The sequence below is a fragment of the Bacteroides reticulotermitis JCM 10512 genome, from assembly GCF_000517545.1.
In the GTDB taxonomy this organism is placed as follows: domain Bacteria; phylum Bacteroidota; class Bacteroidia; order Bacteroidales; family Bacteroidaceae; genus Bacteroides; species Bacteroides reticulotermitis.
The window spans coordinates 112,167-169,837 of sequence record NZ_BAIV01000008.1; the positions used below are offsets into that span (position 1 = coordinate 112,167).

Consider the following 57,671-nt stretch of genomic DNA (forward strand, 5'->3'; position numbering starts at 1 on the left):
GCATCCAATTGCGCCATACCCGAAACGCCATGCTTACCGGTTTCCAGCGTTAAAGCGATTAATTCGTCCAGTGTGATATCTTCACGAGTCAGCTCAGCCAAGGCATGTTGCATGAACGCAAAGATTTCAGGTGATTCATAACCTAGGTTATGAGCGTGCTCTACATAAGCTGCCATACCTTTCAAACCGTAATGAACCAGTTCTTTCAATGAACGGATATCTTCGTTCGGAGTGCGGAGTACACCGACAGTCAGTGATTTTTCTTCGAATTCTTCTTCACTGCCATCCCAAGTACATTCGTCAGGAGCGTTGGTTAGTTCCACTTTGCGACTCAATTCTTTCTTTAGTTTCAAGCCATTCTTTATTTTTTCAGTTATATCCGCCTGGTCAAAGTTTGCATTGGTTATGGTTGCAAACAGAGCATCGTAGATATATTTGTCAGCCTCTTGAGAGGGTTCTCCCTGCTTGCGCAGATGTTCATTATACACAGCAATACCGCGTACCACAAAAAGTAGTAGGTCTTGCAAGTTAGCTACTTCGGCAGTTTTGCCGCACACACCTTTTAGAGTACATCCGGTACCCATTGCGGTTTCTTGACATTGATAACAGAACATATTCATAATTATTACGTATTGATTGGTTCTTTAATAAACACAAAAGTAGGGCAAAGGTTAGGGGTAGTTCTGTAACCAATGTTACAATGGGTCTTTTTTTTAGCTAAAGACGTGTTTTTTTGAGATTATTCGTCGTTGAATAGTATTTTCGAATGATTTTCAGTCAACCGATGATGTGTATTTGCTTGATAAGTTGATGACTGAGGACGTTAGACTCTTGGCAGCGAAGTGGATATTCAATGTAACGAGGGGGTACGCAAAAGTTGCTCTAAGTCTGATAAATAAAGTGTTCAGGCGGAATCAGCCAGGTGTAACGTGACGACAAAGCGTCTATTCTTTGAAAAGTGGGGAAGGGGAAGGAGTATGTGCCGTACTATCAAGTAGGTTCGGAAAAGCAAAGCCGCTTCCCCGAACCGGAGGCCTATTTATTGAATCAGGCGTATCAGGTCTTCTTTACGAAGGATTGTGATCTCCTTCCGGTTAGCAATCAGAATGCCGTCTTCCTGCATGCGAGCCAGTTCGCGGGCAAACGAAGGACGCGAAACCCCGAAGTAATCACTCAACTCTTGTTGCGAGCGATCAAGGGTGATCTTGGTCTGTTGCTGCTGCTTGTGCAAGCGTAATAGATAAGAAGCGATCTTCTGACGAATGGTTTTGAAAGACATGAAGAACAGCTTATCGGATAAGGTACGGGCATAGTTGGCCGATAGATTCATGTAATTCTCCAGAAACCGCTCATTCTTACGAAAGAGAGCAAGCACACTGCTTTTGGGTATTTCGATAACCTCTGTCGACTCATTAGCCGTTACCTCAACCGGATAACGATTTTCTTCACCGAATAAGAATAGCGGAGCAATCGCTCTGGGAGCCGAAATATCTTCCACTTTGATCAGTCGCCCGGAATAATCAATCATTTCTCCCCGTACACTTCCACGGGTCAGGATGATCAGGCGATTGCACACATCCCCCTGTCTTGCCAGAATTTCTCCTTTCTTATAGGAATGAGTCAGGAAGTTCACTTCTTGCAAACTGGCTGCCAAGGTTTCCGGGCTAATACCCCGGAATAATGGATTGTTGATGAGTGTAGGTATCATAATTGTAGTATTGATTGGTTATAGCCATTGGAATTTTAGTCCGAAAGATAAACTCAGGTAATCTTTGGGGCGAAGATAACTATTAGTCGCCGCGCTGACCAGATAGAGGTCACAGGTACTTAGCTCATAGAAGAAGGTAACCGACTTCGCCAAGAACCGTTTATTTGAATTTATATCATAGGTCAAACGCTGTCCGAGATAGACATGAATACGTATTTTGCTGGAGAAACCGTAGTACCCCCGTGGGTATCTTTCCGGTTCCTTAACCCAAAACTGGTCGCCGAATACCGTATTCAGATACAAGCCACATGCCAGCGGTTCGGTTGAGAAGTTCTTTCCCAAATCGATACTCCAAGGCATATAGTTCTGTTTAAGCGTCATGGTAATCTTCGTTTTCTTGGAAGAATACTTCGGAATAAAGCCAAACAACAGATCCGTCTCCCATTGGTTATGTTTACCGTAATCCCAACCTGTACCAAACGAAAGCAATCCCATATTGCCGGCGAACTGTATCTTAGAATGGGTTGGGATAATACTCTGCCAACTTTTCCGGAAGCGGTGCACCCGGCGGTCATACGATGTGGGGGTTGCCGGAAGTTCCGAAACGATTGGGGAATCTACCTCATTGCCCGACGCGCAACCAAGCGTGACGAGATCAGTCGGGATATTTTGGATTAACGTGTCTGCTTGTATGCTTGCCGAAGTTGTGAGTGGCAAATGCAGGAGTAGGGTTAATGCTCCTACTTGTAGGAGATATTTAGAATTCAACCACTTCATAACTATGTCCTTCTGGGGTTATGTTAAACACTATGTAACTGCGGTTCTTCATACAATCACTTGTGATGTAATGAACTCCGTCTTCGAAAAGCTCCTTATCGCTGAAGCTGTGATTATGTGCCGCCGTGCAGAACTGCAAATTCGGAAACTGCGTAATGTAATGTTGAAACACTTTGGCCACATTGTTATTGAATACATCGGCAAAGGGGTGCGCATGCATGCTGACAACCGTCTTCTCGTATTCGTCCTTCCGATCCTCGAATTCCTTTTCGATAAAATCGAAGTTGGGGATTGGCTCTGAATAGTTATACTCCAGTGCATTGGTATTCAGGCAGACAAATTTCACGTTACCGGCGATAAAAGAGAAGTTGGTCGGTCCGAAGACAGCCTTAAACGTTTCCTCTCCCGTACCTAAACAATCGTGGTTACCGATCAGTGCCACATAAGGCACTTTAAGCTGATTCATGATATCGCGTTGCCACATAAACTCCTTAGTCAGACCGAAATCACTCAAGTCTCCACCATGGATGACAAAGTCTATATCCGTCCGCTTATTAATCACTTTCACAAAATCTTCCGTTTCGTCATACCAACGTTGCGAGTCGCCCATGGTTACAAAGCGAAGCGATGTTTTACCTTTACAATTGGCCTCTATCTGTTCGATATTGTGTGCATTAACGTCTCTTTCTCCGCTTACCCGCACATCATAAGGATGATAATCTATCATGTCGCATCCGGTAAGGAGCAGGCAGAATAGCGCTGTATATAAGTTCCCTTTCAGCATAATTATAGAATATTTAAAAGTCTTGAAAACCGGATGCAAATATATAGTTTTGTCTCGAAATCCCACAAATAAATTGAGTAAATAGGAATTATAGAACAGAAAACAGGACGATTCGTCCTATTCCAATGAGGAAACAGAACGAATGTCATATATAGCCATATTAGCTCCTAATTCGCGAGGGATTGTTTACCTATCTTCTTTATATATATAAGTAGACTGCCAACGGCGGTGATGAAAGCCAGTGCGTCAGAAACCGGCATGCTGCCCCATATACCATTCACTCCCCACCAATGCGGAAAAAGCAGCAGGCAAGGGAGTAAGTAGAGTAATTGACGTGTAAGTGAAAGGAATATACTAACTTTAGCTTTCCCGATACTCTGAAAGAAGTTACCGATAACGATTTGCGCCCCAACGAAGGGGAACATCAGCACACATATGCGAATACCCGAAGCAGCGATATCGATTAGTTCGCCGCTATCGGTGAATATGGCGGAAACAGCATGCGGGAACAATTCGCAAATCAAAAAACCGCTGCTGGTGATAATCACTCCCCAAATAATGCCCAAACGTAACGTCTGTTTGACGCGATCTATATTCTGTGCTCCGAAGTTATACCCTACAATTGGCTGCATACCCATCGTCAGTCCCAGAACAATCATTATATAAAGAGTCAGAAGGCGGTTGATGATACCATAAGCACCGATAGCCATATCTCCTCCATGACTTTGCAGACTGTTGTTGATCACAATCACAATCGCACAAGCACTCGCGTTCATTAAGAAAGGAGACATACCGATGGAGAAGATACTGCTGATGATGCGTTTCTTCATTTTCCACACTTTCTTCTCAAAATGCACCGTACTTTCTTGATTCATAAAATGGTTGAGTACCCATATCATACCGATTGTCTGCGAGATAACCGTTGCCAGAGCCGCTCCGCGCATACCCCAGCCCAAGTGAAAAATGAAGATCGGAGCCAGTATGATATTGGCTACAACCGTCACCATCGAAGTAAGCATTGCTTTTCTGGGGTAACCGGTTGCCCGCATCACATTATTCAGTCCGATCATCGTGTAGGAGATCGGAGTACCCAGTATGATGATTTGCATGAAGCTGCGTGCGTACGGAAGCGTATCGGCACTGGCACCGAAGAACGTCAGGATAGGGTCGAGAAATATAAACGCAACAATTCCAAAGAGCACCGAGTTGGTCAGGCAAAGCATAAAAGTATGTGAAAGAATCTCGGTCGCTCCCTGCTGATCCCTTTGTCCCAGGCGGATGGAAGCGATGGTAGACCCTCCCGCAGAAACAAGTGTCGAGAAGGCGATCACCAGATTCATCAGCGGAAAACTGACGGCCAATCCGGCAATAGCCATAGGCCCTACGCCGTGACCGATAAAGATGCTATCGATGATGTTGTAGATCGAAGTAAGTGTCATTCCGATAATAGCCGGAATAGAGTATTGCAATAGTAGTTTACCAATCTTTTCGGTGCCTAATATATGGGAGGTGTTCTTTTCCATTACATTTTTTTAAGTGGGGCAAAGTTATAAATAATTTGCCTTATCCGATGTTTATTCGGAACTTTGCTGCAATTATACTAGTAAGTTTTATATAAAGAGATTGTATGGATATGACGAAGAATATTGCCGTGCTATTTGATTTTGATGGTGTAGTTATGGATACGGAGACGCAGTACACCGTTTTCTGGGATGAACAAGGCCGTAAGTACTTAAACGAAGCCGACTTCGGACGCCGTATTAAAGGGCAGACACTGGCCCAGATTTACGAAAACCACTTTGCCGATAAAGCCAAAGAACAAGAACAAATCACAGCCGACCTCAATCGTTTTGAGAAAGAAATGGCCTACGAATACATCCCCGGTGTTGAATCTTTTATGAGCGATCTACGGAAGAATGGGGTGAAAATCGCGATAGTAACCAGTTCCAATGAAGAGAAGATGGCCAATGTCTATCGGGCACATCCGGAATTTAAGGGAAATGTAGATAGAATCCTTACCGGGGAGATGTTCGCGCGTTCAAAGCCCGCGCCGGACTGTTTCTTGCTGGGCATGGAAATATTCGGCACAACTCCCGAACACACCTATGTATTCGAAGATTCTTTTCACGGTTTGCAGGCAGGTATGGACTCCGGAGCTACTGTGATCGGACTGGCTACCACCAACACGCGTGAAGCCATTAGCGGGAAAGCCCATTATATTATGGACGACTTCACCGACTTCACCTACGCCAAACTCATAGCCATACACCGGTAAGATGAAATATTAGCTTTTCTTTGTCTGATCTGAATTAAATGTTATAACTTTGCGCCGGTTTTTAAAAGCAGCTTCCACAGGGAGTTCTTGCAGAAAATTAATTTTAATTTTAAAATAGAAAAGACATGGCTGGTTATATATCAGATGACACAAGAAAAGTTACAACCCATCGCCTGATTGAAATGAAGCAAAGAGGCGAAAAAATATCAATGCTCACTTCGTACGACTACACCATGCACAAATCGTAGACGGTGCCGGGATGGACGTCATCTTGGTGGGAGATTCGGCTTCTAATGTGATGGCGGGTAATGTAACCACTTTACCGATCACGCTCGACCAAATGATCTATCACGCCAAGTCTGTGGTACGTGGTGTAAAACGCGCCATGGTAGTCGTTGATATGCCGTTTGGCTCTTATCAGGGCAACGAGCTGGAAGGTTTGGCATCTGCCATCCGCATCATGAAAGAGAGTCATGCCGACGCGTTAAAGCTCGAAGGTGGCGAAGAAATAATAGGTACCGTCAAACGCATCCTGAGCGCCGGAATCCCCATCATGGGACATTTGGGTTTGATGCCTCAATCGATCAATAAATACGGTACATATACCGTGCGTGCTAAGGACGATGCCGAAGCTGAGAAACTGATTCGGGATGCCCGGCTCTTGGAAGAAGCAGGTTGTTTCGCCATTGTGCTGGAGAAAATTCCCGCGAGCCTTTCCGCCCGTGTAGCTTCCGAACTGACAATTCCCATTATTGGTATTGGTGCAGGTGGCGATGTCGATGGACAGGTATTGGTTATTCAGGATATGCTGGGAATGAACAATGGATTCCGTCCCCGTTTTTTGCGTCGTTATGCCGATCTGCATACGATTATGACCGAGGCTATCAGTCATTACGTGTCTGACGTAAAGACCTGCGACTTCCCGAACGAGAAAGAGCAATATTAAAAGTTTATATGGCACCAACATTGTGGACGAATCATTTTATGAGGATCTGTTTAGCTAATCTGTTGATGTTTATTTCCTTGTATGTGATGTTCCCCGTTCTTCCGTTAGAGATGGCGGGACGTCTGGGAGTACCTGTGACACAGACCGGAATTATGTTCCTGTTTTTCACATTAGGAATGTTTCTTATCGGTCCTTTCCATGCGTATCTGATCGATGCGTATAAGCGTAAATTTGTGTGCATATTCTCTTTGGCCGCAATGATGGCGGCTACCGTCGGGTATGCCTTTGTCAGCAGCCTGACCGAGTTGTTGCTATTGAGCACTGCACAGGGCGTTGCCTTCGGACTGGCTACCACAGCAGGTATTACATTGGCTATTGACGTTACCGGTTCCACATTGCGTAGTGCCGGCAACGTAAGCCTTTCGTGGATCACCCGTTTTGGGATGATTGCAGGTGTGGCCTTGGGAATCTGGTTTTATCAAACGTATGGTTTCCGCGACTCGCTCTATCTTTCCATTACGGTGGGCAGTATAGGAATACTTTCTGCTTGGGGCGTATATGTTCCTTTCCGGGCTCCGATCGTGACCAAGCTTTATTCATTAGACCGTTTTTTATTGCCGCGAGCCTGGTTGCCCTCGCTCAACCTCATCTTAATCGCATTTATTCCGGGATTGCTTATCGCATCGGTACATCCGTACCTGAATTCGTGCATATTGGGTGGAATAGGCAGGCCCTTGCCCTTCTTTTTGGGTATCGGAGTAGGCTTTCTCTCTTCTCTTTTATTGTTCCGTATGCTGCGCTTGAAAGATAAAACCTTGCGAACGGTTATTATGGGTATTAGCTTGCTGGTTATCGGCATGGTCATGTTAATACCGTGTATTCCCATGCTGGTTCCTGCCGTCATTCTCGGTTTGGGCTTGGGATTGGCTATTCCCGAATTTCTGCTCATCTTTGTGAAGCTATCCGAGCACTGCCAACGTGGAACAGCCAATACGACCCATCTGCTGTGTTGTGAAATTGGTTTCTCACTCGGTATGGCCACTTCTTGTGTGGTAGATATGGATCAGTTGGTTCTCATCGGACAACTTGCCTCCGGAGCCTCGTTACTATTCTTTCTACTGCTTACCTATCCCTATTTCCTGAAAATGAAGATCAGGTAGATCGGCCAAAGTACGTAAACCCAAAGGCTGTAAAGCGGGTTGAAACGAAAGCGTACTCAATGATAATCAAGGATGTATAAATAGCAATCAGCTAAAGTTATACCGATTGTTTGCCCCGGGCAAATTTGAATTAGCCCGGGGCAAACAGTTCAAGAGCCCAGGGCATTACCTCCCAAAGCCCCGGGTAAAGTAAGAGAAGAAAGCCGTGAGGAACGCTTGAACTCTTCCGATTCACAACTTACCACTCGGAAAGCGAAGGGAGAAGTCGAGCGTTGTTAAGAGTCATTCGTTCCTAAAATGCTTGCTAACTTTGAGTTGCATATACACTTCTCAATCGGGATGAAAACCCGTTGGACTTCCAAAAAATATCTATTCGGTATCTCTTGCAAAGTTCGAAGACGTTGGGTGAGGAGCCTCCAAGTCCGGTTCATGATGCGAGCGTATGGAGTTATTTGGTACTCCTTATTAATAATAGTAGCCTGTATAACTGGAGTAACGTCAACCATTGACTCCGTATATACAGGCTACCTTGTTTCTTTATCGTAAGTTGTGAATCGCCCTTCTAAGAAGCTGCTTGAGCATCACCTCTCCGGTTGGCTAAAGTCAGTTTCTGCTTACTTGCTTAACTCCCTTTATGGTACGCAGTTTCTTAATCAGAGCTTCCAACGTCCGGTATCACTCAGCATGACTGTTAGCGTACCTGCGAATAAACCGTCGTTCGATTCGATACCGATGGAGCGGAGCGTGATCCCATTCTCTTTGGAGATGATCGAAGTGATATTAGTCACAATCCCAATATCATCATGTCCTACCACACGCAGCGTAATCGGATATTGCGTTCCTTGCGATTTACCTGCCAGCGGGCTTTCACGATCCGGTAACCGAAACGTTCGTGCATCTGACCGGCATTCGGGCAGTCGATGCGGTGAATCTTGATTCCTCCGGCAACCGTGACAAAACCAAAGACGTCGTCCCCATAAATCGGGTTACAACATTTAGCCAACTTAAAATCAAGTCCTTTTAGGTTCTGGTCAATCACAAGCACATCCTCTTTCGAGGTTGTTTCCTCTTGTATGGCTTGCAGGTTGTAGCCTTCCGCACTTCGGTAGGTTATCTCGTCATGCGGATCGTTATCACGTTTTTGTTGTTCAACATACTTGTCCAACAGTCCGTTAACGTCCAATCCGCCATCGGCAATGCTCTGGTAGAACTCCGTCACATTCTTAAATCCCAAACGTTTGATAAGACGCATCATGGTTGCTTCATCATATTCCAGCTTGCGATTCTTGAATTTCCGTTCCAGTGTTTCCTTGGCAAAATCGTGCTGACGTGCTGCCATTTCTTTCAATGCCTGCCTGATTTTGGTGCGTGCTTTGGAAGTTGTGACAATATTCAACCAGTCCTGTTTGGGTGTCTGCGTGTTGGAGATTGTAATCTCTACCTGATCTCCACTATTAAGTTTCTGCTTGATCTGTGCATTCTTACCGTTTACTTTGGCGCCGATACATTTACATCCCAGCTTACTGTGGATATGAAAGGCGAAGTCGAGTACAGTGGCCCCTTTGGCTAGTTTAAATAAGTCGCCTTTGGGTGTGAACACAAATACCTCGTCTTCGTAAAGGTCCATTTTGAACTGATCCATCACTTTCATGGAGTCACTTTCGGCGTTTTCCAAAGCCTCGCGTACGGAAGTCAGCCACTCATCCAGGCCTGTTTCCCCTTTAACACCTTTGTATCTCCAGTGGGCTGCCAGACCGCGTTCGGCTATTTCATCCATACGTCGTGTGCGGATTTGTACTTCCACCCATCGGCCTTCCGGGCCCATTACTGTGATGTGAAGAGACTCGTAACCATTGCTTTTCGGAATTGAAAGCCAGTCGCGAAGACGTTTCGGGTTGGGCTGATACATATCTGTAATGATGGAATATACTTGCCAGCACTCTTGTTTCTCCTTCGCCGGATCAGGGTCCGAATCGAGGATGATACGAATGGCAAACAAGTCGTAAATTCCTTCGAAAGAAGTCTTCTGCTTCTGCATTTTTTGCCAGATGGAGTGAATCGACTTGGTACGTCCCTTGATGTCGAACTGCAAACCGGCTTCCTTCACCATCTTATTGATTGGGTCGATAAAGGACGCGATGTACTTATCGCGAGACGCTTTGGTCTGGTTCAGCTTCTCCTTTATTAAATAGTAAGTATCTCGTTGTGTGTACTTCAACGATAAGTCCTCCAATTCGGATTTCAGTTTATACAACCCCAGCTTGTGCGCCAATGGAGCGTACAAGTAGGCTGCTTCGTAGGCTACTTTCAAACGGTCGTCGTCATTGTCGGTATCTTTAATCTGACGCATGATGTTCACACGATCGGCAATCATGATCAAGATCACCCGCATATCTTCGGCAAAGGAGAGGAGCAGGTTGCGGAAGTTCTCGGACTCGATGGCCGGACTCTTGGCATAGAGTTCATTGGTCTTGACCAGCCCTTTGATGATGCTGGCTACGTCGTCACCGAACTCCGACTGCACACTGTCAATCTTGAGAATTCCTCCTTTGACGATTTCATGCAGCATGATTCCGATGAGACACGAACCTTTCATCCCGATCTCTTCGGATACGATGACCGCGGTTTGTAAATCTCTGATCACCGGATTCATTCCGAAATTATTTCGTTGGAGCTTGTTACATTCAGCTGCTTTGATAAGATGCTTCTTCAGTTTCTGGCAATCTTTCAAGAATATGCTGTCTCCTGCGGATTGTATTAGTCGTCTGTAGAGTGAAAAAAGAACTTTCTTTTCCCCCTTAGTAAAAAAGTCATTCATTGCTAATCCTATTAATTCGATGTAAAAGTAGTTTTTTTATTGATTATTCGGTAAGAAGTAAATAACATTTTGTATTTTTGGGCATCAATTAATAAAAAGTAGGTATTATGATAACAACACAGGACAAAGATTTGCTTGCTAAAAAAGGCATCTCTGAAGCGCAGATAGCCGAACAGATGGCTTGTTTTCAAAAAGGTTTTCCTTTTTTAAAGCTTGACGCTGCTGCTTCATTAGAAAAAGGTATATTGGCTCCTACCGAGGAGCAACGGAACGAGTATCTGGAGAATTGGGATGCTTACCGAAATACGGATCGGACAATCGTTAAGTTTGTACCCGCTTCCGGAGCAGCGAGTCGTATGTTCAAAGATCTATTTGAGTTTTTATCAGCCGATTACGAGAAACCCACCACGCAGTTTGAGGAGGCTTTCTTCGATGGAATCGGCAATTTTGCTTTCTATGACGACTTGAACACCGCCTGTCTGCGTACAGCAGGCAACGATATTCCGGCTTTACTCGAAGAAGGAAATTATAAAGCAGTTGTTGCCGCTCTGCTCGAAACAGCCGGCCTAAATTATGGAGCACTTCCCAAAGGACTTCTGAAGTTTCACAAATACCCCGAAGGGCACGTACACCGCTTGAAGAGCATTTGGTGGAAGGTATGATGTATGCTACCGGAAAGAGTGGCAAAGTAAATGTGCATTTTACCGTATCCTCCGAACATCGGGAACTGTTTAAAGTACTCGTAGAAGAGAAGGCCGGTGAATTTGGCACACGCTACGGAGTGGATTACTACATCACCTTCTCCGAGCAGAAACCGAATACCGATACAATAGCCGCCGATATGGATAACGAGCCTTTCCGCGACAATGACAAACTCTTGTTCCGTCCCGGTGGCCATGGAGCCCTTATTGAGAACCTGAACGACTTGGATGCGGATATTATCTTTATTAAGAATATCGACAACGTAGTGCCCGACAGGTTGAAAGCAGATACCGTTACTTACAAAAAACTGATTGCCGGCGTACTGGTTTCGCTTCAGAAGCAAGCATTTGAATACATGGAACTTCTGGATGAAGGTACATATACACATGAACAGGTGCTGGAGATTCTCCAATTTGTACAGAAGAAATTGTATTGCAAGAATCCGGAGGTCAAAAACCTCGAAGACGCCGAACTAATCATCTATCTGAGAAAGAAACTGAATCGCCCGATGCGCGTTTGCGGTATGGTGAAGAATGTGGGCGAACCGGGTGGGGGGCCATTCCTGGCGTACAACAACGATGGAACGATTTCGTTGCAAATACTTGAAAGCTCGCAAATCGACATGGACGATCCCACCAAGAAAGATATGTTTGAGAACGGAACACACTTTAATCCCGTTGATCTGGTCTGTGCCGTGCGCGATTATAAAGGCCATAAGTTTGATTTAGATAAGTATGTGGATAAGGCAACCGGATTTATCTCCTACAAATCGAAGAACGGTAAAGAGCTCAAAGCGCTCGAACTTCCCGGACTTTGGAATGGAGCTATGAGTGACTGGAACACCGTATTTGTGGAAGTTCCTTTGACTACATTCAATCCGGTGAAGACTGTGAATGATTTGTTGCGTGAACAGCATCAATAAATAGATAGGACTTAGAACACATTCGAGATATAGAAAGAAACGACCGCTTGACCGGGTAAGATCGAGCGGTTGTTTGTATAGCATTGGCCACTTGTCCTCATCGCATCATCATTAGCAAACGGCCGAACAAAATACTTGTTTTATGAATCAGATTGAGAAGATTATAGACTTGCCCAATTGGAATCGAAGGGAACATTTCGAGCATTTTAGCGCTTTTGATGATCCGTTCTTTGGAGTAACAGTCAACGTAGAATGTACGCGTTCTTATCAGGAAGCGAAAAGCAAAGACGTTTCTTTTTTTCTGTTGGTTTTACACCGAATTATTACAGCAGCAGCTGAAGTTGAGGAGTTTCGTTATCGCATTGAAGGCGACCAGGTTGTGTGTTACGACAGCCTCTTTCCCGAGGCGACTGTTGCCCGCCCTGATCATACTTTCTCATTTGCTTCTTTTGACTACGATCCCGATGAAATGGGTTTTATTCGGAAGGCAAAGGCCGAAATGGAACGTTTACAGCAAACTACCGGACTGAATAAAGAAGGAACTTTTCATCCCAATGCCATTCATTATTCGGCCGTTCCCTGGCTGACTTTTACCGACATGAAACACCCTACCAATATGCGATCGGGCGACAGTGTACCCAAAATATCAACCGGAAAGTTCTTTAAAGACGGAGAACGGCTCATGTTGCCCATTTCGGTTACCTGCCATCATGGACTGATGGATGGTTATCACGTTTCGAAATTTATAGAGAAACTCAAGCTGTAATCGTGTAGTTCTACTAACTAAATGAAATACAAAATGCCGGGATACAGACACATAACTCTTTGCTTTATCTGGTTTTTCTTACCACTAGCATCTCTCAAGGCACAAACATCCGCAGCAGATTCAACCCGAAGCTTTATTCATCGCATTCAGGTAGAAGGTCGTCCGGCATATGTCATCCCAACCAATCCTTTTCTGAAAGGAGATAACGAGCGTTGGAAGTCCATTGAAACCTCCTTTTCCGGACATTTGAAGTACTCTTTCCAATTCCGTCCCAATACCTGTGCGGACCGGATTTACGGGGGAGCTTATCAAGGGTTTGGAGTATCCTTGAATACTTTCGGCGATCGTAAGCAGTTGGGAGACCCGATGGCATTTTATCTTTTTCAGGGCGCTCGGATTGCACGCTTCACTCCTCGGTTGTCATTGAACTATGAGTGGAACTTCGGTATATCAGCCGGTTGGCAACCCTATGATAATAATTATAACTCCTATAATGGGGCAGTCGGTTCCCGGATGAATGCGTATATCAATGCCGGTATTTATCTGAATTGGACGCTCAGCCGGCACATAGACTTGGTATTGGGAGGTGATTTTACGCACTTTTCGAATGGAAATACGAAGTTTCCCAATGCAGGAATCAATATGACCGGAGCGAAGATCGGGCTAACATATAACTTTAATAGGGAAGATATTGATTTGACTCGTTCTTTCTCGCAGCCCGCCATCCCCCGGTTTCCGCGGCATATCAGCTATGATTTAGTCTTATTCGGCTCATGGCGTAGGAAAGGGGTGTTCTTGGGAGAAAAACAGATTGCATCTCCGGGGACTTATCCGGTAGCCGGGTTTAACTTTGCTCCGATGTATAATGTCGGCTATAAATTTCGAGTTGGAGCTTCTTTAGACGGTGTGTTCGATGGCAGTGCCAATGTATATACGGAAGATTACATCTCTGAATACGGAGGCGGTGGGTCCGGACAATATCAATTTTACAAACCTGGGATTCAACATCAATTGGCCTTGGGGCTTTCAGGACGTGCGGAATATGTCATGCCGTATTTTACGATCAGTATGGGCATGGGGACGAATGTTATCGGGCGAGGGGATATGAGAGGATTCTATCAGATATTGGCATTGAAGATAGGAGTAACCAAGAGTTCTTTTCTGCACATAGGCTACAATCTACAGAACTTTAAGACTCCCAATTACCTGATGCTTGGTTTAGGCTTCCGTTTCCATAATAAGTACCCAAAAGTGCGCCATTATTGATGGGCGACTATCACTCTTGGCAAAAAGACAAACGGAATGAATCCATGTCAGCCGTGGTATAAACTCATCTAAAGTAAATTATTTTTCAAGTAGAAAGCTCTGGTTATTAACCTTGATTATAGCAGTGTTTTTTGTCGAAACAGTTGCTGTCACACAAGAGGCAATAAAAGAATTACATCATTTGATTACGAATAGAATAGTTTGTTAAAAAGGCGACAAAAGAGGGTCGTTTACTGATAGCATTGTCAACGTTGCCTTTATGTCTGCTTCAAATAAAATTCCGACTGAACAACTTGAGTGTCTGTAAGTAAATAATAAAGATACCAGATCTTCTATATACACTGTTATTGACGAGGTTTACACCCACTTGCCTGACTTTCTCAAAGAAGTCATAACGTCGGCACGCAACAGCCTTGCGGGAGATATCTTCCTAGTTTTGGGCGCGCTAATCAATCTGAATGCCTGTGTGTCCAACGTTTGCATCTACTTCGACCGACTCTCAGCCTATCTGTCTCTGCTTGTTATATTTCTTCGGTTGCCGGAAAAAGGTTTCTTGCCTTACGGTATACTATCTGAAACAGTAAATAGGATCACCTGCAAAAGTATGGGCATTATACATAAAGCTTCATTAATCCATAGTAGCAGTAAGAGGATATTCATTACTTCCCTTAACTGAATTCAGCATAAAACCTAGAGTGATAGAATGTAAAACGACATCAAGTCATAATCACTTTTTGCCGTAAGTTGCTGATTGCTAATTTGATACAATGCGGGTTCTTTTCTGAGACTGATTTACTCAATACATAATGCCGATTTCCAAAGACCGTGTACTTGGCTGAAATACCTTGGCAGCTAGTAGTAAATAGCTAGTGAAAGGCATTTTTTGCTCATCATATTTCCTGTTCCACATATTGTGGAACAGCTGACTCACATAATGTGGAACACGTGTCGCACATATTGTGGAACAGCCGTCGCACATAATATGAAACAGGGAATAGTAAGGAACTAAATATAAAAAACGACTGCTTAAATCTACGAATAGTTGCGTACGATACGGTTCTAAAAAGGTTGGGTTGGTGAATTGAAAACCCTTTTTGGGGAGAAAATGAGCAACAGCTATCGCACATCGGAATAAAGTGATCTAAAAAAAGAAGACGCAAAATAAGTAGCTGATATACTGAATGATACAGAAAAAAGTGATTTAGTCATAAGAGTGTTGTATCATTGTGCAAAGTGCTTCTGTCAAGCCCCGAAGAAAGAAATAATCTATTTATAGGTTAGTGCTCCTTTCATTTTATATCCGATTAATTGAACTAGCAGCGCAAGTCAGCCCTTATCAATTGTATCTCAATTCAAAATCAGTAAGTTAAAACCTTTTGAAAGGTCAATGAGTAGAAGGTTTGGCTACAATTGTTCCTATCAGAAATAACGCTGTACCTTAATATTCGTTAAAGTATTAATCCGTAGCATATACAAAGTTCGATGAAATATGCTATTTTTGCACACTTAACATAAAATTCTGAAGATAATGAAGAGAATTCTGTTACTCGGTTCCGGAGAATTAGGAAAAGAGTTCGCTATTTCTGCTAAACGTAAAGGACAACACGTTGTTGCTTGTGATTGCTACTCCTGTGCGCCTGCTATGCAAGTTGCCGACGAATTTGATGTAATCGATATGCTCGATGGAAAACAATTGGAAACCATCGTAAGAAGGAATGATCCGGATATCATTGTCCCCGAGATCGAGGCTATCCGCACGGAGTGCCTATACGATTTTGAGAAGCAAGGCATTCAAGTGTCCCCAGTGCCCGCGCTGTTAACTTCACGATGAATCGAAAAGCAATCCGCGACCTTGCAGCCAAAGAATTGGGTTTGAAAACAGCGAAATACTTCTATGCCAAAACTTTGGAAGAGTTGAAAGTAGCAGCAGCTCAAATAGGCTTTCCCTGTGTAGTGAAACCATTGATGTCTTCTTCCGGCAAAGGGCAATCACTTGTGAAAACGGCCGATGAACTGGAACATGCCTGGGAATATGGATGCAGTGGCAGTCGAGGAGATATACGTGAACTTATCATCGAAGAGTTTATAAAGTTCGACAGCGAAATAACCTTGCTGACAGTTACTCAGAAGAATGGTCCCACTTTATTTTGTCCTCCAATCGGCCATGTTCAAAAAGGAGGCGATTACCGTGAAAGCTTTCAACCGGCACCAATTGATCCGATGCATTTAAAAGAAGCGGAAGAGATGGCGGAAAAGGTTACCCGGGCGTTAACCGGTGCGGGACTTTGGGGAGTCGAGTTTTTCTTAAGCCATGAAAATGGTGTTTATTTCTCCGAACTATCTCCGCGTCCGCATGATACCGGTATGGTCACTTTGGCCGGTACGCAGAACTTAAACGAATTTGAACTGCATCTCAGAGCTGTGCTCGGACTGCCTATACCAAATATTAAACTGGAGCGGATGGGAGCCAGTGCTGTTATTCTTTCACCCATTTCGAGTGATGAGTCTCCGCAATATCGCGGGTTGGAACAAGTGACTCAGGAAGAAGATACTTATTTGCGAATATTCGGCAAACCGTACACACGTATCAACCGTCGCATGGGGGTGGTGCTTTGCTATGCACCTTTGGGAGAAAACCTAGACGCACTGCGGGATAAGGCCAAACGGATTGCAGCAAAGGTAGAAGTCTTTTAGGAAGGAAACGCCTTATTTCTCCAGCGTTTGCAACACCGCTGAATTCTGAATGCGTGGAATTGGAATCGTTTGTAGTATTTATAGGGCTAATAAGTGTTATTGAACAAAAAAATATAAGAAAAAGGGAACGATGATGCTAATTTGTTTCTACATTTGCAGTGTTACATCTTTACTATAATTTACGACATAAACGGAAATCTGAACAAAGTATAGAGGTTTGCCGTTAAATGTATTCGGTGTAGTAATGATAAAACACGAAGTTTTCTTCTCATATTATCAGTCAATAGAAAAGAAAAAAACAATATAAAAAAGATTGCTTATGTCACAAATTATCGGACATATCTCTCAGGTTATCGGCCCTGTGGTTGATGTGTACTTCGAAAGTGCGGATGCTGAATTAGTATTACCAAGCATCCACGATGCACTGGAGATTAAACGCCCAAACGGCAAAATACTTATTGTAGAAGTGCAGCAGCACATTGGTGAAAATACTGTACGTACTGTAGCCATGGATAGTACTGATGGACTTCAACGGGGTATGAAAGTGCGTCCTACCGGGTATCCTATCACAATGCCGATTGGCGAACAAATTAAGGGACGTTTATTGAATGTTGTTGGCGATTCGATCGACGGAATGAAAGACCTTGATCGTGATGGCGCATATCCCATTCACCGTGAGCCACCTAAGTTCGACGAACTGACCACTGTACAGGAAGTCCTTTTTACCGGAATCAAAGTTATCGACCTGCTTGAGCCTTATGCCAAGGGAGGTAAAATCGGATTGTTCGGTGGAGCCGGTGTAGGCAAGACCGTACTGATTCAGGAACTTATCAATAATATTGCGAAAAAGCATAATGGATTTTCCGTATTTGCCGGAGTAGGAGAGCGTACTCGTGAAGGTAATGACCTTTTGCGCGAAATGATTGAGTCCGGTGTTATCCGCTACGGAGAAGCTTTCAAAGAAAGTATGGAAAAAGGCGATTGGGACCTATCGAAAGTCGACTACGATGAACTTGAGAAGTCACAAGTTTCCTTGATCTTCGGACAGATGAATGAGCCTCCCGGAGCACGTGCTTCCGTTGCTCTTTCCGGGCTGACAGTAGCCGAATCTTTCCGTGACGCGGGAAGCGAAGGAGAAAAACGCGACATCTTGTTCTTTATCGACAATATATTCCGTTTCACTCAGGCAGGTTCGGAAGTTTCCGCTCTTTTGGGACGTATGCCTTCAGCCGTAGGTTACCAACCGACGTTGGCTACCGAAATGGGTGTTATGCAGGAACGTATCACATCTACCCGCAAAGGATCAATTACATCTGTACAAGCTGTATACGTACCTGCGGATGACTTGACCGACCCTGCACCAGCAACAACCTTTAGTCACTTGGACGCAACCACTGTGCTCGATCGTAAAATTACCGAGCTAGGTATTTATCCCGCTGTAGACCCATTGGCTTCTACTTCGCGTATTCTCGACCCGCACATTGTGGGCCAGGAGCATTACGACATCGCACAGCGTGTGAAACAGATTCTGCAACGTAACAAAGAACTGCAAGATATTATATCTATTCTGGGAATGGAAGAACTTTCCGAAGAAGATAAAACAGTTGTAAACCGTGCACGTCGTGTACAACGTTCCTGTCGCAGCCATTTGCCGTAGCCGAACAGTTTACCGGTGTACCGGGGGTAATTGTTGCTATCGAAGATACAATCAAAGGATTTAAAATGATCCTTGACGGTGAAGTAGACTACCTGCCCGAACAAGCTTTCTTGAACGTTGGTACGATTGAAGATGCGATAGAGAAGGGCAAGAAGCTGTTGGAACAGACAAAATAGTAAAACGAGTATTGTAGAATAGAATAAAGAGATTAAGTGATGAAAGAACTACATTTGAGTATTGTGTCGCCCGAAAAAAGTATATTTGATGGAGATGTGAAAATAGTCACATTGCCGGGAACTATCGGTTCGTTTTCTATACTTCCGGGGCATGCACCCATTGTCTCGTCGCTGGTAGCGGGGACTTTGAGTTACATTACAATGGATGATGGAGAACATTCGCTGGATATTCAGGGCGGTTTTATAGAACTGAGCGATGGGATAGCTTCCGTCTGTATCTCCTGAAAGCACATCACTAAGATTGAAAGAAACGAAACCTTATTATAGAAAGACACAGTGACATGATGAATATAACTAAAACCAAACGGAACTTTATCGGCTTACTTACCTTGTTTTCATTACTTTGTGGAGGAGTCGGAGCAGTCGTTTTACATAAGGCCCTACCTGGGCATTATTTCAGCGGTTACCCGTTTATACCGGTATTCTTTTACCTTTTCGGTTTGTTTGGTATTTATATGTTCGATGCTTGCCGCCGACATGCCCCGCAGAAAATGCTGCTGATGTATATGGCCATGAAAGTATTGAAGATGATATTCTCACTGTTCCTGTTGATGATCTATTGTTGGGTTGTTCGTGAAGAGGCAAGAGCCTTCTTGCTAACGTTCATCGCGTTCTATCTGCTGTATTTGATATACGAAACTTGGTTCTTTTTCTCGTTTGAGATGAACCGGAAACGGAAAAGTAAAAATGAAAATAGAAATGAAACAATTGCGTAACCTAGTAACTCCGTTACTTTTGACCTGCCTGATGGTGATTGGGCTTCCGGCTTCTGCACAAGAACAGGTGCAAGAGCAAGTGCAAGTGACAGATACGGTAGCCAAAGCGCATCAGGAAAAAGAGACGGTTAATGTGAAAGAAATTGTATTCGGACACATTGGCGACTCATACGAATGGCATATCACAACGTGGGGTGAAACGCATCTTACCATACCATTGCCTATCATCGTTTATAGTAGCACTACCGGTTGGCATACATTTCTCTCTTCTCGTTTGGCAGAGAATGGAGGCACTTATGAAGGGCTTTCTATCGCACCGGACGGAAGTAAATATGAAGGCAAATTGGTAGAATACAACGCAGCAGGTGAGCAAGTTCGCCCTTGGGATATATCCATAACGAAAGTAACCTTCGCCCTGATCTTTAATAGCATGTTGCTGTTGGTGATTGTGCTGGGTGTGTCACGTTGGTATCGCAAGCACTCACATGATTCAGTAACACCGGGTGGTTTTATCGGTTTCATGGAAATGTTTATCATGATGGTGAACGATGATATCATAAAGAGCTGTGCAGGACCGAACTATCGTAAGTTTGCTCCCTATTTGTTGACAGCGTTTTTCTTTATATTCATCAACAACCTGATGGGATTGATTCCATTCTTCCCCGGAGGAGCCAATGTTACGGGTAATATAGCCATTACGATGGTACTTGCCATCTGTACGTTTCTGGCAGTTAACATTTTCGGAACCAAGCATTATTGGAAAGATGTATTCTGGCCGGATGTACCTTGGTGGTTGAAAGTTCCGATCCCGATGATGCCGGTAATTGAACTCTTTGGTGTCTTTACAAAACCATTTGCTTTGATGATTCGTCTTTTTGCCAATATGTTGGCAGGGCATATGGCTATGTTGGTACTGACTTGTTTGATCTTTATCTCTGCAAGTATGGGACCGGCACTGAATGGAACGCTCTCGGTAGCTTCTGTGGTATTCAATATCTTTATGAATGCGCTTGAACTGCTTATAGCCTTTATTCAAGCCTACGTATTCACCATGCTTTCAGCCGTATTTATCGGTTTGGCGCAGGAGGGTGTGAAGGTTGAAACCGAAGAGAAAAAATAAGAGCGATTGTTAGTAAACGCAACGCGTAAATAAATAAACAAGAAAATATAAACCATTTTAAAAACTGAAAATTATGATCTTATCAGTATTGTTACAAGCCACTGCAGCAGCAGTAGGAGTTAGTAAATTAGGTGCAGCTATTGGTGCAGGACTTGCAGTAATCGGAGCTGGTTTAGGTATTGGTAGAATTGGTGGTTCGGCTATGGAAGCTATTGCTCGTCAGCCGGAAGCATCAGGAGATATTCGTATGAATATGATTATTGCAGCAGCCTTGATTGAAGGTGTAGCTTTGCTTGCTGTAGTAGTTTGTTTACTCGTATTCTTCTTATAAAAAAGAATAGTTATGGGATTACTATTACCTGAAAGTGGTCTCCTTTTCTGGATGGTTCTCACATTCGGGGTTGTGTTTATAGTATTGGCAAAATACGGTTTCCCCATCATCGTTAAGATGGTGGAAGACCGTAAAGCCTATATTAACCAGTCCTTGGAAGTAGCCAAAGAAGCCAACGTCCAACTTTCCCGATTGAAGGAAGAAGGAGAGGCTCTTGTGATTGCTGCCAACAAGGAACAAGGACGAATCCTGAAAGAGGCCATGCAAGAACGTGATAAAATTGTTCAAGAGGCCCGTAAGAAAGCCGAAATATCTGCTCAGAAAGAGCTTGATGCGGTAAAACAACAAATTCAGATTGAGAAGGAAGAAGCGATCCGCGACATTCGCCGCCAAGTAGCTCTTCTATCGGTTGACATTGCTGAAAAGGTACTTCGCAGTAACCTCAGCAATAAAGATGCTCAAATGGGCATGATCGATCGAATGCTGGATGAAGTATTAACAAAGAATAGGAACTAAGGAAAATGGAAGTCGGAATACTCTCAATGCGGTATGCAAAAGCACTGATGGGATACGCGCAGGAAAAAGGCGTGGAAGATAAGCTCTATCAAGAGCTTGTCACATTGTCCGATAGCTTTCGTACCCAGCCTCGCTTGCGTGAAGCACTTGATAACCCTATACTCCCGGTGAAGGAAAAGCATCAGCTGCTTTGTACCGCCGCCAGTGGCAATAAAGCCCCTAGTGACACCTTTACCCGGTTTATAAATCTAGTGTTGGAGCATCGTCGGGAAGGATACCTACAGTTTATGGCGCTTATGTATCTGGATTTGTACCGGAACCTGAAGCACATTGGTGTAGGAAAGCTCACGACAGCAGTCCCGGTGGACGAAGCTACCGGAGAGCGTATCCGTACTACTGCCGCACGTATCCTGCATGCCGAAATCGAATTGAATACGGTGGTGGACCCATCCATAGAAGGTGGTTTCATTTTCGATATCAATGATTATAGGTTGGATGCCAGTATTGCTACGCAATTGAAGCGAGTAAAACAACAATTTATTGATAAGAATAGGAGAATTGTATAATGTCTGAGAATATAAAAGTTAGCGAAGTATCGGATATATTGCGCAAGCAACTTGAAGGAATCGATGCCAACGTACAGCTCGACGAAATTGGTACGGTGTTGCAAGTTAGCGACGGTGTAGTGCGTATCTACGGACTGCGGAATGCCGAGGCCAATGAATTGCTGGAATTTGATAATGGTATCAAGGCCATCGTAATGAACCTTGAAGAGGATAATGTAGGTGCTGTGCTGTTAGGTCCGACCGATAAAATTAAAGAAGGCTTTACAGTAAAAAGAACCAAACTCATTGCTTCAATCCGTGTAGGTGAAGGAATGTTGGGACGTGTGATTGATCCGCTGGGAGAACCCCTAGACGGAAGAGGACTGATTGGAGGCGAACAATATGAAATGCCTTTGGAGCGTAAAGCACCCGGGGTAATCTACCGTCAGCCTGTGAATCAACCTTTGCAGACAGGACTCAAGGCAGTAGATGCCATGATCCCCATTGGTCGTGGACAGCGTGAGTTGATCATTGGTGACCGTCAGACCGGAAAGACTGCGATTGCGATTGATACGATTATCAATCAGCGTAGTAACTTCCTGGCAGGAGAACCCGTTTACTGTATTTATGTAGCCATTGGCCAGAAAGGATCTACAGTAGCTTCAATCGTAAACACACTTCGTGAGAACGGAGCCATGGATTATACGATTGTAGTAGCTGCAACAGCAGGTGATCCGGCTGCCTTGCAATATTATGCCCCGTTTGCCGGTGCTGCCATCGGTGAGTTCTTCCGCGATACCGGCCGTCACGCCCTCGTAGTTTATGATGACCTTTCCAAGCAGGCAGTAGCCTACCGTGAGGTATCCTTGATTCTACGTCGTCCGTCAGGCCGTGAAGCTTATCCGGGTGATATTTTCTACTTGCACTCCCGTCTGTTGGAACGTGCAGCTAAGATAATCAACCAGGAAGAAGTGGCTCGTGAGATGAACGATTTACCGGAAAGCTTGAAAGGTATCGTAAAAGGAGGAGGTTCTTTGACCGCTCTGCCTATCATCGAGACACAAGCCGGAGACGTTTCAGCGTATATCCCAACCAACGTAATTTCAATTACCGACGGACAGATATTCCTCGAAACCGACCTCTTCAACCAAGGAGTTCGTCCCGCAATCAATGTGGGTATATCAGTTTCGCGTGTGGGTGGTAACGCACAAGTGAAAGCTATGAAGAAAGTTGCCGGAACCCTGAAGATTGACCAAGCCCAATTCCGTGAATTGGAAGCATTCTCTAAGTTTAGCAGTGACATGGATGCTGTAACTGCCTTGACAATTGACAAGGGACGTAAGAACTCTCTCTTATTAGTACAAGGACAATACCAGCCAATGTCTGTAGAGCACCAAATTGCGACTCTATATTGCGGTACTCACGGTTTGCTGCGCGATGTTCCATTAGAGATGGTAGCAGACTTTGAGCGTAACTTCCTTGATGCGTTGCAACGGAATCACCAAGAAGATGTGTTGGATGTATTGAAGACCGGTGTGATCAACGATGATGTAGCTAAGATTATCGAAGAGACGGCCAGCATGATCTCAAAGCAATACGTATAATAATTTTGGATGATGGGCATTTGGGGCTTTCAAGCGTTAATCGTTCATCATTCATAACTTAAAATCAATTGTCATGGCTTCACTGAAAGAAGTAAAAACCAGAATAAATTCGGTAAAAAGTACCCGAAAAATCACTTCAGCAATGAAGATGGTGGCTTCTGCCAAATTACATAAGGCACAAGGAGCCATCGAAAACATGCTACCCTATCAGAAGAAGTTGAACAAGATACTTTCTAACTTCTTAAGTGCTGATCTATCGGTAGAATCTCCTTTTGTGAAAGAACGAGAAGTTAAGCGCGTAGCATTGTGGCTTTTTCTTCGAATACATCACTTTGTGGTGCTTACAATGCCAATGTCATAAAGAAGACCGTTCAGACTATCAATGAATACAGTTCGTTGGGTAAAGAGAACGTCTTAGTGTTCCCGATTGGTAAGAAAGTAGAAGAAGCTGTCAAACGTGCCGGATTTCAAGCACATGCAACTTACCAAAGCCTGGCTGACAAACCGACTTACCAGGAAGCATTTGCCTTGGCTCGTCGCTTGATGGATATGTATATATCCGAAGAGATAGACCGCGTAGAACTTATTTTCCATCACTTCAGGTCAATGGGCGTACAGACCTTGATTCATGAAACATATCTACCAATTGACCTCACAGCTACTGTTGATGAGATTGATCAGAAAGAGGTAGAACATGCGATCGTGAATGACTACATCATAGAGCCTAATGCCGAACAACTCATTGCCGATTTGATACCGACTGTGCTGAGCCAAAAGCTTTTCACGGCGGCAATCGACTCAAATGCTTCTGAACACGCTGCCCGAACCTTGGCTATGCAAGTAGCTACGGATAATGCGGATGAACTGATCGAAGATTTGACGAAGCAATATAATAAGTCACGCCAGCAAGCTATTACCAACGAATTACTGGATATTGTCGGTGGTTCGATGAAGTAAACTGATAGACGTAGATAACAACTACTCACTCTCCGGGTTGATACGCATTAACGTACGAATCCGGGGAGTTTGCTTTTCAGCTGTCAGACGACAGCACTAGGCCGTAAACAACTCACGCAAATTCTTTCGGATTTATACCTTCGGACGATTCAATTCACCGATTATTTGTTTGATACCCGCTTCCATCGAACGCGGAGAGTACCCCAACAGGCTTTGAGCCTTTTCAATGCTCATTCCGCTAAAGCGAGGGCGAGGGGTTGCCTCATTCATCTCGTCTGTTGTGACCGACTGAATCAGCGATTGATCAGCTCCCATCGATTGGGCAACCAGCAAAGCAACCTCCGCAATCGACAGACAGTCGTTGCCACAGATATGGAAGATTCCGTTTGCATTGCTTTCCACTAACAGCGATACCCCTTGAGATACATCTTCCACATGCGTGGGTGTACGCCACTGATCAGCCACTACCCGGATTTCTTTCCCTTCCTGCAGACGCTTTATTACCAGCTCCACAATGTTACCATGTTGTCCCGGTAAGGTCTTCCCATACACAATGGCCACCCGGACAATCGCATAATTGCTACAGATACCGGCTACCTTTTCTTCACCTTTCCATTTGGTAGATCCATAATAGTTAACCGGGGCAGGCGTGTGTGCTTCGGTATAGAGTTGCATAGCTTCCCCATCGAAAACGAAGTCAGTAGAAAGATGTATGAAACGACTGCCGTATGCTTCGCAGAGATGAGCCAACTGTTCTACGGCCGTAACATTCATTTGATAAGCTTCTTCCCGGTGCAGTTCGCAGTAGTCGGGTACGGATAAGGCGGAGTTATTGATAACGACATCCGGACGAATCGCTTCGAACAGCTGCCGGGTAGTTGCGAAGTCCCGTATATCCGTCTCAATGAAACGGTAATTGGCTGCATTCGCTGGCTGCACATCCGCATGTAGCGAACTTCCGGTTACTTTATATTTTGATTGCTGGGATAGATCATTCAGTATCTGCCGTCCGGTAAATCCATTGACACCGATTATCAAGATGTCTTTCATAAGGCTCTATTTTTAAACAAAGATAGTCAATTGAGTGGAGGGTTGAAACGTATGGGCAAAAAAAAAGGAGCAACGCCTTGCTCCAACCTTTGTTAACCTTAAATCTAATACTATGAAAAACACAGTACAAAGATACGGGCTTTTGCGACATTTGCAAACTATCCAAAGGGAAAAGTGTGTTTTATAACATAGATTAAGATTTGGAGTATCCAATTCTATCTATATTAAGGCTTCTTGCTCACTTAATTGATGTCGTATGCCGCGTTTGGGTTTCCTTTATTGGGCAAAAGCAACCGAGAACTACCTTTATGAAGCAAGTAAAAAGCTTTTTTGCAGCGGTTTGCGATAAACTCAAGCAAACTATTCTTATATTTGTTTTTTAGAAGAAACAAATTACATGAACGAGTATGAAAGCATTATTCATTGGAGGAACAGGTACTATTAGTACAGACGTCGTTGCGTTGGCCTTGGCAAGAGGGTGGGAGATAACTTTGCTAAACCGGGGAACGAAGAAGATGCCAGCAGGAGTGCGTAGCATCATTGCCGATATTCAGGATGAAAAAGCTGTTGCCGATGCGATAGCAGCCGATCATTTTGATGTTGTAGCCCAGTTCATCGGGTATACGGCCGCAGATGTAGAGAGAGACATCCGTCTGTTTCGTCAGAAGACCAAGCAATACATTTATATAAGTAGCGCCTCTGCTTACCAGAAGCCTTCGGCAGATCATCGAATCACAGAGAGCACCCCTTTGACAAATCCCTATTGGCAATACTCCCGGCACAAGATCGCGCTGAAGAGGTGCTTATGGAGGCTTATCGCATGGAAGGGTTCCCAGTTACCATCGTACGCCCGAGCCATACTTACAACGGGACGAAAGCACTCGTGAACCTGCATGGAAACAATGGAAACTGGCAGGTGCTTCAGCGTATACTGGATGGAAAGCCGGTAATCATTCCCGGTGACGGCTCCTCGCTGTGGACATTGACGCATTCCAAAGATTTTGCCAAGGGATACGTCGGGCTGATGGCCAATCCGCATGCAATTGGGCATGCTTTTCATATTACCAGTGATGAGAGTATGACGTGGAATCAGATTTACGAAGTCATCGCCGATGCATTGGGCAAACCTTTAAACGCTTTGTATGTTGCCTCTCAGTTCTTGGCCAGACATCAGGGGAAATATGATTTCATGGGCGAACTACTCGGTGATAAAGCGGTTACCGCAGTCTTCGATAATTCAAAGATTAAGCGGTTGGTGCCGGATTTTGTATGCCATGTCTCCATGGCCGACGGATTGAGACAGTCGGTGGAGTATATGTTGACCCACTCGGTAACGCAAACTCCGGACCTCGAGTTTGACGCGTGGTGCGATCGTATCGTCCGTTCCCAATTGGCGGCAGACCGTGCGATGAATCAGTAGGGGGCATGCCGCCCTTGCTGCACTTCAAAGCGAATACCAAAAGCACCGTTAGACGATTTCAGTTCAAAGGCTCCCCGGAAGTTGTTCCTTTCCCACGGCATAGCACTGCGGTTAGGCACTCTCCAACCCTTCTCGTCATAATCGCCGTAGGTATTAATTCGCATACCGTTCTTCAGTTTGAAGCTACCCATCTGCATAAACTGAGCCGATGAGTCAAATCCCCAGCTATACCCCGGACTGTAGAACCCGGAAGTAGAAAAGGCGTTTGAGAACCCCTGCGTATATATAGCATCGGTATTGAAGCGAAAGATCTGATTGTAATCTTTCGTCGCATTCGGCATATCCAATTTCAATTCGGGCAATTGGGGAGGCTTTACATTCATCAATCCCATGTCCAACAAGAAGCCGCCAATCTCTTTGATATTGACGTCGGGAGTCTGGCGAATGTTATCGGAAGGAATTTCAGACTGTGCATTCGCAAAGGTACTGGCAAGTACCAGCAAAAGGTATAGAAACAGTTTCTTCATCTTTGCAAAGGTTTGTTGCGTACAAATATAGAAATAAAAATGAGATAACCGGCTATAAACCACTCGATGTTCGAATGTAATTATAGAGAAAGACACTGTATGTCTCTAACGAATTAATACCCTTTCCGTAAGAATCACTTTTATATACGTATCCCTTCTCAATCACCTCTTTGCATGAAGATCACCAAACTCAGCGAATAAAGTGATAAATAGCCTATTTTAGCGCTTTTTTGAGATCGAATCCTTTTTAGTACGAAGCAATTTGCTAATTTTGTGGTTTGAAAACAAAACCCTACTAATTCTTTTTCTTTATGAAGTCAGACATCGAAATAGCACGCAGTGTAGAACTGAAAAAAATCAAAGAAGTAGCCCAGAGTATCGGGATGCCGTACGAGGAAATCGAGAACTATGGTCGGTATATCGCAAAAGTCCCCGAAGACCTGCTTGATGAAGAGAAGCTGAAAAAGAGTAAGCTTATATTAGTTACTGCTATTACAGCCACTAAAGCCGGAATCGGCAAAACGACCGTTTCCATCGGTTTGGCGTTGGGACTTAATAAAATCGGTAAAAAGGCCATTGTCGCTCTTCGTGAGCCTTCGCTTGGTCCCTGTTTCGGGATGAAAGGAGGAGCGGCCGGAGGCGGATATGCCCAAGTACTCCCCATGGAGAAAATCAACTTGCACTTTACCGGAGACTTCCATGCCATAACTTCCGCGCATAACATGATTGCCGCGCTGTTGGACAACTACCTGTATCAGAATCAGTCGAAAGGCTTTGGTTTGAAAGAAATATTATGGCGTCGGGTGATCGACGTAAACGACCGTTCATTGCGTAGCATTGTGGTCGGATTAGGTCCCAAGAGCAATGGAATCACGCAAGAATCCGGTTTCGACATCACGCCTGCATCGGAAATAATGGCAATCCTTTGTCTGTCTAAAGATAATGTAGACCTACGTCGACGCATCGAGAATATCCTTTTAGGCTTCACCTACGACGATAAGCCATTCACGGTGAAAGACCTCGGTGTGGCAGGAGCAATCACCGTGCTGTTGAAAGACGCCATCCATCCCAACCTTGTTCAGACTACCGAAAATACGCCGGCCTTTGTTCACGGAGGCCCGTTTGCCAATATTGCCCATGGATGTAATTCGATTCTGGCTACCAAGATGGCCATGACCTATGGAGATTATGTGGTAACGGAAGCCGGATTCGGTGCCGACCTCGGAGCGGAGAAATTCTATAACATCAAGTGTCGTAAGAGCGGCCTGCAACCTTGCCTGACTGTAATTGTTGCTACCGCACAAGGCTTGAAGATGCACGGAGGAGTTAGTCTCGACCGGATTGCCGAACCCAACATGGAGGGGTTGAGTGAAGGGCTTCGTAACCTCGATAAGCACATCCGCAACCTCCGTTCGTTCGGGCAGACCGTAATTGTTGCGTTCAACCGTTTCGCGACCGATACCGACGAAGAGATGGAGCTGCTACGCGAACACTGTGCGGAGTTAGGTGTAGGCTTTACCATCAACAGCGCCTTTGCCGAAGGAGGCGAAGGAGCCGTAGACATGGCTCGCCTGGTGGTAGATACCATCGAGAAGCAGCCGTCTAAACCTTTGCACTTCACTTATAAAGAAGAAGACAGCGTACAACAAAAGATCGAGAAAGTAGCTTCTCAGATTTATGGAGCCAGTGTGATTACGTATAGCAGTATAGCTCGTAACCGCATTAAACTCATCGAGAAGATGGGTATTACCCATTATCCGATTTGCATTGCCAAGACGCAGTATTCCTTCTCTGCCGATCCGAAGATTTACGGTGCGGTGGATAATTTTGAGTTCCACATCAAAGACATTGTGATCAATAACGGTGCTGAGATGATTGTTGCCATTGCCGGTGAGATACTCCGTATGCCGGGACTACCGAAAGATCCTCAAGCGTTGCATATCGATATTGTAGACGGAGAAATTGAAGGACTGAGTTAAAGAACATATCTTACAAGAATATAAGGTCTCTTTGAGATCTTTTTGATAGAAGGCTCTCTTATTTGTAAATTTTCCATTGCTGGAGGATGATTCAAATAAGGGAGCCTTTTATGTGTAATAACACGATATCATCTAGTCTATCATCAAACTCGCATACCTACTTATAGGTATTTTGCTGTTGAATAGTTGAAATGTAAACAATAAATTTCTGTAATTAAATAATGCTTGCTATTTTTGGCTAAATTTAATACTGATGAACATGGAAAAAAGGATCCAGAAACTTATGATTTGTTTGTTTAGCATCTGTTTATTTAGTGCATGTGATGAGGAAAATGAAGCATTTAAGGATTGTTTAATTGAAAACAGTGAGATAGAAGATACCTCAACAACGAGGTCTGTTAATAATGTAATCCGAGCTATTAAAGGAAATACAGAACCATTTGTTGGTACAAGGCAGACGTATAAAGTCGAATTAGATAGAGCTTTATCTATAAATACCAGAGTTCGTATAGTGCCTAGTAGCGATGCTATTTTGGTAGCTTATGGAAGTACATACTTGAGAGAACATACTATTACTATGCCAGTAAATACTAGTGACTTTCTTTTTGAAGTACTCATAAGAAAGCCAGCTGATTATGTGGATATATCAGTAGCTTCAGAATATGGTGGCGAGTTCTTTGTTGGCAGGAGTGATCGGATTACATGTAAAACTCCAGAAATCAAGATTGATGCCCCTACTTCAGTGTTACCAAACACGCAATTCGAGATATCGACCGATCATATTGTAGTTCCCAATTTGACTAAGGGATACGAATGGAGTCATACATCTTTCAGGAAAGCCGATGAATATTTATCAGGCTCTAAAATAAAGGTCATATTACAATCTCCAACTAAGACAGGAGATTACAGCCTGGGTGTTAAAACCTATGGCAAATATAATCATAATGGGAATGTATTCTCCATTGGAGAGGTCAATATTCCCATTAAAGTACTTGGCCTTCCGTATAATATAGAGTTTTTCAAGCCGCGAATACCTTTTCCTTTGCAAAAAACGGAAGTGATAGAAATTCAAGTAGATGAGAAAGGAAAGCAATATTATGATCGATATGAATGGAAAATTCCAGGAGGATGTGTAGCTACATTTACTGATTTATCAAAACGTTCAAAGGCAAGAGTGAAAATATCTCAAACTGGAAGTTATCGATTAGAAGCAAGAGGAGTTATCATTATTGGCGGTAAGACCTATTATTCAAATTGGAAAGCTATTGATTTTGATGTGCATCTTCCACCTTGTACGATAGAGTATAAAGTTTCTAAAGTTAAATACCTAAAGTTTGATGAAGAGGTAAATGTGGAGTCTGGAGTTCTAGGAGGTGAATTTCCTGGTTATTTTACGCCTACTGATGTGCCTCATAAACAGTTTTTGATAGGCACAGATCCTCAAAACCACAATATCCACTACTATTATTTGATTAGTGGATTAGAATCAGACCTTATTGTTTCAGACCCAACAGGAGCCTGTTCATTGATTAATTACTATCCAGGGGCAGGTATACCTGTAGAAACTATAAGTGTTCATTATGAATGATAGATTGGCATTACGTATATGAGAATGATTGCATAGGCGGCTAAAGCTTAGAAGCGACCAATCTATTTGTAAATATCTGCATATAGTTACCTCGTGAAGAGAGATGGATGCCCATCTTTGCGGGTGAATACCAACATATACCTATTCTTTGGTATACTTGGTAGATATATACCTATTTTGAGGTATTGACGGCTAGTGGCCAATATACGTAACTTTGCCCCGGTAAAATTAATTAGATGAAAAGCAAGGTTGCGTATATTTTTTTTGGTTTTTATTGAGTAGTTCTCTTCCGGTTGTCGCTCAGCAAATAGTTTCTTTAAGTGGTCAAGTAAGAGATGAACAAACGAAAGAGGCTCTAGCCTTTGCTACCATACAACTTATTGATAATGACAAAGTAAAGTATGCCGCCATTACCGATGTTAACGGAAAGTATCATTTTTCCGAAATCATTCCCGGAGAATATCGGATTGTAATTTCCTATCTAGGATACGATAAAACGGATCAAAAGCTCTCCATCACTCAAAAACTTACCCGGCCTTTCTTTCTTAAATCCTCTTCCACCTCTCTCAATGAGGTTGTAGTCACAGCTTCCGAATCCAAAGGCATCACGAGTGCTTCGAAGATAGACCGGACAGCCATGCAACATTTGCAGCCCACCAGTTTTACAGACCTATTGGAACTACTCCCCGGAGGAAAGACAACCGACCCGAATATGGGGAAGTCGAATCTCATCCGGATACGCGAAGCCGGTAGCACAAGCGAAGCCATAGCCTCGTTAGGCGTTGGTTTTGTGGTAGACGGGATGCCGATTAATACCGATGCCAACCTGCAATACATACCTGGAACCACCAAAGGAGACGGCAAAGAATCCGTTTCCAAGGGAGTAGATATGCGCGCCATTTCCACCGATAACATCGAAAGCGTGGAAATCGTCCGCGGTATTCCGTCTGTGTCCTATGGGAATCTGACCGGTGGGTTGGTGGTTATCAAACGCAAGAATACAGAGACTCCATTTTCCGCACGTTTCAAAGCCGATCAGGTTAGCAAACTTATCTCAATCGGAAAAGGTATCAAACTCACTCATAGCGGCAACGACATTCTGAATGCCGATTTGAACTACCTTGATTCCAAAGTAGATCCGCGCGACAGCCGTGAGAACTACAAACGACTCACAGCGTCATTACGTTGGAATGCTGTTCGCCAAATGCAACAGGGAGGTATGGAGTGGAATGCCAGCGTAGACTATACAGGCTCTTTTGATAATGTGAAACGCGATAAAGATATCACCATCAAAGAAGACAAGTATAAGTCTTCATACGATCAGTACCGTTTGAATGGTGGATGGCAGTGGAAACCCGATCAATCCTTTATAAAAGCGGTGCGTGCAGAAGCCTCCTTATCGCAATCATTCGATCGCATCGAAGAGGTCAAGTCCGTTGCCATAGATCGCCCGATGGGCATTCCCAATAGTTTGGAAGAAGGAGAGAGAGATGGGCTTTACCTACCCTATAGCTACATCGCCAATATGGTTGTAGATGGCAAACCGCTTTACGCCCGCGTGAAGCTGTCCGGTGATTTTGGTTTCAAGTGGGGGCAGAGCACTCACGCCATAAAGGCCGGTGTTGAATGGAACTATGATAAGAATCTAGGAGACGGACGTGTTTACGATCTTACCCGTCCACTGAATCCGGCAACCACAAGCCGCCCCCGGAAATATAGTGATATTCCGGCCGGAGAGAGACTCTCTTTCTATCTAGAAGAGGGAATCAAACTGCCTGTTGGTGCGCATCGTTTCCAATTAGTAGCCGGAGTTATCGGAACAAGCATGCTAAATCTGTCCGAGCAGTTCAGCATGAAAGGCAAGGTATATATCGATCCCCGTTTTAATTTTCAATGGCAATTACCCGCTTTAGGGGCTAATGAAGACTGGGATATGGAGATTTCCGCTGGGATAGGTTGGCTGTCGAAAATGCCTACACTGGCGCAGATGTACCCCGATATGAAGTATATCGACATTGTACAGCTGAACTATTACCATACCGATCCCGATCTTCGTCGCATCAACGTGATGACCTATAAATGGGACAATACGAACTTTGCACTCGAACCCGCACGTAACCGGAAATGGGAAGTACGTTGGTCGCTATCTCATAAAGGTAACAACTTCTCGGTGACCTACTTTGAAGAAAAGATGAATAATGCTTTTCGGGATATGTCCTACTACCGCACCTTGAATTATAAGAAGTACGAAGCAGACATGAGCTATACACCCGACACTTTGATCAATACCTATACAAAGGTTGGCAACGGAACCCGTGTCCGTAAGCAAGGAGTCGAGTTTCAATTCTCTTCCAAACGTATTGATCTCCTGAAAACCAAAATAACCGTGAACGGAGCTTGGTTCCGTACGATATATAGTACGCGTGATCCTCAATATAAAGAATCCTCCATCCTGCTTAATGGCGAGCAGTTGAAATATGTGGGACTCTATGATTGGGAAGACGGTACCGAACAGCAACGTTTCAACACCCGTTTCATGTTCGATACATACCTCCCCAAGTTAGGTTTGATATTCTCTACCACGGCCGAGTGTACCTGGTTTACCAATAGCCGTAACTTGTGGAACGACGGAGTCCCGGTCAGTTACGTCAACAAGCGCGGCATCATATCTGAATTCACAGCCGCAGATGCTACGGATATGCAGTTGCAACATCTGATAAACCGATACTCATCGACCTACTTTAATAAAGAAACTGTTCCTTTTGCTATGGACATAAACCTCAAAGCAACCAAGAAGATTGGCAAGTATATGGACGTATCTTTATTTGTGAATCGAATCTTGAATGTTTATCCCGAGTATACACGTAATGATCAGTTGATACGCCGTACGTCCTCCCCGTATTTCGGTATGGAGGCCAATTTGACCTTTTGAAAGTAAGATAATAGTATTTAATTAAAAAATAGAATGAAGATGAGAAATGTGAGTTTACTGTTGCTGTTAGGTGGTATGCTACTATTTACGACAGCATGTAGCGATGATAATGGAGTCAGCCAAACAGAGGTTGCCCTCAAACTGACGTCACAGAATGTTGAGAACCTAAAAGTAGAAAGTGGTAATTATACATTTTCCAACGTAAGCACCGGACTGGAAAACACCGTAGCTTATGGCAGCCAGAACCCACTAATGCCCGATGGTTTGTATAACGTAACCTTTATCGGTAAAGGCTCATACTCTTATACAGAAAAAGTGATAGACGAGATCATCACCAATGAAGATAAGACAAAAGATACCACCTATATCGAGACCGTGAAGGTGATTGAGAATGCTACTATACAAGGTACAAAGCAAAATGTATCTGTACAGAAAGGGCTCTTGAACCTTGATCTTGCTGTATATGTGAGTGGAGATACCGCTGAAAAAGATTTTGTAATAGCCGAAGTATTCGGTACAGGAACATATAATACGGTTGCTGCTAAAGCTTATAACGGCGATCAATACTTCCGCATCTATAACAACTCTTCCGAAGTGAAGTATGCCGATGGCTTAGTTTTGTTGCAGTCCTACTTTAAGACAAGCTCCAAATTCGACTATTCACCGGACATCATGAATGAAGCAATGACAGTAGATGTGGTAGCTATGGTTCCCGGTACTGGGAAAGATTATCCCGTAAAACCCGGAGAATCGATCATCATCTGTGACAACGCACTGAATCATAAAGAAGCGAATGCTAATTCTGCCGATTTGAGTAAAGCCGATTTTGAATGGTTTACCAATAGCACCAGTGCAGCGGCTCCTGATGTTGACAACCCGGAGGTTCCTAATCTGAATATGCTTTACAACTATACCAAAACAATTTGGGTTCTAGCTAAACAAGGTAATACAGCATTTGCCATCGGACGCTTGCCGGCCAATGTGTCGCCAGAAGCTTACTTAACAGCTTACACTTATGAAGTCTCTTGGGTAAATTCGGGTAATACGCTAAAGCAGACGAGATATAAGTTCCCCAATACATGGATTCTCGACGCAGTGAATTTAGGCCCAAAGAATGGTTTTGTATGGAATGTAACTTCGGCTTCATTGGATCTGGGACACACGTACTACGGTGTCAACGCTACCGTTGCCGAGAACTATAGCAAAGCAGTGGTACGTAAAGTCGCCTATACAACAGAAGATGGCCGTGAAGTATTGCAAGATACCAACAACTCTTCCGTAGACTTTACTCCTTCAGCTACTCCCTCTTTGCTTAAATAAATAAGATCGAATGAAGTTACGTATTCTTTTGGCAATTCTGTTAGGTATATTATTCCCCCCTGTTCTACAGGCGGGGAATGTAGCGGTAGACTCTCTTTCAATCGAACAGAGGCTACTGTTACATCATAATCCCCTCACTACTTTTCGGAGTCAGCTATGGGCAAATCCCGCGATGCATTATTACATCCGCGATTTTAGTCTGACATCGGTAAGCTTGAATGGACAGTATGAACGTCGGGGTGATGCCGCGGTGGTTCAGGAAGGCAATGGAAGTAAGAACTTCAGTTTTCAAGCGACCTCCTTCCTCAAACTAACCGATCGGGATCGCGTCTTTGGCGAAGTATCCTATACCAACGGTCGTCAGGAGAATGTAGTATGGAATGAGAATACCGATTTTGAACTGCTCTATCCTTATGTAACCGGCGATTCCATCGGTGGATTTATGAAAGGAGAAGAGTATAAGTTTTTGGGAGGATATGCTCACTCGGTTGGAGTGTGGACCATCGGAGCACAACTCAGTTACCGGGCTTCAATCAACTACCGCGATCAGGATCCTCGTCCTCGGAATGTTGTTTCCGATTTGGAGGCAAGTCTGGGTGTGGCGCGTGAGTTAAATCAGTATTATACACTTGGCGTGTCGCTGACAGGCCGGAAGTATAACCAACGAAGCGATATCAAGTTCCTTGCCGAAAAAGGAGCAACCTCGGTTTATCAGATGCTCGGCTTTGGCATCGACTATGTGCGTTTTGCCGGTACACAACTCTCGTCCAATTACACCGGTGGAGGAGTTGGAGCAAGCATAGACCTGCTTCCCCGTCGGGGATATGGACTCTCAGCGTCGGTCGGTTTCGATTATTTCCATTTTACTAAAGAGCTAACGAGCATTAACTATGCTCCGCTCACAGAGATAGCCAATAAAGAGTTCAAGGTGGAAATAGCCTGGACCTCAGCTAAGGCCGGAACGTGGGAATATGGAGCCAAACTAAATTCCGAAATCGCCCTGCGCGAAGGAACCGAAAACATCTTCGGAGATCCTACCGGGAATGTATATCCCATTCTTACGAGTGTGAATCAATATAAGAATACCACCACCCAAGTCCGCTTAACCGGAATTGTGGGGCAACCCAACCTCCGGTGGGGATGGACTTTATTGCCGACCGTGGGCTATAGCCAGATCAAACCGGAGTATAAAGGTGCCAGTCGTTTGATGGAAATATCCGCGATCAATGCGGGACTAAAGCTGCAATCGACTCGCAGAGTGAATAAACTCTTGCTGACCGCAGGAGCGGAGGGAGGATATACCTCAAACTTGAAATCGGAGTATTCCCTGCCGGGCTTGGACCGTACAAAGTCCGTTGGCCAGGCGGTGATGTCTAATATCGAATACCTTAGCGACGATCATGCGTCTGTCGGCCTTTCCTTGCGAGGAGATTACACCCTTTCGCCCAAGTATGCGCTTTTCGCTTCCGGGCGTTGGTTGCATCAGGCATATAAGACATGCGGCGCTACCAATTTTGGAGAAGTATCACTGGGGTTTGTCTTCTGACACTTTCCAGTGTTTTATAAATAATACCAAGCATAACTAATTAATAAACAAGAAAACAAGTAAAGATGAAAACAACAAGAATGACAATCGCCGCGGCAATCGTGGCACTGGCTTTCACCGCAACATCATGCGGAAACAAGGCGAAAACGAATGCAGGCGAAGCCGCTTCAACCGAACAAGTGGCAAGTAACGTTTTAGAGATCGATTCTCTGCTCGCCAATGCTGAAAACCTGGCTGGGAAAGAGGTGACCATCGAAGGCGTGTGCACACATACCTGCAAACATGGTGCTAAGAAGATCTTCCTGATGGGAAGCGATGATACGCAGACAATTCGTGTGGAAGCGGGTGCACTGGCGCATTCGATGCCAAATGTGTGAACGCTATCGTACGTGTGACCGGAACCCTGAACGAGCAACGCATCGACGAAGCGTACTTGCAGAACTGGGAAGCACAACTCAAAGCGAAAGCGAACGAGAAACATGGCGAGGGTGAAGCCGGATGCTCTACCGAGAAGAAAGCACGTGGCGAAACTGCTAACACACCTGCCGACCGGATCGCTGATTTCCGTGCCAAAATTGCCGATCGTAAAGCCAAATCAGGAAAAGAGTATCTATCTTTCTACTTTGTAGAAGCTACTTCCTATGAAGTTCAAGAGTAGCGACTTGCGTAAATGGAGCCGGATTATCCACCGGGATTTATCATTCTTCTTTTCCGGTATGGTGTTGATTTACGCCATTTCCGGCATCGTGATGAATCACCGGGATACGATCAACCCGAACTTCTCCATCGAACGCAAAACGTATAAAATAGCGGAAACGTTACCCGGAAAGTCGGAGATGACTAAAGAAAAGGTGCTGGCTTTGCTGGCACCTTTCGGTGAAGAAGAACACTATACGAAGCATTATTTCCCGCAAACGGATGTGATGAAGGTATTCCTCAAGGGAGGATCGAATCTGGTGGTCGATGTACGCACCGGAGACGCTGTGTACGAATCGCTCACCCGTCGCCCGTTGATAGGAGCCATGACGCGCCTGCATTATAATCCCGGTCAGTGGTGGACGTATTTCGCAGATATTTTTGCGGTTGGGCTCATCATCATCACCGTTTCGGGCATCGTGATGCTGAAAGGCAAGAAAGGACTCATCGGCAGAGGAGGTGTGGAACTGGTAGCCGGAATCGTTATCCCGCTTATTTTTCTCTTTTTCTTTTAACTATTGTAATTCATTCAAACTATGGAATCAATTATAGAATGTAAAAACCTGACGCACTATTACGGCAAACGGTTAATTTACGAGAACCTCAGTTTCAACGTGCCCAAAGGGCGCATCCTCGGTCTGCTTGGCAAGAATGGTACAGGCAAAACTACTACCATCAACATCCTGAGTGGGTATCTTAAACCCCGTTCAGGCGAATGTCGCATCTTCGGACAGGAGATACAAACCATGGACCCCGCACTGCGCCGCAACATCGGACTGCTGATCGAGGGCCATGTACAGTATCAGTTCATGAGTATCACACAGATCGAAAAGTTTTATTCGGCTTTCTATCCGGGGCAGTGGAGAAAGGAAGCCTATTACGACTTGATGAACAGACTCAAAGTCGCTCCCGGGCAACGCATCTCACGCATGTCGTGCGGACAACGGTCGCAGGTGGCACTCGGACTCATCCTGGCGCAAAACCCCGAGCTGTTGGTGCTCGACGACTTCTCGTTGGGACTCGACCCCGGCTACCGCCGTCTGTTTGTGGACTACCTCCGCGACTATGCCCGTTCGGAGAATAAAACGGTGTTTCTCACCTCGCACATCATTCAGGACATGGAACGCCTGATCGATGACTGCATCATGATGGATTATGGCAAGATACTCATTCAGCAACCCATAGACGAGCTGTTGAACAACGTACGCCGCTATACCTGCACCGTTCCCGAGGCTACGAGCTTCTGCCGACCAAAGGATTCTACCATCCCTCTACGCTGCGCAATACGTTGGAGCTATTCTCCTTCCTTGCTCCGCAACAAGTGGAAGAGCAGCTCAAAGCCGTGGCAGCGCCTTTTAGCGATCTGCATAGTGAAAAAGTCAATCTGGAAGACGCCTTCATAGGCCTGACCGGAAAATATTAATGCTTAATTCAAACGAAAGTGAACGCTATATTTTATAAAGAATGGATAAAGACGCGATGGTATTTCCTCCTGGCCGTTCTCACGACACTAGGATTTGCCGGCTATTGCATGCTCCGCATCAATCGGGTCATCGAACTTAAAGGAGCCGAACATATCTGGGAAGTGATGCTGCAACGCGATGCCATTTTTATCGATCTTTTGCAGTATGTTCCCCTGTTGGTGGGTATCTTAATGGCTATTGTGCAATTTGTACCGGAGATGCAACGCAAATCGCTGAAACTGACTCTTCACCTTCCTTACCCGGAATTGAAGATGGTGATGACCATGCTCTTCTCCGGATTGGTTTTGCTCGTGCTTTGTTTCGCTTCCAACTTCCTGTTGATGGGTATCTACATGAGTGGAGTCTTTGCTCCGGAACTAATCAGCCATGTGTTGCTTACCGGACTGACTTGGTATCTGGCAGGCATCGCGGGTTATTTGTTGGTCGCTTGGATCTGTCTCGAACCGGCCTGGAAACGTCGGGTACTCAATCTGGTGATAACCGTGTTGCTGCTGCGTGTGTTTTTCCTATCGCCTACACCGGAAGCTTACGTTAAGTTTCTGCCATGGCTGGCTGTTTATACCCTGCTGACCGCCTCTTTCTCGTGGCTGTCCATCCTGCGTTTCAAGGCAGGTAAGCAAGACTAGGGAATGTTGAACTTTGAAATATAAAAGTAGAAAGATGAAACGTTTTAGTACTATATTACTGTACGCCACCATTGCTTTCCTATTGGTATGGCAATTGCTTGGTGCTACAATTTCTTTGCAACCAAATCCGATAAAAGTCCGTTTACACTGTATAGCGGTGTGATCGGAGACTTTGCCCTCATGGTACCGCAAGAAGGAAAGGGGATGATCCGCCAGGATCTTTCCGGCCATGTTTACACCCAGGCCGAGTTCGATAGCATTCTGCCCATGTTCTACGCCCGTCAGCTGATGGCCGACGAACGCTTCCCTGATACCATTCAGGGAGTGGCGGTAACGCCTAAAATGGCGCAGGTGGAGAGTTTCACGTTCCGCAGCGTACCTTCGGACATCAACGCTCCCAAGGTAGCTCTATACGCTCTGATGGAATCGATGTCCGGACGAGTTGACCTGAAAATGCCGGACGATGTATTCCGCATCACCAAGCAGGGGATCGAGTTTGTTGACATTGCCGCCAATCAGGTAAACGCGGAAAAGAGTCAGCTCTTTACCGAAGCCATGCTGAAGAAAGGCTTTACATTCCCCGCACTCGAAGTGGCCGGCAACCCGACCGTGAAGAAAGAGTACGATGAAGGTTATTTGCTGCTCGATGCCAACCACCGCCTTTTCCATCTCAAGCAATTGAAAAGCCGTCCGTATGTACGCGCGGTCGAACTGCCCGAAGGACTTGAGCTGAAGCATCTCTACGTGACTGAGTTCCGGAATAAAAAGACATTGGCTTTCATGACCGACGTCAACAATGCCTTTTACGTGCTTAACAGCCGCTCGTATGAAGTGGTGAAAGTAGGAGTGCCGGCATTCAATCCGGAAAAGGATGCGATTACGATTATCGGAAATATGTTCGATTGGACCATTCGGATCAACTCCGCACATTCCGACAATTATTATGCGGTGAAAGCCGATGATTACTCGTTGATCAAATCGCTGGAACGCCCTGCTACCGAGCATTCATTACCCGGACTTAATTTTACTTCCTACGAAGATAAATACGTACTTCCCCGTTTCTAACGGCGCAGTATTTACGGGCAAATAAAAAAAATCCCCCTCATTTTTACCTGCAACGGGAATAGTGAGGGGGATGGCTATATATAAGTCTGACTAGTTTCTTGAAGTATTGGGAGACATCCACTGTCATAAACCTAAACAAAGCATTACGTAGAAAGTTCACGCTATTGTGTTAATAAAACGAAACCGACCTTTCTCACGAAAGATCGGTTCCTCTAAACTTAAAATCTTTCGCTTTACGAACTTAATAGCGAAATGGAATATCTTAATATCCTTAATTGTCTGCGAAAAGAGGGTATCCTTTCATCGTTTCGTTCACACGAGCGCGAACCTTTGCGATAACCGCTTCATTTTCGATATTCGACAATACAGTTTCAATCATTTCGGCAATTTCCAACATCAGGTCCTCTTTCGCACCACGCGTTGTGATGGCGGGAGTACCCAAGCGGATACCGGAAGTTTGGAAAGCCGAGCGGCTATCAAACGGAACCATATTTTTGTTTACCGTAATATCAGCTTCACCCAACACCTTTTCAGCTACCTTACCTGTCAGTTCAGGATATTTGCTGCGTAAGTCAACCAGCATCGAGTGGTTGTCTGTACCACCGGAAACGATGGTGAAGCCACGTTCGATCAATGCTTGTGCCAGTACGGCCGCATTTTTCTGCACCTGTTTGGCATAGGCCTTATATTCGGGTTGCAGGATTTCAGCAAAAGACACCGCTTTGGCAGCGATCACGTGTTCCAACGGTCCGCCTTGCACACCGGGGAATACAGCTGAATCGAGCAACTGAGACATCATTCTGATTTCTCCCTTCGGAGTTGTTTTGCCCCATGGATTCGGGAAATCTTTACCTATCAAGATTACGCCACCACGAGGTCCACGAAGAGTTTTGTGTGTAGTCGAAGTTACGATATGCGCATACTTCACTGGGTTCTCCAACAATCCGGCAGCGATCAGTCCGGCAGGGTGAGCCATGTCGATCAGCAGGATAGCACCCACTTTGTCGGCAATTTCGCGCATCCGTTTGTAATCCCATTCGCGAGAGTAAGCAGAGCCACCACCGATAATCATTTTCGGTTTCTCGCGTAAAGCGATTTCCTCCATCTGATCATAATCAACGCGTCCCGTTTCCTTGTCCAGGTTGTATTCGCAAGGCGTATAGATCAAGCCGGAAGTGTTTACCATCGAACCGTGTGACAAGTGTCCGCCGTGCGAAAGGTTAAGTCCCATGAACTTATCGCCCGGGTTCAGTACAGCCAGGAATACAGCGGCATTAGCCTGTGCACCTGAGTGTGGTTGAACGTTTGCCCATTCGGCCCCGAAAATTTCTTTCAGGCGATCGATAGCGAGTTGTTCGCTTTGGTCTACCACTTCGCAACCGCCGTAATATCTTTTACCCGGATACCCTTCGGCGTATTTGTTGGTCAGGCAAGAACCCATGGCTTGCATGACTTGGTCACTCACAAAGTTTTCGGATGCAATCAGCTCGATACCTTTCAGCTGACGTTGATGCTCTTTTTCGATGATTTCGAAAATTAAGTCGTCTCTTTTCATTCTCTTTATATATAAATAAGATTAAGTTTTCTACTTCGACATACCTATTAAGCGCACAAATTTAATGAAAATAAATGAAGAACAAGCTGAGAGCGGAAGAAAACTAAGCAAAAGATTAAAAAAGATCATTCTTTAGTCCGTCTTCCAGTTTGCTCATCCAAGTGTCGAACCGCGAACATTTGGCACGTATCCCTTTCGACAATGGATACCACCCTTTTCATACGCTTTTAGTTTAAAGGTTGTCCACCTATTATATTCTTTTCCCAGATTTCTCCCAAACTATAATCTTCCAGCCAACGGCTTAGCGACTCAGTATCTTGCCGCTGAAACACGGCAGCGTTATCTTTCCGATCGACCACTAGGATATCTTCCGGCCTGAAATTGTCTACCAAATTCACCGATTGAGTCGAGATGATGATCTGAGATTTTTCCGACGCCTGAATGATTAAATCAGATAGTTTCCGGATTGCTATCGGATGCAGTCCCAGCTCCGGTTCGTCGATAATGATCGTTTGGGGCGGTGTGGGTTGCAACAGCAATGTGACAAGGCAAATAAAGCGGAGTGTACCGTCCGACAGTTGATAGGCGTTGAAATAGTTGTCACGAGCCCCTTTTTGCTTCCATTCCAGTTGGATAACCTCTTCATTTAGCCGATTGGGTGCGAGGTTGAACCCTGCAAAGAACGGAGAAACCGAAGCGACCGTTCTTTCGATACGAGCGAAATGTTTCGGGTACTTCTCCTTGAGGTAATACAAAAAAGCGGCTAGGTTAGCCCCATTGCTTCTCAAGCTTACGTTATCGTTGATGTTGCAGTTGCCTTTCATCGGCGAACGATCGCCTGTGTCATGCAGGTGATACACATCTAAATCGCTCAGAATCCGACTGATATAATAGGTCTGAACCTTGTTTGTCGCCTTAAAACTGGACTCTTTCTGGTTCGTATCATACAGATGCATATCGAATTGACTCGAATTAAAGAGTGATGTTTCAATATGTTCGATGAATAAAGTATCGTGTGCTTCTTTCAGTACCACGATGAATCGGTTGTGCTCGTTCCTATTCCGCTCGGCAAAGAATAGATCGAAAGAGATGCTGTCCGTCTCTTTCTTGCCCATATATAACAAGCGGCCGGCTCCTCCCTCGGCGAGTACATAGTTTTGCAGATTCTGCTCGTACAGATTTCGTATAAACGTGAAGCTAGCGATGAAGTTACTCTTTCCAATACCATTGCCACCAATCATTATATTGATCGGAGCTAGGTCTACTACCTGATCCTTGATCGACTTAAATCCTTTAATGCCTAGTTTCGTTATCATCAATCCTTAGGTTTAGATGAATACTACACACAAAAATAAGCTATTAATCCGAGAAAAGCAACCTTTCTCTCTGGAAAAGACGCACTTAGAAAATCACCCCGAGCGAGAAACTCAGCGCGCTGTCGCGACGACGAAAGGTGATGTCGCTCACCCCGGTAGTCGTGCTGTTGTAAGTCACTGATTTCGAGATGTTGAACAGATCCTGTTCGTAGCGGAAGTCGAAGAAGATACGGGAGATGTTGACCCCTACACCAACCACAATGCTGGCGTTGAGCGGATGGATATTCTCGCGGATTCCTTCCTGGTCGAAGTTCTTGAACGTAATCTCGTTCTTCCGTCCCCAGAGATAGCGGAATTTAGGGCCACCGAATATAGACATACCGTACGGGCCCTGTTTCACCACGTTGTAGCCGTAGAGTACCGGGAAATCAATGCTGTGCAGCACCGATGTCACCGAGGCGTAATCGGGTTCGATATCGGGGTGTTGAGCGCCGAGTTTGTCGAAGCTGATGTCGCATTTGCTCACGTTGTACGATACTTCCGGTTGAATGAAGTGCTTCTTCATATTGATACGCATGAAGAACGCACCGAAGTACCCTATTTTATAGTTATTCTGCACCTCGTTGATGGTGACGTCCTGTATTTTGAGTTCGGATACGATAAACATAGAGGAGTTAAATCCTGTCTTCACACCGAAGTTAACCGGCCGGTGATTGGGACGATCCACTTTGTCGTACAGCTTGTCTTTACCCCAAGCTGAAAGAGTGATAGCCAGTAGTATAATTAGCAACAGTTTCCGTCTCATGGCAGTCATTCTATACGTTTTTTTTCCTTGCGTTTCTTCTCTACACTCCAGCCGAATTTTCCGATCTTCTCGCCCAGTTCGTAATAGCCGCCATGTACATAAACCAACGGATTAGCTTCCGCCAGCTCGAACTTGCCCGTTTTCGGATTCAGGTGGCGTTCGTCGGCGCGGACATTCACCACATCGGCTATGAACATATCATGCGAGCCCAGCGAAACGATCTCCTTCACCCGGCATTCGATGCAAAGAGGCGCCTCTTCGATGAGTGGGGCACGCACCACGGAACAAGGGCCGGGCGTGAGCTTCATCTCTTCGAATTTGTGATACTTCTTCCCCGACCGTACCCCGCACCAATCGGTGGCGAAGGCCATGTCGGAGGTAGTCAGGTTGATCACAAACTCCATATTCTTCTTGATAATGTCATAAGAGTGTCTTTCCGGGCGTACGGATATGTAACACATGGGCGGATTGGTGCAGATAGTGCCTGTCCACGCCACCGTGATGATGTTGTATTCGTCTTTCTCACTACCGCAGCTCACCAATACGGCGGGCAGCGGATAAATCATGGTTCCCGGTTTCCAGTCTTGTTTCATTTTCTGTTTTCTCAATTCCTCTGTTTACATACTACCTTAGAGAATGGTCAAGTCTTCTCTGTTCAGTTCTTTTTCGCAATAATGGCATCGTACCACACAGTTATCCTTGTCTATCACGTGGAATAGGGTCGGCATGGGTTCGTTGTTGGTGATGCACTTGGGATTGGCGCATTTCACGATCGCGTACAAATTGTCCGGCATCTGCACCTCCTTCTTTTCCACCACCTCGTAGTCACGGATGATGTTAAGCTTCACGTGCGGAGCCACTACGGAGATACGGTTGATCTCCTCGTCGCCGAAGAATTTGTCGGTAATCTTAATAATTCCCTTCTTTCCAAGCTTTTTACTGTCGAGGTTGAACCCGATAGTAATGTTGGTGCTCATATTCTCCACCCGTAAGAGCTGTACGACTTGAAACAGCTTTTCCGAAGGGATATGGTCAATCACTGTCCCGTTTTTGAGGGCAGCTACTTGCAGTTCTTCTTTATTCTGGCTCATATCGTTTCGTTTTTAATATCCTCTAAAGTGATGCCTAATACGTCGCAAAGGATGGCTTCGCGAGCATACAGCCCGTTTTGTGCCTGCTGAAAATAGTAGGCTTTGGGGTTGTTGTCTACGTCATACGCTATTTCGTTCACGCGGGGTAGCGGGTGCAGGATGCGTAAGTTGTCGCGCGTATTCTCCAGCATTTTATTGCGCAGGATGTACACGTTCTTCACCCGTTCATACTCCATCAGATCGGTGAAGCGTTCGCGTTGCACGCGGGTCATATAGAGGATGTCGGCATCGGCAATAACCTCCTCGGTGAAGTCGGTATGCTCGGTGTATCTGATCCCGTATTCCCGGCAATACAGCTTGTATTCCTCCGGCATTTTCAACTCCTCGGGGGCGATGAAATGGAAGGTCGGGTTGAAGTGGCGCATGGCCATCAACAGCGAGTGTACGGTGCGTCCGTACTTCAAGTCACCTACCAGATAAATGTTGAGATTCTCCAAGGTACCCTGCGTCTTGTAGATCGAGTAGAGGTCGAGCATCGTTTGCGAGGGGTGTTGGTTGGCTCCGTCTCCTGCGTTCACCACAGGCACGGGGGCTACTTCACCGGCGTAGCGAGCGGCGCCTTCGAGGTAGTGTCTCATTACAATAATGTCGGCGTAACTGCTCACCATCATGATGGTGTCTTTCAGCGTTTCTCCTTTCGACGAGCTGGTCACTTTGGGATCGGTAAATCCGATAACACGCGCTCCAAGGCGGTTGGCGGCGGTTTCAAAACTCAGACGGGTGCGGGTGGAAGGTTCAAAGAACAAAGTAGCGACGACTTTGTCATGCAATAACCGGCGGTTAGGGTTCATTTCAAACTGTTTCGCCATTTCGATCATGTAGAGTATTTTCTCTTTCGAATGTTCGGCAATGGTTACTAAACTTCTGTTTTCCATTTTGTTATCATTTATATGGGTAGACCTAGTTTTACCGGAGTGTAAAGGTACGAAGAAATTGTGAGAAACCGGCAAAGAAAAAGATAAATAATTATCGAAGAGAGTGGGTAAATGGATGGTTTGGAAGCGGGAATCCGTTGTTTGACAGGGAAGTGGGACGGATAGAAAGAGCGATGTTGGCCGGACGCGGAGGTAGGGAATGAATGAATGTTAGCGGGTGCATCCGGAACTCAACGTGCTTTTTCCGGCATATATGCTGTGCGAATGGGGGATAATAGAAAATAAACCGGGGCTGTAGTAGTCTTTATACCGATTTAAACGGTGTAGAAGCGGGGAGGGGCACGGGTGATCCTATGCGGTATGGATTGGAGATAAAAGTTGGCTGCCATTCAGTATGGATAAAAGATGAAAAAGAGTGCTGATTTAGTAGTGTTAAATAGGTGAATATGAGTGTTTATTCGGGATGATTGCCAAGTGAAAAACGGACAATTCCGAAGGGATATAAAGCCGATTTCCTTCGATGAATAGGGCGGAAAATGAAGATCGTGAGGTCGGGAAAGAGGCGCGGGGAGAGGAAGCTAAACCTATGGAAACTAGGCTTAAACGGGATTTAACAAGGTCGAAAGTAGGCATAACCCGAATGAAAGTGTGAAATTATATTAATCAGTCGCTGTTCATTGCTTACTCACGGCTTGGTCAATCACTGCTCAATCTCTGACTAGCAAACTGCAAAGTGTTAAAAAACGACCTATCTTCCTGTGAATCAAGCCAAAATTGGCTGTACACGCGCGTATAACAGAAAAGAACAGAAGAGAACAGAAAAGATATATATCGACGTTGTCAATATATATGGGATTTTTCGCCGCTAGACACTCTCTTTCGAGAGCATCTCGATTTGGAGGCTTTCAGCGTTCTTGTTTTTTTCGACCGCCCCGTTTGCGGGAATTCACCTCGCTGTTTTTTATATAAAAAACTATAAGCGTTTCTCTGCTCCTGATTTTGAATCAACCTCCGGCGGTGCTGTATCGCAGCTACAGGCCCCAGAATACAGTATCCTACCTGCATCATATCGCAGCCACAGGCTCCCAAGCATAGTTTTCTATCGGCAGAACCCCACAGCGTCAATTGCCTAAACTCAACTTCCGGTCTAGGCTATATCACAGCCACAGCCTTCCAAGCCCAGTTTTCTTCGTCCCGATTTCCACTCACAGCTTGATCGGAACCCACTTTCCCCAAAGCCATTCACGGCAAGCAAAGCCAAGCTGATTTCCCACCCGATGCTGTCCAACAAAAGCAGGCCACATTCCGCACAAACACTGCTCCGGCAGGGGATGACTCCCCGGAGCCCCGGGCAGATTTTCAAATGCCCAGGCTCCGAGACCATTTGCCGAGGGCAAATTAAACTTTACCCCTGGGCAAACGAAAGCCAGCTGGAAGCATGCTACTGAGTTTGCTAAAGATTGTCAGTTTGGGCTGAAATATTTGTCAAACTCGTTGGCTGAATACTGGAATTTAACTACCTTTGCAACGTCAATCAAAGCGTTGTTTAAGTTAGAAAAATCATGATTCGAAAAATAATAAAAATTCTCTGGGTTCTTTTGGCGATATTCGGGTTGATTATCGCCCTGCTTTTTGTCTCTATCTCCAAAGGCTGGATCGGCTATATGCCACCGGTGGAAGAACTCGAAAATCCCAACTATAAATTTGCCACCGAAGTACTCTCGGAAGACGGTAAAGTGCTCGGTACATGGTCTTACAGCAAGGAAAACCGTGTCTACGTTGGCTATAACGAACTATCGGTCAATGTTGTCAATGCCCTTATCGCCACCGAAGACGTCCGTTTTGCCGAACACTCCGGAATCGATATCAAGGCCCTGACCCGTGCAGTGGTGAAACGTGGATTGCTGTTTCAGAAAAATGCCGGAGGAGGTAGCACCCTGTCGCAACAGCTTGCCAAACAGCTGTTTACCGACGAAGTGGCCAAAAACACCATGCAACGCCTATTCCAGAAACCGATCGAGTGGGTGATTGCCGTCAAGCTCGAACGCTACTACACCAAGGAAGAAATTCTGAGCATGTATCTCAACAAATTCGACTTCCTCAACAACGCTGTCGGTATCAAGACCGCTGCATACACCTACTTCGGACGAGAGCCGAAAGACCTCAAGATCGAAGAAGCCGCCACCCTGATCGGGATGTGTAAAAACCCCTCGCTCTACAACCCCGTACGCTTCAACGAACGTGCCAGAGGTCGTCGTAACGTCGTGCTCGATCAGATGCGCAAAGCCGGCTACATCAGCGAATCCGAATGCGATTCCCTGCAAAAAACGCCGCTCAAACTTGCCTACAACCGGGTTGACCACAAAGAAGGCCTGGCAACCTACTTCCGTGAATACCTCCGTGGCATTATGTCCGCTCCCAAGCCTTCCAGAAGCGATTACCGCAACTGGCAGATGCAGAAATACTACGAAGATTCACTTTCGTGGGAAACCAACCCGCTTTACGCTGGTGCCTGAAAAACCAGAAGAAAGACGGAACGCCCTACAACATCTACACCGATGGGCTGAAAATCTATACAACCATCAATTCACGGATGCAGCATTATGCCGAAGAAGCCGTCAGAGAGCATTTGGGCGAATACCTGCAACCTCAATTCTTCAAAGAGAAAAAAGGCCGTAAGAAAGCGCCTTTCAGCAATATGTTGTCCGAAAAAGAGGTCGACGACATCATGGAAAGAGCCATGAAACAGTCCGACCGTTACCGCCTGATGAAAGACGCCGGTTATTCCGAAAAAGACATCCGCAAGGCATTCAATACGCCTCAGGAAATGTCCGTATTCAGCTGGTCAGGCGAACGCGACACCATCCTTACGCCGATGGACTCCCTGCGTTATTACAAGCACTTCCTCCGCACCGGATTCATGTCGATGGACCCACTCAACGGCCATGTAAAAGCCTATGTCGGTGGACCCAACTATATCTACTTCCAGTACGATATGGCCATGGTAGGACGCCGTCAGGTGGGATCAACCATCAAGCCGTACCTCTACACCCTGGCGATGGAAAACGGATTTTCACCCTGCGATCAGGCCCGTCACGTAGAACAAACCCTGCTCGACGAGAACGGTACACCTTGGTCGCCACGCAACGCCAACAACAAACGTTACGGCGAAATGGTCACCCTGAAATGGGGGTTAGCCAATTCCGACAACTGGATTTCGGCCTACCTCATGGGCAAACTCAACCCGTATGAACTGGTACGCTTGATCCACAGCTTCGGCGTACGCAACAAAGATATTCAACCCACCGTTTCGCTCTGTCTCGGACCTTGCGAAATCTCCGTAGGCGAGATGGTAAGTGCCTACACCGCATTTGCCAACAAAGGCATCCGCGTGGCCCCCTTGCTCGTTACCCGCATCGAGGATAGCGAAGGCAATGTGATATCCACGTTCAACCCGCAAATGTCCGAAGTAATCAGCGCGACCAGTGCGTACAAGATGCTGGTGATGCTGCGTGCCGTAATCAACGAGGGAACAGGCGGACGTGTTCGCCGTTACGGAATCACAGCCGACATGGGGGGTAAAACGGGAACAACAAACCGCAACTCCGACGGATGGTTTATGGGATTCACCCCATCACTCGTATCCGGTTGCTGGGTAGGCGGTGAGGAACGCGACATTCACTTCGATACCATGACCTTCGGGCAAGGCGCATCCCTGGCACTTCCCATCTGGGCGAAATACATGAAGAAAGTCTACGACGATGCCTCCTTGGGGTACAGTCAGCAAGAGCGTTTCAAGCTGCCTAACGGATTCGACCCGTGTGCCGGTTCGGAAGGAGCCGATGGCGAACCTGTGGAAGAGACCGGATTGGACGATTTGTTTAACTAATCCGGGGTTACGTCGTGCATAAGTGTCTCATCTGCATCGGAAGTAATCACAACCGGAAGGAGAACCTACTCCTGGCACAGCGGAAACTGACGGATTTATTCCCCGGCATCCACTTTACGAGCGAGCAGGAAACAGACCCGCTGTTTGTGAAAAACCCGGCGAAATTCTCCAACCAACTCGCCGTATTCTTCGTCGATAAAGCGGAGAAAGAGGTGCGGAGAAGCCTGAAAGCTATTGAAGCCGCTGCCGGACGCCAGCCGGCCGACAAGCAACAAGAAAAAATTAGCCTGGATATCGACCTGCTCACGTACGACGGCCGGATACTCAAACCGGACGATCTGACGCGTGCATATGTCGTGAAAGGACTCGAAGAACTAAAAGAAAAACAGCTATGAAATTTCTCGGAATTATACCCGCCCGCTATGCCTCTACCCGTTTCCCGGGCAAGCCGTTAGCCCTGTTGGGTGGAAAAACAGTCATACAACGTGTGTACGAACAAGTGGCAGGTGTGCTCGACGATGCCTATGTAGCTACCGACGACGAGCGAATAGAAACGGCCGTGAAAGCTTTCGGAGGTAAGGTCGTGATGACCTCGGTCGATCACAAAAGCGGCACGGATCGTTGTTACGAAGCCTGTTGCAAGATCGGGGGCGACTTCGACGTGGTAGTCAACATTCAGGGCGATGAACCATTCATCACCCACTCGCAACTGCAAGCCGTTCGGGCGTGCTTCGACGACCCCACCACCCAGATCGCCACACTCGTCAAACCGTTTACAGCCGACGAACCCTTCGCCGCGCTCGAAAATGTCAACTCACCCAAAGTTGTACTCAACGCCAATCGGAACGCGCTCTATTTCAGCCGTTCCATCATCCGTACCAGCGCAATGCCGGGCAGGAAGATTGGTTGAAAAATCATACCTACTACAAGCACATCGGACTCTACGCGTATCGTACCGGTGTGCTGAAAGAGATCACCGCTTTAGCCCAATCTTCGCTCGAACTGGCCGAGTCGCTCGAACAATTGCGTTGGTTGGAGAACGGATATACCATCAAAGTGGGGCTTAGCGATGTGGAGACAATCGGCATCGACACCCCCGAGGATCTGAAGCGTGCCGAAACGTTTCTGAACAACAGAAAATAAGCTCATGGATCGTAAGATACAGCCCAATATACAAGAACTGAAGAATTTTAGCATGTCCCCTCCGGTGCGGTCTACGTTGCCCAACGGGGTTCCGCTGACCGTAATCAATGCCGGTGACCAAGAGGTCGTGCGCATCGACATCCTGTTTACCGGGGGACGCTGGTATCAGACACAACCCTTGCAGGCGTTGTTCGCCAACCGGATGTTGCGTGAAGGTTCCCTTCGATTCACCGCCCAGCAGATAGCCGAAAAACTCGACTATTACGGGGCATGGCTCGAACTCGCCAGTTCATCCGAATGCGCGTACATCACCTTGTATTCGCTCAACAAATACCTGGCGGAAACGCTCGAAGTATTGGAATCAGTGATCAAGGAACCCACCTATCCGGCTAAGGAGTTGCAGACGGTTATCGACACCAATATTCAGCAACACTTGGTCAACCTGACCAAAGTGGACTTCCTGGCACAGCGACAATTGCTGCGCTCGCTCTACGGCGAAGGGCATCCCTGCGGCCATCTGGTGTCGGAAGCCGATTACCGGGCAATTACTCCCGACGTACTCCGCGCCTTTTACGAGCAGTATTACCATTCGGACAATTGCGCCATTTTTCTATCCGGATATGTCACCGACGACACGATCAGCCGGGTGACGGACGCTTTCGGGGTTCCTTTCGGACGCCCGTTGCCGAAAGCTTTGCTACCGGCATACAGTTTTCAAGCCGTCCCACAGAAGCGGATCACCGTTGAACGGGAAGACGCTCTGCAAAGCGCGATCAAATTGGGCTGCACCACCATCACCCGCCAACACCCCGATTACCTTAAAACACGGGTGTTAATGACGCTTTTCGGTGGCTATTTCGGTAGCCGGTTGATGTCGAACATTCGCGAAGATAAAGGCTATACGTACGGCATCTCCGCAGGTATCGGCTTCTATCCGGACAGTGGTATGTTGGTTATCTCCACCGAAGCGGACAACGAATATGTGGAGCCGTTGATCAACGAAGTCTATCGCGAAATAGACCGGCTGCATGAAGATTTGGTTCCCGTGGAGGAGTTGACGATGGTACGCAACTATATGTTGGGGGAAATGTGCCGCAGCTACGAATCGCCTTTCTCGCTGGCGGATGCCTGGACATTCATCTATGTGTCAAGTTTGGACGATGCGTACTTCAATCGCTCGCTGGAGGCGCTCAACGAGGTTACCTCCTCGGAAATCCGCGAACTGGCGCGTCGCCATTTATGCAAAGAGACATTAAAAGAGGTCATCGCAGGTAAAAAGTTGCCATAATTTGCCTGCCAAGGGAGAGATTTAAAAAGAGAAATACTATCTTTGTCCTATCCTGATTTTATTTTAACAAATCAACTAAATGAAGAAATATCTATATACTGCACTTTTACTGGCGTTTCTATCGCAAGATGGAGCCAGGCGCAAGACAATAAAGGGGGATTCTTTAGTAAGCTGAAAGACACTTTCTCCTCGGACATCAACATCGGAAACTACACGTTCAAAGACGGTAGTGTTTATACCGGCGAGATGAAATCACGCAAACCCAACGGCAAAGGAAAAACAGTCTTTGTCAATGGCGATGAATACGAGGGAGAATACGAGAAAGGAAGACGTCAGGGATACGGCATTTACACATTCCCCGATGGCGAAAAATACGAAGGACAGTGGTATCAGGATCAGCAACACGGCAAAGGAATCTACTATTTTATCAACAACAACCGCTACGACGGAATGTGGTTTCAGGATTACCAACACGGCGTGGGAACGATGTATTACCACAACGGCGACCTGTATGAAGGTAACTGGGTTAACGATAAACGCGAAGGCCTGGGAACCTATACGTGGGTCAACGGAGCCAAATATTCGGGCAGTTGGCTGAAAGATAAGAAAAACGGCAAAGGCTCGATGGTTTGGGACGATGGCTGTAAATACGATGGCGACTGGAAAGACGATGTGCGTCACGGAAAAGGTGTTTTTGAATACACCAACGGCGACAAGTACGAAGGTGATTGGAAGGAAGATATTCAACACGGTAAAGGCACCTACTTCTTCCATACGGGCGACCGTTACGAAGGCGATTACCTGCTTGGCGACCGTACCGGACAAGGTGTTTACTACCATGCCAACGGCGATAAGTACGTAGGTGGATTTAAAGATGGTATGCAGGAAGGAAAGGGAACTTTCTCCTGGGCCAACGGAACGGTTTACGAAGGTAACTGGCGGAACAACAAACGTTCCGGACGGGGTACGTACAAATGGAGCAACGGCGATGTGTACGATGGCGAATGGGAGGACAACCGTCCCAACGGACAAGGTACGCTCACGACAGCTGCCGGAACGAAATATAAAGGTGGCTTTGTCGATGGATTGGAAGACGGACAGGGCGTGCAGATTGATAAAGATGGCGTTCGTTACGACGGATTCTTCAAACAGGGCAAACGCAACGGGCCTTTCGTGGAAACAGATAAGGACGGTAAGGTGATTCGCAAAGGAACTTATAAGTTCGGCAAGATGCAATAATCGCTCAGCCAACGGATGCCCGGAAAGGGTCGAAGTTTACAAGAATTAGATAGATAGAAATAGAAGATAGTTGTCGAGGTTTATCCCGGCAACTATCTTTGTTTTTAGGAGCTATTTCGCTGTTAGCAGTGTGTCGGCCGGCTACGTGTATAGCCAACAAAAAAGGCGATGCTCGATGCACCGCCTTTTGTATAATTGTCAGTCGACAATTACAGAATGTATTGTGAACTGATTGATTCGTTGTTTACCACCCGTTGAATGGTCAGGGCAAACATCTCGGCAATGCTCAGCTGTTTCACTTTGGCGCATTTCTTGGAGTAGGGGATGCTGTCGGTGAATACCATCTCTTCCAGACTGGATTCCTGTACCCGGAATGAAGCGGGATCGGACATCACACAGTGACTGGCAATGGCACGTACCGAAATAGCTCCGGCTTCCAACATGATGTTGGCGGCTTTGGTTATGGTTCCTGCTGTGTCGACAATATCATCGATAAGAACGACGTTTTTGCCTTTCACATCACCGATAATTTGCATGGTAGCCACTTCGTTGACTTTCTCACGCGATTTATTGCAAAGTACCAGAGGTACGCCCAAGAATTTAGAGTAAGTGCTGGCGCGCTTTGAACCACCTACGTCGGGCGTGGCAATCACCAGGTTCTCCAGGTTCAACGACTCGATGTAGGGCACAAATACGCCCGAAGCATAGAGGTGGTCAACCGGAATGTTAAAGAATCCCTGAATCTGGTCAGCGTGCAGATCCATCGTAATCAAACGCTCAATACCGGCTACTGAAAGAAGGTCAGCTACCAGCTTGGCTCCGATGGATACACGAGGTTTGTCTTTCCGGTCCTGTCTTGCCCATCCGAAATAGGGGATAACGGCTACAATTCTTTTGGCAGACGCACGCTTGGCGGCATCAACCATCAGGAGTAGTTCCATTAGATTGTCAGAAGATGGATAAGTTGATTGAACCAGAAAAACGTGTGCTCCACGAATTGATTCTTCATAAGAAACTGCGAACTCGCCGTCAGCGAAATGGGTAATGTTCATGTTTCCCAAAGGGCAATTGAGGCTCGCGCAGATTTTTTCTGCAAGATATCTCGAGTTAGTTCCCGAAAATACCATAAAGGGTGCTTTTTCGCTCATTTTGTAATAGTTGTTACCTATTGGTTAATTTGCGTGCAAAGGTATGAATTCTCTCAGCATTTTAAAAGACTTCTTGTAGAAAAAATACTTTTATATCTAACTTATCAGGAAATATTTGTAGATTTGCTATCTGATTAAGTTAGACGGCAAGATGAGTTCACGTTTCTCTCTATACATAGTATGTGTAATGATCTTGACTTCCTTTTTTGCGTGCACCGACATGGTGCCTACAAAAGAGGTGAGCCTGATTGATTCGCTGAATGGACGGGCCTACGCATTCCGTTACCGTGACCTCGATTCGTCGTACAAGTATGCCGCTGTGGCGTACCGGGAAGTGAATTTCTACAATTCGGGCAAAGCCGAAGCTGCCAATAACCTGGCTTTCTGCGCTTTCATGAATATGGACTTCGAACGTGCCGAATCTTTGCACAAAGAGGTCTACAAATACACCAAGAACGAGCTGGAGCTGCTCATAGCCGATGTGGGGCTGATGAAGATCTATCAGCGGACAGCCATGAACAAGGAGTACTACGACTATCGCAACAGTGCCCTGCGCCGTATGAAGCGCATTCGCGAGGAGAGCGATCTGTTTGCCGACCGGCACGACCGCTTGCGTCTCAACTACGCTTTCACCGAGTTCTTCATCGTCTCTTCTGTCTATTATTATTATTTGCAGCAACGTCCCGAAGCTGTGGACGCCTTGGAGTCTATCTCCGAAGAAGAGCAACTGGCGGACACCAATCAGCTGCTTTACTACCATTATATTAAAGGGTCGGCATCGCTTACAGACGCTCCCACACCCGAGGACAGAAAGTTGCGTGAGTTCGATGAGCTTTACCTCACCTGGCGATTGGCGGTACAGAGCGATTATCCCTATTTTGAGGGCAACGGCCTGCAAGGCATGGCCAACCTGATGGCATCACCAACAAGCTTCAATTTCTTCCTGGAAAGACGTGGACATATCCTGAATCGGTTGGGTTATCCGGTCGACTCGCTTCTTCCGCTCCGTCTGGCGCAGAAGTCGTTGGAGAAATTCCGTGTTTACAACGATCTCTACCAGATAGCAGGGGCGTACGTTTCAATCGGCAAATACCTGAATGCCCACGAGCGTTATTCGGAAGCGTTGGATACGTTGTCGAAGGCACTCGACTGCGTTAACGAGCATCATATATTGTATTATCATCACGAAGCGGATACACTCGATAAGCTGAGTCCGTTTATGGCGGGCGATACGCTTTACACAGGCGTCCCCTGGATGATCAAAGAGCAGGTCAAGACGGTTCCCGAATGGATTTCTCGCATACGTGAGCAGCTGAGTGTGTCCTACGCCGGGCTGGGGATGAAGCGTGCATCGGACTACAACCGGAACATTTACCTCGATATCTTGAATTATACGCGACAGGATAAGGAATTGGAGAGCCGATACCTTTCACTGGAGGCGGGTTCGCGGCAAATGTCGATCGTGCTGTTTGTCGTCATCGCGGGGTTGATCTTACTCATCGCGCTCTGGGGATGGTTCAACAACCGGTCGAAGATACGCAACCGGGCGGATGTGGAACGATTGCAGCAGATCTTATCGCTATGCAGTGACATTACGTCGTCTATCCCAATGGATGTGCCGCTCATCCAACAGGGCATCGATCAACTCTTCGGCAAGGGGAAGATGCATTTGGAGGTTGACGAGGATGGTAAAGCCAGCATGGTGGCCTCTTCCCGACTCAAACGGGACGAAAGGGCGTTGGTACATTTATTGGAACCTTACATCGAATGGGCAACTGACAACGAGCAGATGGTGGCTTCGCTAAGTGACGAACGGAGTCAGCTGGAGAAGCAACGGTATGTGTTTGAACAACATATAGCCGGAAATAAACGACAGAATATCATCAAAAAGGCGTGTATGGCGATTGTAAACGGTATCAATCCGTACATCGACCGCATCCTGAACGAGGTGCACAAACTCACTGAGAAGGGGTACATACGCGATGAGAATATAAAAAAGGAGAAGTACCAGTACATCGACGAATTGGTGACTACCATCAATGAGTACAACGACATCCTGGCTCTCTGGATCAAGATGAAACAGGGATCGCTGAGCCTGAATATCGAAACGTTCCGCCTCAATGAGCTTTTCGAACTCTTGGGCAAAGGACGCCGCACGTTCGAAATGAAGAGTCAGCAGTTGCATATCGAACCGACCTCGGCAACGATCAAGGCGGACCGAGCGTTGACGCTCTTCATGATCAATACCCTGGCGGAGAATGCCCGTAAATACACGCCCGAAGGGGGAACGGTACGGGTGTATGCTCGCACAGAGGAGTCTTACGTCGAAGTATCGGTGGAGGACAACGGACCGGGAATTTCGGCGGAAGATGTGGCACGCATCATCGGTGAGAAGATTTACGATTCGCGTGACATCGGTATGAAGGAGGCTGCCGACCCGGAAACACTGAAACAGAATAAGGGTAGCGGCTTTGGACTGATGAACTGCAAGGGAATCATTGAGAAATACCGCAAAACAAACGAGCTCTT

At 45.8% G+C, this 57,671-nt stretch carries 35 protein-coding genes and 14 pseudogenes (2 of these 49 cut by a window edge); 33 read left to right on the plus strand and 16 right to left on the minus strand.

What is annotated here, in order from left to right; all coding sequences use genetic code 11:
• The 5 genes from hcp to JCM10512_RS06730 form a co-directional block, all read right to left on the minus strand.
• Positions 1–620, minus strand: partial view of a hydroxylamine reductase gene (gene hcp / locus JCM10512_RS06710; protein WP_044161607.1) — the start only. It extends 1,012 nt beyond the left edge of the window; only the first 620 of its 1,632 coding nucleotides appear in the window; the start codon lies at positions 618–620; its stop codon lies beyond the left edge, outside the window.
• A gap of 419 nt (positions 621–1,039) precedes the next feature.
• Positions 1,040–1,708 carry a Crp/Fnr family transcriptional regulator gene (locus tag JCM10512_RS06715; RefSeq protein WP_044161609.1) on the minus strand — a complete coding sequence of 223 codons (669 nt, stop codon included), beginning with the start codon at positions 1,706–1,708 and terminating at the stop codon, positions 1,040–1,042.
• Positions 1,709–1,726: 18 nt separating this feature from the next.
• Positions 1,727–2,485, minus strand: a complete 759-nt coding sequence (locus JCM10512_RS06720) for a hypothetical protein (protein WP_044161611.1) — start codon at positions 2,483–2,485, stop codon at positions 1,727–1,729.
• On the minus strand, positions 2,466–3,269 hold the full coding sequence (locus JCM10512_RS06725) for a metallophosphoesterase family protein (RefSeq protein WP_044161705.1): 804 nt from the start codon (positions 3,267–3,269) through the stop codon (positions 2,466–2,468). Before JCM10512_RS06725 ends, JCM10512_RS06720 begins: the two co-directional genes overlap by 20 nt.
• Before the next feature lie 167 nt (positions 3,270–3,436).
• Positions 3,437–4,792: an MATE family efflux transporter gene (locus tag JCM10512_RS06730; RefSeq protein ID WP_044161612.1), complete on the minus strand. Its 1,356-nt coding sequence runs from the start codon at positions 4,790–4,792 to the stop codon at positions 3,437–3,439.
• A 104-nt stretch (positions 4,793–4,896) separates the two neighbouring features.
• On the opposite strand from JCM10512_RS06730, the gene JCM10512_RS06735 reads away from it, so the two are divergent.
• The 3 genes and pseudogenes from JCM10512_RS06735 (at position 4,897) to JCM10512_RS06745 (ending at position 7,650) form a co-directional block, all read left to right on the plus strand.
• Positions 4,897–5,544: an HAD family hydrolase gene (locus JCM10512_RS06735; protein ID WP_044161614.1), complete on the plus strand. Its 648-nt coding sequence runs from the start codon at positions 4,897–4,899 to the stop codon at positions 5,542–5,544.
• A gap of 125 nt (positions 5,545–5,669) precedes the next feature.
• Positions 5,670–6,490: pseudogene (panB, locus tag JCM10512_RS06740) on the plus strand (3-methyl-2-oxobutanoate hydroxymethyltransferase).
• Positions 6,491–6,498: 8 nt separating this feature from the next.
• Positions 6,499–7,650, plus strand: a complete 1,152-nt coding sequence (locus JCM10512_RS06745; protein WP_044161616.1) for an MFS transporter — start codon at positions 6,499–6,501, stop codon at positions 7,648–7,650.
• A 603-nt stretch (positions 7,651–8,253) separates the two neighbouring features.
• Here JCM10512_RS06745 and JCM10512_RS06755 read toward each other — a convergent pair.
• Positions 8,254–10,468, minus strand: a pseudogene (locus tag JCM10512_RS06755) (RelA/SpoT family protein).
• Positions 10,469–10,575: 107 nt separating this feature from the next.
• On the opposite strand from JCM10512_RS06755, the pseudogene JCM10512_RS06760 reads away from it, so the two are divergent.
• The 13 genes and pseudogenes from JCM10512_RS06760 (at position 10,576) to JCM10512_RS06820 (ending at position 24,500) form a co-directional block, all read left to right on the plus strand.
• Positions 10,576–12,092 (plus strand): annotated as a pseudogene (locus JCM10512_RS06760) (DUF4301 family protein).
• A gap of 142 nt (positions 12,093–12,234) precedes the next feature.
• The gene (locus tag JCM10512_RS06765; protein WP_044161619.1) at positions 12,235–12,858 is read left to right on the plus strand and encodes a chloramphenicol acetyltransferase; all 624 of its coding nucleotides are present in this window, start codon (positions 12,235–12,237) and stop codon (positions 12,856–12,858) included.
• Between the two features lie 21 nt (positions 12,859–12,879).
• The gene (locus tag JCM10512_RS06770; protein ID WP_044161621.1) at positions 12,880–14,124 is read left to right on the plus strand and encodes an acyloxyacyl hydrolase; all 1,245 of its coding nucleotides are present in this window, start codon (positions 12,880–12,882) and stop codon (positions 14,122–14,124) included.
• 1,528 nt (positions 14,125–15,652) lie between these two features.
• Positions 15,653–16,818, plus strand: a pseudogene (gene purT / locus JCM10512_RS06775) (formate-dependent phosphoribosylglycinamide formyltransferase).
• Between the two features lie 319 nt (positions 16,819–17,137).
• Positions 17,138–18,651: pseudogene (atpD, locus tag JCM10512_RS06780) on the plus strand (F0F1 ATP synthase subunit beta).
• 39 nt (positions 18,652–18,690) lie between these two features.
• Entirely contained in the window at positions 18,691–18,936 is a 246-nt protein-coding gene (locus tag JCM10512_RS06785) for a F0F1 ATP synthase subunit delta/epsilon (protein WP_044161623.1), read from the plus strand.
• Between the two features lie 56 nt (positions 18,937–18,992).
• A complete protein-coding gene (locus JCM10512_RS06790; RefSeq protein WP_044161624.1) occupies positions 18,993–19,427 on the plus strand; it encodes a hypothetical protein in 435 nt (144 codons plus the stop codon).
• Complete coding sequence (gene atpB, locus JCM10512_RS06795) at positions 19,411–20,547, plus strand: F0F1 ATP synthase subunit A (protein ID WP_044161706.1); 1,137 nt, start codon at positions 19,411–19,413, stop codon at positions 20,545–20,547. Before JCM10512_RS06790 ends, atpB begins: the two co-directional genes overlap by 17 nt.
• Positions 20,548–20,620: 73 nt before the next feature.
• Entirely contained in the window at positions 20,621–20,878 is a 258-nt protein-coding gene (gene atpE / locus JCM10512_RS06800; protein ID WP_044161626.1) for an ATP synthase F0 subunit C, read from the plus strand.
• Between the two features lie 12 nt (positions 20,879–20,890).
• The gene (gene atpF, locus JCM10512_RS06805) at positions 20,891–21,394 is read left to right on the plus strand and encodes a F0F1 ATP synthase subunit B (protein ID WP_044161628.1); all 504 of its coding nucleotides are present in this window, start codon (positions 20,891–20,893) and stop codon (positions 21,392–21,394) included.
• Between the two features lie 5 nt (positions 21,395–21,399).
• Positions 21,400–21,960 (plus strand): F0F1 ATP synthase subunit delta, encoded by a 561-nt coding sequence (locus JCM10512_RS06810; RefSeq protein WP_044161630.1) that lies wholly within the window; start codon positions 21,400–21,402, stop codon positions 21,958–21,960.
• Complete coding sequence (atpA, locus tag JCM10512_RS06815; protein ID WP_044161631.1) at positions 21,960–23,543, plus strand: F0F1 ATP synthase subunit alpha; 1,584 nt, start codon at positions 21,960–21,962, stop codon at positions 23,541–23,543. The genes JCM10512_RS06810 and atpA overlap by 1 nt, the downstream gene beginning before the upstream one ends.
• Positions 23,544–23,616: 73 nt before the next feature.
• Positions 23,617–24,500 (plus strand): annotated as a pseudogene (locus tag JCM10512_RS06820) (F0F1 ATP synthase subunit gamma).
• A 132-nt stretch (positions 24,501–24,632) separates the two neighbouring features.
• Here JCM10512_RS06820 and rfbD read toward each other — a convergent pair.
• Complete coding sequence (gene rfbD, locus JCM10512_RS06825; protein ID WP_044161633.1) at positions 24,633–25,550, minus strand: dTDP-4-dehydrorhamnose reductase; 918 nt, start codon at positions 25,548–25,550, stop codon at positions 24,633–24,635.
• A gap of 407 nt (positions 25,551–25,957) precedes the next feature.
• Here rfbD and JCM10512_RS06835 point away from each other — a divergent pair.
• Positions 25,958–26,970, plus strand: a pseudogene (locus JCM10512_RS06835) (SDR family oxidoreductase).
• On the opposite strand, the gene JCM10512_RS06840 reads toward JCM10512_RS06835, so the two are convergent.
• Entirely contained in the window at positions 26,964–27,497 is a 534-nt protein-coding gene (locus tag JCM10512_RS06840) for a hypothetical protein (protein ID WP_044161637.1), read from the minus strand. The pseudogene JCM10512_RS06835 and the gene JCM10512_RS06840 sit on opposite strands and share 7 nt — an antisense overlap.
• Positions 27,498–27,808: 311 nt before the next feature.
• Between JCM10512_RS06840 and JCM10512_RS06845 the strand changes: the two genes are divergently transcribed.
• The 10 genes and pseudogenes from JCM10512_RS06845 to JCM10512_RS06890 all read left to right on the plus strand — a co-directional run bounded on the left by JCM10512_RS06845 (position 27,809) and on the right by JCM10512_RS06890 (position 40,733).
• The gene (locus JCM10512_RS06845; protein ID WP_044161638.1) at positions 27,809–29,476 is read left to right on the plus strand and encodes a formate--tetrahydrofolate ligase; all 1,668 of its coding nucleotides are present in this window, start codon (positions 27,809–27,811) and stop codon (positions 29,474–29,476) included.
• 259 nt (positions 29,477–29,735) lie between these two features.
• Positions 29,736–31,064, plus strand: coding sequence for a hypothetical protein (locus JCM10512_RS06850; RefSeq protein WP_148298300.1), 1,329 nt, complete (start codon positions 29,736–29,738; stop codon positions 31,062–31,064).
• A gap of 274 nt (positions 31,065–31,338) precedes the next feature.
• Positions 31,339–33,996 (plus strand): TonB-dependent receptor, encoded by a 2,658-nt coding sequence (locus tag JCM10512_RS06855; RefSeq protein ID WP_044161641.1) that lies wholly within the window; start codon positions 31,339–31,341, stop codon positions 33,994–33,996.
• Positions 33,997–34,029: 33 nt separating this feature from the next.
• Positions 34,030–35,316, plus strand: a complete 1,287-nt coding sequence (locus tag JCM10512_RS06860) for a DUF4876 domain-containing protein (RefSeq protein WP_044161643.1) — start codon at positions 34,030–34,032, stop codon at positions 35,314–35,316.
• A gap of 10 nt (positions 35,317–35,326) precedes the next feature.
• Complete coding sequence (locus tag JCM10512_RS06865; protein WP_148298301.1) at positions 35,327–36,862, plus strand: DUF6850 family outer membrane beta-barrel protein; 1,536 nt, start codon at positions 35,327–35,329, stop codon at positions 36,860–36,862.
• Between the two features lie 65 nt (positions 36,863–36,927).
• Positions 36,928–37,520, plus strand: a pseudogene (locus JCM10512_RS06870) (hypothetical protein).
• Positions 37,504–38,073 (plus strand): PepSY-associated TM helix domain-containing protein, encoded by a 570-nt coding sequence (locus JCM10512_RS06875; RefSeq protein WP_044161645.1) that lies wholly within the window; start codon positions 37,504–37,506, stop codon positions 38,071–38,073. The pseudogene JCM10512_RS06870 and the gene JCM10512_RS06875 overlap by 17 nt, the downstream one beginning before the upstream one ends.
• A gap of 21 nt (positions 38,074–38,094) precedes the next feature.
• Positions 38,095–38,981: pseudogene (locus JCM10512_RS06880) on the plus strand (ABC transporter ATP-binding protein).
• Positions 38,982–38,999: 18 nt separating this feature from the next.
• Complete coding sequence (locus JCM10512_RS06885) at positions 39,000–39,668, plus strand: hypothetical protein (protein WP_044161647.1); 669 nt, start codon at positions 39,000–39,002, stop codon at positions 39,666–39,668.
• A 34-nt stretch (positions 39,669–39,702) separates the two neighbouring features.
• Positions 39,703–40,733, plus strand: a pseudogene (locus JCM10512_RS06890) (DUF4857 domain-containing protein).
• 271 nt (positions 40,734–41,004) lie between these two features.
• Here JCM10512_RS06890 and glyA read toward each other — a convergent pair.
• The 7 genes from glyA to JCM10512_RS22420 all read right to left on the minus strand — a co-directional run bounded on the left by glyA (position 41,005) and on the right by JCM10512_RS22420 (position 47,798).
• Entirely contained in the window at positions 41,005–42,288 is a 1,284-nt protein-coding gene (gene glyA / locus JCM10512_RS06895; protein ID WP_044161649.1) for a serine hydroxymethyltransferase, read from the minus strand.
• A 227-nt stretch (positions 42,289–42,515) separates the two neighbouring features.
• On the minus strand, positions 42,516–43,604 hold the full coding sequence (locus JCM10512_RS06900; RefSeq protein WP_044161651.1) for an AAA family ATPase: 1,089 nt from the start codon (positions 43,602–43,604) through the stop codon (positions 42,516–42,518).
• 85 nt (positions 43,605–43,689) lie between these two features.
• On the minus strand, positions 43,690–44,409 hold the full coding sequence (locus JCM10512_RS06905) for a porin family protein (protein WP_081741243.1): 720 nt from the start codon (positions 44,407–44,409) through the stop codon (positions 43,690–43,692).
• Between the two features lie 5 nt (positions 44,410–44,414).
• Positions 44,415–45,002: a flavin reductase family protein gene (locus JCM10512_RS06910; protein ID WP_044161655.1), complete on the minus strand. Its 588-nt coding sequence runs from the start codon at positions 45,000–45,002 to the stop codon at positions 44,415–44,417.
• A 36-nt stretch (positions 45,003–45,038) separates the two neighbouring features.
• Positions 45,039–45,500, minus strand: a complete 462-nt coding sequence (gene pyrI / locus JCM10512_RS06915; protein WP_044161658.1) for an aspartate carbamoyltransferase regulatory subunit — start codon at positions 45,498–45,500, stop codon at positions 45,039–45,041.
• The gene (pyrB, locus tag JCM10512_RS06920) at positions 45,497–46,435 is read right to left on the minus strand and encodes an aspartate carbamoyltransferase (protein ID WP_044161661.1); all 939 of its coding nucleotides are present in this window, start codon (positions 46,433–46,435) and stop codon (positions 45,497–45,499) included. Before pyrB ends, pyrI begins: the two co-directional genes overlap by 4 nt.
• A 1,147-nt stretch (positions 46,436–47,582) precedes the next feature.
• Positions 47,583–47,798, minus strand: coding sequence for a hypothetical protein (locus tag JCM10512_RS22420; RefSeq protein ID WP_148298302.1), 216 nt, complete (start codon positions 47,796–47,798; stop codon positions 47,583–47,585).
• A 199-nt stretch (positions 47,799–47,997) separates the two neighbouring features.
• Between JCM10512_RS22420 and JCM10512_RS06925 the strand changes: the two are divergent.
• From JCM10512_RS06925 to JCM10512_RS06945, 5 genes and pseudogenes are all read left to right on the plus strand, one after another.
• Positions 47,998–50,324 (plus strand): annotated as a pseudogene (locus JCM10512_RS06925) (transglycosylase domain-containing protein).
• A gap of 14 nt (positions 50,325–50,338) precedes the next feature.
• Positions 50,339–50,719, plus strand: a complete 381-nt coding sequence (locus JCM10512_RS06930) for a 2-amino-4-hydroxy-6-hydroxymethyldihydropteridine diphosphokinase (protein ID WP_044161663.1) — start codon at positions 50,339–50,341, stop codon at positions 50,717–50,719.
• A pseudogene (kdsB, locus tag JCM10512_RS06935) lies at positions 50,716–51,467 on the plus strand (3-deoxy-manno-octulosonate cytidylyltransferase). Before JCM10512_RS06930 ends, kdsB begins: the two are co-directional and overlap by 4 nt.
• A 4-nt stretch (positions 51,468–51,471) precedes the next feature.
• The gene (locus JCM10512_RS06940) at positions 51,472–52,755 is read left to right on the plus strand and encodes a M16 family metallopeptidase (RefSeq protein ID WP_044161665.1); all 1,284 of its coding nucleotides are present in this window, start codon (positions 51,472–51,474) and stop codon (positions 52,753–52,755) included.
• 79 nt (positions 52,756–52,834) lie between these two features.
• Positions 52,835–53,994: pseudogene (locus tag JCM10512_RS06945) on the plus strand (phosphatidylinositol-4-phosphate 5-kinase).
• 209 nt (positions 53,995–54,203) lie between these two features.
• Here JCM10512_RS06945 and JCM10512_RS06950 read toward each other — a convergent pair.
• Entirely contained in the window at positions 54,204–55,142 is a 939-nt protein-coding gene (locus tag JCM10512_RS06950; protein WP_044161667.1) for a ribose-phosphate pyrophosphokinase, read from the minus strand.
• Between the two features lie 151 nt (positions 55,143–55,293).
• On the opposite strand from JCM10512_RS06950, the pseudogene JCM10512_RS06955 reads away from it, so the two are divergent.
• A pseudogene (locus JCM10512_RS06955) lies at positions 55,294–57,671 on the plus strand (DUF5113 domain-containing protein) (it continues 1,926 nt past the right edge of the window).

Excerpts from the sequence above, each read along its gene's own strand:
- JCM10512_RS06785 (WP_044161623.1), top strand. The coding sequence starts at position 18,691 with ATGAAAGAACTACATTTGAGTATTGTGTCGCCCGAAAAAAGTATATTT.
- JCM10512_RS06765 (WP_044161619.1), top strand. The coding sequence starts at position 12,235 with ATGAATCAGATTGAGAAGATTATAGACTTGCCCAATTGGAATCGAAGG.
- atpE (WP_044161626.1), top strand. The coding sequence starts at position 20,621 with ATGATCTTATCAGTATTGTTACAAGCCACTGCAGCAGCAGTAGGAGTT.
- JCM10512_RS06950 (WP_044161667.1), bottom strand. The coding sequence starts at position 55,142 with ATGAGCGAAAAAGCACCCTTTATGGTATTTTCGGGAACTAACTCGAGA.
- JCM10512_RS06905 (WP_081741243.1), bottom strand. The coding sequence starts at position 44,409 with ATGAGACGGAAACTGTTGCTAATTATACTACTGGCTATCACTCTTTCA.
- JCM10512_RS06845 (WP_044161638.1), top strand. The coding sequence starts at position 27,809 with ATGAAGTCAGACATCGAAATAGCACGCAGTGTAGAACTGAAAAAAATC.
- JCM10512_RS06900 (WP_044161651.1), bottom strand. The coding sequence starts at position 43,604 with ATGATAACGAAACTAGGCATTAAAGGATTTAAGTCGATCAAGGATCAG.
- JCM10512_RS06745 (WP_044161616.1), top strand. The coding sequence starts at position 6,499 with ATGGCACCAACATTGTGGACGAATCATTTTATGAGGATCTGTTTAGCT.
- JCM10512_RS06790 (WP_044161624.1), top strand. The coding sequence starts at position 18,993 with ATGATGAATATAACTAAAACCAAACGGAACTTTATCGGCTTACTTACC.
- JCM10512_RS06860 (WP_044161643.1), top strand. The coding sequence starts at position 34,030 with ATGAAGATGAGAAATGTGAGTTTACTGTTGCTGTTAGGTGGTATGCTA.
- JCM10512_RS06715 (WP_044161609.1), bottom strand. The coding sequence starts at position 1,708 with ATGATACCTACACTCATCAACAATCCATTATTCCGGGGTATTAGCCCG.
- atpF (WP_044161628.1), top strand. The coding sequence starts at position 20,891 with ATGGGATTACTATTACCTGAAAGTGGTCTCCTTTTCTGGATGGTTCTC.
- pyrI (WP_044161658.1), bottom strand. The coding sequence starts at position 45,500 with ATGAGCCAGAATAAAGAAGAACTGCAAGTAGCTGCCCTCAAAAACGGG.
- JCM10512_RS06810 (WP_044161630.1), top strand. The coding sequence starts at position 21,400 with ATGGAAGTCGGAATACTCTCAATGCGGTATGCAAAAGCACTGATGGGA.
- JCM10512_RS06875 (WP_044161645.1), top strand. The coding sequence starts at position 37,504 with ATGAAGTTCAAGAGTAGCGACTTGCGTAAATGGAGCCGGATTATCCAC.
- JCM10512_RS06720 (WP_044161611.1), bottom strand. The coding sequence starts at position 2,485 with ATGAAGTGGTTGAATTCTAAATATCTCCTACAAGTAGGAGCATTAACC.
- JCM10512_RS06770 (WP_044161621.1), top strand. The coding sequence starts at position 12,880 with ATGAAATACAAAATGCCGGGATACAGACACATAACTCTTTGCTTTATC.
- atpA (WP_044161631.1), top strand. The coding sequence starts at position 21,960 with ATGTCTGAGAATATAAAAGTTAGCGAAGTATCGGATATATTGCGCAAG.
- atpB (WP_044161706.1), top strand. The coding sequence starts at position 19,411 with ATGAAACAATTGCGTAACCTAGTAACTCCGTTACTTTTGACCTGCCTG.
- JCM10512_RS06730 (WP_044161612.1), bottom strand. The coding sequence starts at position 4,792 with ATGGAAAAGAACACCTCCCATATATTAGGCACCGAAAAGATTGGTAAA.
- JCM10512_RS06735 (WP_044161614.1), top strand. The coding sequence starts at position 4,897 with ATGGATATGACGAAGAATATTGCCGTGCTATTTGATTTTGATGGTGTA.
- JCM10512_RS06910 (WP_044161655.1), bottom strand. The coding sequence starts at position 45,002 with ATGAAACAAGACTGGAAACCGGGAACCATGATTTATCCGCTGCCCGCC.
- JCM10512_RS06850 (WP_148298300.1), top strand. The coding sequence starts at position 29,736 with ATGGAAAAAAGGATCCAGAAACTTATGATTTGTTTGTTTAGCATCTGT.
- JCM10512_RS06865 (WP_148298301.1), top strand. The coding sequence starts at position 35,327 with ATGAAGTTACGTATTCTTTTGGCAATTCTGTTAGGTATATTATTCCCC.
- glyA (WP_044161649.1), bottom strand. The coding sequence starts at position 42,288 with ATGAAAAGAGACGACTTAATTTTCGAAATCATCGAAAAAGAGCATCAA.
- pyrB (WP_044161661.1), bottom strand. The coding sequence starts at position 46,435 with ATGGAAAACAGAAGTTTAGTAACCATTGCCGAACATTCGAAAGAGAAA.
- JCM10512_RS06840 (WP_044161637.1), bottom strand. The coding sequence starts at position 27,497 with ATGAAGAAACTGTTTCTATACCTTTTGCTGGTACTTGCCAGTACCTTT.
- JCM10512_RS06725 (WP_044161705.1), bottom strand. The coding sequence starts at position 3,269 with ATGCTGAAAGGGAACTTATATACAGCGCTATTCTGCCTGCTCCTTACC.
- JCM10512_RS06940 (WP_044161665.1), top strand. The coding sequence starts at position 51,472 with ATGGATCGTAAGATACAGCCCAATATACAAGAACTGAAGAATTTTAGC.
- rfbD (WP_044161633.1), bottom strand. The coding sequence starts at position 25,550 with ATGAAAGACATCTTGATAATCGGTGTCAATGGATTTACCGGACGGCAG.